This window comes from Shewanella sp. NKUCC05_KAH, assembly GCF_019345585.1.
In the GTDB taxonomy this organism is placed as follows: domain Bacteria; phylum Pseudomonadota; class Gammaproteobacteria; order Enterobacterales; family Shewanellaceae; genus Shewanella; species Shewanella oncorhynchi.
Genome location: NZ_JAHKQZ010000029.1, coordinates 1 through 53958, shown reverse-complemented (window position 1 = coordinate 53958; position 53958 = coordinate 1). Strand labels below are relative to the sequence as shown.

Annotated in this window: 46 protein-coding genes; 12 read left to right on the top strand and 34 right to left on the bottom strand. The window is 47.0% G+C overall.

Annotated elements, in window-relative coordinates; genetic code table 11:
- Positions 1-531 precede the first annotated feature (531 nt).
- Positions 532-3258 (bottom strand): preprotein translocase subunit SecA, encoded by a 2727-nt coding sequence (gene secA / locus KO533_RS20765; protein WP_105251202.1) that lies wholly within the window; start codon positions 3256-3258, stop codon positions 532-534.
- 60 nt (positions 3259-3318) lie between these two features.
- Positions 3319-4218: a M23 family metallopeptidase gene (locus KO533_RS20760; RefSeq protein ID WP_105251201.1), complete on the bottom strand. Its 900-nt coding sequence runs from the start codon at positions 4216-4218 to the stop codon at positions 3319-3321.
- A gap of 27 nt (positions 4219-4245) precedes the next feature.
- On the opposite strand from KO533_RS20760, the gene KO533_RS20755 reads away from it, so the two are divergent.
- Complete coding sequence (locus KO533_RS20755; protein ID WP_105251200.1) at positions 4246-4692, top strand: DciA family protein; 447 nt, start codon at positions 4246-4248, stop codon at positions 4690-4692.
- 12 nt (positions 4693-4704) lie between these two features.
- Here KO533_RS20755 and lpxC read toward each other — a convergent pair whose 3' ends face one another.
- From lpxC to mraZ, 15 genes are all read right to left on the bottom strand, one after another.
- Positions 4705-5625, bottom strand: coding sequence for a UDP-3-O-acyl-N-acetylglucosamine deacetylase (gene lpxC, locus KO533_RS20750; protein WP_011845621.1), 921 nt, complete (start codon positions 5623-5625; stop codon positions 4705-4707).
- A 182-nt stretch (positions 5626-5807) separates the two neighbouring features.
- Positions 5808-6995, bottom strand: coding sequence for a cell division protein FtsZ (ftsZ, locus tag KO533_RS20745; RefSeq protein ID WP_106648312.1), 1188 nt, complete (start codon positions 6993-6995; stop codon positions 5808-5810).
- A gap of 33 nt (positions 6996-7028) precedes the next feature.
- Positions 7029-8264: a cell division protein FtsA gene (gene ftsA, locus KO533_RS20740; protein ID WP_006079897.1), complete on the bottom strand. Its 1236-nt coding sequence runs from the start codon at positions 8262-8264 to the stop codon at positions 7029-7031.
- Complete coding sequence (locus KO533_RS20735; RefSeq protein WP_168826587.1) at positions 8245-8994, bottom strand: cell division protein FtsQ/DivIB; 750 nt, start codon at positions 8992-8994, stop codon at positions 8245-8247. Before KO533_RS20735 ends, ftsA begins: the two co-directional genes overlap by 20 nt.
- A 151-nt stretch (positions 8995-9145) precedes the next feature.
- The gene (gene murC / locus KO533_RS20730; RefSeq protein ID WP_219255953.1) at positions 9146-10612 is read right to left on the bottom strand and encodes a UDP-N-acetylmuramate--L-alanine ligase; all 1467 of its coding nucleotides are present in this window, start codon (positions 10610-10612) and stop codon (positions 9146-9148) included.
- Between the two features lie 2 nt (positions 10613-10614).
- On the bottom strand, positions 10615-11703 hold the full coding sequence (murG, locus tag KO533_RS20725; protein WP_219255959.1) for an undecaprenyldiphospho-muramoylpentapeptide beta-N-acetylglucosaminyltransferase: 1089 nt from the start codon (positions 11701-11703) through the stop codon (positions 10615-10617).
- Positions 11703-12914, bottom strand: a complete 1212-nt coding sequence (ftsW, locus tag KO533_RS20720; RefSeq protein WP_113941076.1) for a cell division protein FtsW — start codon at positions 12912-12914, stop codon at positions 11703-11705. The genes murG and ftsW overlap by 1 nt, the downstream gene beginning before the upstream one ends.
- A complete protein-coding gene (murD, locus tag KO533_RS20715) occupies positions 12904-14223 on the bottom strand; it encodes a UDP-N-acetylmuramoyl-L-alanine--D-glutamate ligase (RefSeq protein WP_131525724.1) in 1320 nt (439 codons plus the stop codon). The genes ftsW and murD overlap by 11 nt, the downstream gene beginning before the upstream one ends.
- Positions 14224-14229: 6 nt before the next feature.
- Positions 14230-15312 carry a phospho-N-acetylmuramoyl-pentapeptide-transferase gene (mraY, locus tag KO533_RS20710; protein WP_006079891.1) on the bottom strand — a complete coding sequence of 361 codons (1083 nt, stop codon included), beginning with the start codon at positions 15310-15312 and terminating at the stop codon, positions 14230-14232.
- Positions 15313-16695, bottom strand: coding sequence for a UDP-N-acetylmuramoyl-tripeptide--D-alanyl-D-alanine ligase (gene murF, locus KO533_RS20705; RefSeq protein ID WP_219255951.1), 1383 nt, complete (start codon positions 16693-16695; stop codon positions 15313-15315). It abuts the gene before it with no gap.
- Positions 16696-16771: 76 nt separating this feature from the next.
- The gene (gene murE, locus KO533_RS20700; protein ID WP_219255949.1) at positions 16772-18274 is read right to left on the bottom strand and encodes a UDP-N-acetylmuramoyl-L-alanyl-D-glutamate--2,6-diaminopimelate ligase; all 1503 of its coding nucleotides are present in this window, start codon (positions 18272-18274) and stop codon (positions 16772-16774) included.
- Positions 18271-20025 carry a penicillin-binding transpeptidase domain-containing protein gene (locus KO533_RS20695; protein ID WP_105251191.1) on the bottom strand — a complete coding sequence of 585 codons (1755 nt, stop codon included), beginning with the start codon at positions 20023-20025 and terminating at the stop codon, positions 18271-18273. Before KO533_RS20695 ends, murE begins: the two co-directional genes overlap by 4 nt.
- A gap of 13 nt (positions 20026-20038) precedes the next feature.
- Entirely contained in the window at positions 20039-20353 is a 315-nt protein-coding gene (ftsL, locus tag KO533_RS20690; protein ID WP_105251190.1) for a cell division protein FtsL, read from the bottom strand.
- 10 nt (positions 20354-20363) lie between these two features.
- Positions 20364-21305 (bottom strand): 16S rRNA (cytosine(1402)-N(4))-methyltransferase RsmH, encoded by a 942-nt coding sequence (rsmH, locus tag KO533_RS20685; protein ID WP_219255947.1) that lies wholly within the window; start codon positions 21303-21305, stop codon positions 20364-20366.
- A 31-nt stretch (positions 21306-21336) separates the two neighbouring features.
- Positions 21337-21795, bottom strand: a complete 459-nt coding sequence (gene mraZ / locus KO533_RS20680) for a division/cell wall cluster transcriptional repressor MraZ (RefSeq protein ID WP_105251188.1) — start codon at positions 21793-21795, stop codon at positions 21337-21339.
- Between the two features lie 663 nt (positions 21796-22458).
- Here mraZ and KO533_RS20675 point away from each other — a divergent pair.
- Positions 22459-22794: a hypothetical protein gene (locus tag KO533_RS20675; RefSeq protein ID WP_173247350.1), complete on the top strand. Its 336-nt coding sequence runs from the start codon at positions 22459-22461 to the stop codon at positions 22792-22794.
- A 171-nt stretch (positions 22795-22965) separates the two neighbouring features.
- On the opposite strand, the gene glpK is transcribed toward KO533_RS20675, so the two are convergent.
- The 6 genes from glpK to leuA all read right to left on the bottom strand — a co-directional run bounded on the left by glpK (position 22966) and on the right by leuA (position 31310).
- Positions 22966-24450 carry a glycerol kinase GlpK gene (gene glpK, locus KO533_RS20670; protein ID WP_219255946.1) on the bottom strand — a complete coding sequence of 495 codons (1485 nt, stop codon included), beginning with the start codon at positions 24448-24450 and terminating at the stop codon, positions 22966-22968.
- A gap of 193 nt (positions 24451-24643) precedes the next feature.
- Positions 24644-25993 (bottom strand): outer membrane protein transport protein, encoded by a 1350-nt coding sequence (locus KO533_RS20665; RefSeq protein ID WP_219255944.1) that lies wholly within the window; start codon positions 25991-25993, stop codon positions 24644-24646.
- A gap of 526 nt (positions 25994-26519) precedes the next feature.
- Complete coding sequence (gene leuD / locus KO533_RS20660) at positions 26520-27125, bottom strand: 3-isopropylmalate dehydratase small subunit (protein WP_219255942.1); 606 nt, start codon at positions 27123-27125, stop codon at positions 26520-26522.
- A 27-nt stretch (positions 27126-27152) separates the two neighbouring features.
- Complete coding sequence (leuC, locus tag KO533_RS20655; RefSeq protein WP_219255957.1) at positions 27153-28553, bottom strand: 3-isopropylmalate dehydratase large subunit; 1401 nt, start codon at positions 28551-28553, stop codon at positions 27153-27155.
- A gap of 23 nt (positions 28554-28576) precedes the next feature.
- A complete protein-coding gene (leuB, locus tag KO533_RS20650) occupies positions 28577-29671 on the bottom strand; it encodes a 3-isopropylmalate dehydrogenase (RefSeq protein ID WP_219255940.1) in 1095 nt (364 codons plus the stop codon).
- 70 nt (positions 29672-29741) lie between these two features.
- The gene (leuA, locus tag KO533_RS20645) at positions 29742-31310 is read right to left on the bottom strand and encodes a 2-isopropylmalate synthase (protein WP_113941087.1); all 1569 of its coding nucleotides are present in this window, start codon (positions 31308-31310) and stop codon (positions 29742-29744) included.
- Positions 31311-31819: 509 nt separating this feature from the next.
- Between leuA and KO533_RS20640 the strand changes: the two genes are divergently transcribed.
- Entirely contained in the window at positions 31820-33601 is a 1782-nt protein-coding gene (locus tag KO533_RS20640) for a diguanylate cyclase (protein WP_219255938.1), read from the top strand.
- Here KO533_RS20640 and recQ read toward each other — a convergent pair.
- Positions 33583-35406 (bottom strand): DNA helicase RecQ, encoded by a 1824-nt coding sequence (gene recQ / locus KO533_RS20635; protein WP_219255936.1) that lies wholly within the window; start codon positions 35404-35406, stop codon positions 33583-33585. The genes KO533_RS20640 and recQ overlap by 19 nt on opposite strands.
- Before the next feature lie 327 nt (positions 35407-35733).
- Here recQ and KO533_RS20630 point away from each other — a divergent pair, with 327 nt between their 5' ends.
- Entirely contained in the window at positions 35734-36198 is a 465-nt protein-coding gene (locus KO533_RS20630) for a thioesterase family protein (protein ID WP_219255934.1), read from the top strand.
- A gap of 205 nt (positions 36199-36403) precedes the next feature.
- Positions 36404-37288 (top strand): EamA family transporter RarD, encoded by an 885-nt coding sequence (gene rarD, locus KO533_RS20625; RefSeq protein ID WP_113941091.1) that lies wholly within the window; start codon positions 36404-36406, stop codon positions 37286-37288.
- A gap of 49 nt (positions 37289-37337) precedes the next feature.
- Here rarD and KO533_RS20620 read toward each other — a convergent pair whose 3' ends face one another.
- The 5 genes from KO533_RS20620 to radC form a co-directional block, all read right to left on the bottom strand.
- Entirely contained in the window at positions 37338-37856 is a 519-nt protein-coding gene (locus tag KO533_RS20620) for a PH domain-containing protein (RefSeq protein WP_219255932.1), read from the bottom strand.
- A gap of 119 nt (positions 37857-37975) precedes the next feature.
- The gene (gene argA, locus KO533_RS20615) at positions 37976-39295 is read right to left on the bottom strand and encodes an amino-acid N-acetyltransferase (RefSeq protein ID WP_105251176.1); all 1320 of its coding nucleotides are present in this window, start codon (positions 39293-39295) and stop codon (positions 37976-37978) included.
- A gap of 323 nt (positions 39296-39618) precedes the next feature.
- On the bottom strand, positions 39619-39792 hold the full coding sequence (gene rpmG / locus KO533_RS20610) for a 50S ribosomal protein L33 (RefSeq protein ID WP_006079871.1): 174 nt from the start codon (positions 39790-39792) through the stop codon (positions 39619-39621).
- 6 nt (positions 39793-39798) lie between these two features.
- Complete coding sequence (rpmB, locus tag KO533_RS20605) at positions 39799-40035, bottom strand: 50S ribosomal protein L28 (RefSeq protein ID WP_006079870.1); 237 nt, start codon at positions 40033-40035, stop codon at positions 39799-39801.
- Between the two features lie 121 nt (positions 40036-40156).
- On the bottom strand, positions 40157-40834 hold the full coding sequence (radC, locus tag KO533_RS20600) for a DNA repair protein RadC (protein ID WP_113941095.1): 678 nt from the start codon (positions 40832-40834) through the stop codon (positions 40157-40159).
- A gap of 122 nt (positions 40835-40956) precedes the next feature.
- Here radC and coaBC point away from each other — a divergent pair, with 122 nt between their 5' ends.
- The 5 genes from coaBC (at position 40957) to folE (ending at position 46306) form a co-directional block, all read left to right on the top strand.
- A complete protein-coding gene (coaBC, locus tag KO533_RS20595; RefSeq protein ID WP_219255955.1) occupies positions 40957-42177 on the top strand; it encodes a bifunctional phosphopantothenoylcysteine decarboxylase/phosphopantothenate--cysteine ligase CoaBC in 1221 nt (406 codons plus the stop codon).
- Positions 42174-42632 carry a dUTP diphosphatase gene (gene dut, locus KO533_RS20590; protein WP_105251173.1) on the top strand — a complete coding sequence of 153 codons (459 nt, stop codon included), beginning with the start codon at positions 42174-42176 and terminating at the stop codon, positions 42630-42632. The genes coaBC and dut overlap by 4 nt, the downstream gene beginning before the upstream one ends.
- A 34-nt stretch (positions 42633-42666) precedes the next feature.
- Positions 42667-43260, top strand: coding sequence for a nucleoid occlusion factor SlmA (gene slmA, locus KO533_RS20585; RefSeq protein ID WP_113941097.1), 594 nt, complete (start codon positions 42667-42669; stop codon positions 43258-43260).
- Positions 43261-43396: 136 nt separating this feature from the next.
- Positions 43397-45385, top strand: a complete 1989-nt coding sequence (locus KO533_RS20580; protein ID WP_219255930.1) for a S9 family peptidase — start codon at positions 43397-43399, stop codon at positions 45383-45385.
- A 270-nt stretch (positions 45386-45655) separates the two neighbouring features.
- Positions 45656-46306: a GTP cyclohydrolase I FolE gene (folE, locus tag KO533_RS20575; protein WP_006079864.1), complete on the top strand. Its 651-nt coding sequence runs from the start codon at positions 45656-45658 to the stop codon at positions 46304-46306.
- Between the two features lie 227 nt (positions 46307-46533).
- On the opposite strand, the gene pyrE is transcribed toward folE, so the two are convergent.
- Together pyrE and rph are read right to left on the bottom strand one after the other, a co-directional pair.
- Positions 46534-47175, bottom strand: coding sequence for an orotate phosphoribosyltransferase (pyrE, locus tag KO533_RS20570; RefSeq protein ID WP_006079863.1), 642 nt, complete (start codon positions 47173-47175; stop codon positions 46534-46536).
- Between the two features lie 163 nt (positions 47176-47338).
- On the bottom strand, positions 47339-48052 hold the full coding sequence (gene rph, locus KO533_RS20565; RefSeq protein ID WP_006079862.1) for a ribonuclease PH: 714 nt from the start codon (positions 48050-48052) through the stop codon (positions 47339-47341).
- Between the two features lie 209 nt (positions 48053-48261).
- On the opposite strand from rph, the gene KO533_RS20560 reads away from it, so the two are divergent.
- The gene (locus KO533_RS20560) at positions 48262-49125 is read left to right on the top strand and encodes a YicC/YloC family endoribonuclease (protein WP_006086670.1); all 864 of its coding nucleotides are present in this window, start codon (positions 48262-48264) and stop codon (positions 49123-49125) included.
- Between the two features lie 148 nt (positions 49126-49273).
- Here the strand turns inward: KO533_RS20560 and yjjG are convergent, their stop codons facing one another.
- Entirely contained in the window at positions 49274-49954 is a 681-nt protein-coding gene (gene yjjG, locus KO533_RS20555) for a pyrimidine 5'-nucleotidase (protein ID WP_219255928.1), read from the bottom strand.
- A gap of 295 nt (positions 49955-50249) precedes the next feature.
- On the opposite strand from yjjG, the gene KO533_RS20550 reads away from it, so the two are divergent.
- Positions 50250-51161: a LysR family transcriptional regulator gene (locus tag KO533_RS20550; protein WP_219255927.1), complete on the top strand. Its 912-nt coding sequence runs from the start codon at positions 50250-50252 to the stop codon at positions 51159-51161.
- 141 nt (positions 51162-51302) lie between these two features.
- On the opposite strand, the gene KO533_RS20545 is transcribed toward KO533_RS20550, so the two are convergent.
- Both KO533_RS20545 and KO533_RS20540 read right to left on the bottom strand, forming a co-directional pair.
- The gene (locus KO533_RS20545; RefSeq protein WP_173242790.1) at positions 51303-53261 is read right to left on the bottom strand and encodes a DUF2075 domain-containing protein; all 1959 of its coding nucleotides are present in this window, start codon (positions 53259-53261) and stop codon (positions 51303-51305) included.
- On the bottom strand, positions 53258-53488 hold the full coding sequence (locus KO533_RS20540) for a helix-turn-helix transcriptional regulator (protein ID WP_076497128.1): 231 nt from the start codon (positions 53486-53488) through the stop codon (positions 53258-53260). The genes KO533_RS20545 and KO533_RS20540 overlap by 4 nt, the downstream gene beginning before the upstream one ends.
- Positions 53489-53958 lie beyond the last annotated feature (470 nt).

The following is a 53958-nucleotide window of genomic DNA, read 5'->3' as shown; positions in this document are numbered from 1 at the left end:
TGAGTTTTCAGCGGGTCAGGGCTGCGTATTCTACGCATTCCCGTTAGTGCGTCAAGTAGTTTTTTCAACTTTCTCAACACTCATCGTTTAGCTCGCTAACCGATGAACTGCTTGGCTTTCTTTGCTTAACTTGCGTTACGCTGTCTGCCGTGTCAGTGGATGCGCATTATAGGGAGATTGAGAAAGTCCGCAAGGGCTTTTTTGAGAAAAATGGATCTTTTTTTAATACTTTCAGTTAGTCACACAATACCCCCATTTTATCCTCAGACTTATCCACAAAATGGGTTTTAACGGTTAAATTTGCTACAGCGATGGCTTTGCTTTAATGGCTATCGATAAGAATGAAATGATGTTCAATGGGGAATAACGACGATTAGCTATATAAAGAAGAGTAAGAATGTAATCCGGATGACACGAGAGTAAGCGCTAGGCTTATTAAAGAGGAAATAAAAAGGCAACTTAGATAAGTTGCCTTTAGTGTGCGTTCTATTCTACTTATTCAGTAGGCCAGTAGGCAAATCTGTCAGCAAATTAACTTAACTTGCCGTGGCATTGTTTGTACTTACGGCCAGAGCCACAAGGACAAGGATCGTTGCGACCCACTTTGTCACCATCACGGATCATCGGTGCTTGCGCAGTGACAGCTTCATGCTCATCACCACCACCAACAAGCGACTCTGCCGCTGCGTGTTGATAGTCGCGCTGGATCTTGGCATCTTCTTCACGACGACGCGCTTCCATTTCTTCCACATCTGACTGAGCTTGCACTTGTACTTTCGACAGCACACTGATGACGTCGTGTTTCAAGGTGTTCAGCAGTTGTTGGAATAACTCAAACGACTCACGCTTATATTCTTGCTTTGGATTCTTCTGTGCGTAACCACGTAAATGGATACCTTGACGCAGATGGTCCATCGCCGCTAAGTGTTCTTTCCACAGACCATCGAGCGTTTGCAGCATAACGGCCTTCTCGAACTGGCGTAGCACTTGTGCGCCAACCATTTCTTCTTTTGCCTTATACGCATCGCCCCATGCAGTAATAATACGCTCACGTAGACTCTCTTCATGCAGATCGTCTTCTTTATCTAACCATTCTTGGATAGGTAATTTGAGCATAAATTCTTGGTGTAGACGTTGCTCTAAACCTGGGATATCCCACAGCTCTTCTACTGATTGCGGTGGAATATACTGATCGATTACCGCGCCAATCACATCGTCTTGGATGTTTTGGATAGTATCTTCAATACTTTCCGCATCCATCAACTCGTTGCGCTGGGCGTAAACCACTTGGCGTTGATCGTTAGCGACGTCATCAAATTCGAGTAATTGCTTACGAATATCGAAGTTACGCGCTTCAACTTTACGTTGAGCGTTTTCGATTGCGCGAGACACCCATGGATGCTCGATCGCTTCGCCTTCTTCCATTCCCAGCTTTTTCATCATGCCAGAGACACGATCCGAGGCAAAGATACGCATTAAGCTATCTTCCATCGACAGGTAGAAGCGTGATGAACCCGCGTCACCTTGACGACCCGCACGACCACGTAACTGGTTATCGATACGGCGTGATTCGTGACGTTCTGTGCCTAGGATATGTAAACCACCCGCAGCAACGACTTCATCATGACGAATTTGCCAATCGGCTTTGATCTTAGCTTTTTGCTCTGCTGTTGGATTATCGAGTTCATCGATTTCCATGTTCCAGTTGCCGCCAAGCACGATATCGGTACCACGACCTGCCATGTTCGTCGCAATAGTCACAGAGCCAGTACGGCCAGCTTGCGCGACGATTTCAGCTTCTCGTTCGTGGAATTTAGCATTTAAAACTTCGTGCGGGATCTTTTCCTGCACCATTAAGCGCGCTAACAGTTCAGACTGTTCGATTGAGACTGTACCCACCAATACTGGCTGACCACGTTCACGGCAATCTTTAATGTCTTTAATGATCGCTTGATATTTTTCATCGGCGGTCAAATAAACTAAATCCGCCATATCCTTACGCACCATTGGACGGTTAGTCGGCACAACGACTGTGTCTAATCCATAGATGTGTTGGAATTCAAACGCTTCAGTGTCGGCTGTGCCTGTCATACCTGCCAGCTTCTCGTATTGACGGAAGTAGTTCTGGAAAGTGATCGAAGCCAATGTTTGGTTTTCGTTTTGAATGTGTACGCCTTCTTTGGCTTCGACAGCTTGATGTAAGCCTTCTGACCAACGACGACCTGGCATAGTACGACCCGTGTGTTCATCGACTATGATGACTTCGTTGTCTTGTACTATGTAATCCACATCACGTTCAAACAGCGTGTGCGCACGAAGCGCCGCGTTGACGTGGTGTAACAGGGAAATATTAGCTGCAGAATAGAGTGAGTCGCCTTCGGCTAACATGCCGCGCTCGATCAACAGGTTTTCTACTTTTTCTTGACCACGTTCGGTAAAATGCACTTGTTTGGCTTTTTCATCGATGCTGTAGTCGCCCTCACCCACAAACTCTTCCGTATCTTCTTTATCTTGACGGATAAGATTAGGGATCAGGGTGTTGATCTTGATGTATAGCTCAGAGCTATCTTCGGCAGCGCCAGAAATGATCAGCGGCGTACGCGCTTCGTCGATTAAGATTGAATCCACTTCATCGATTAGGGCGTAATGCAACGGACGTTGAACCCGTTCTTGCGGTGAAAACGCCATGTTATCGCGCAGATAATCGAAACCAAACTCGTTGTTGGTCCCGTAAGTGATATCGGCGTTATAGGCAGATTTCTTCTCATGTTGGCCAATGCCTGCGACGTTGATTCCTACGGTTAAACCAAGGAACTCAAACAGTGGGCGGTTATTCTCGGCATCACGACGTGCCAAGTAATCGTTCACTGTAATCACGTGGACGCCTTTGCCTGTCAATGCGTTTAAGTAGGCGGGTAAGGTTGCCGTTAAGGTTTTACCTTCACCCGTACGCATTTCAGCAATACGGTTGCTGTCGAGTACCATACCGCCGAGTAACTGTACGTCGAAATGACGCATATCAAATACACGCTTAGACGCTTCACGCACTGTAGCAAAGGCTTCAGCCATGATGCTATCTAATGCAGCTCCAGCAGCTAAACGCTCACGAAACTCTGCGGTTTTCGCTTTTAATGCTTCATCGGTTAATTTTTCATAATCAGCTTCTAATGCGTTAATGCTAATAACGATCTTTTGAAGCCCTTTAAGGGTGCGGTCGTTGCGACTACCAAATACTTTTGTCAGTAATTTACCAAACATCTGAATCACTTATTCTCTGTAGGCCAAGTCCATGATGGAAACTAGAAGCCAATGTTTCAATTAACTTGCTTTGCGGTAGACAAACTTTTGTGGATCTATCTGCTGTCCGCCGCGCAACACTTCATAATGCACATGAGCCCCAGTTGAGCGCCCAGTGCTTCCCATACTGGCGATAGCATCGCCTTTTGCGACCACATCACCTACAGTCACTGACAAAGCTTTATTATGGCCATAACGCGTATGCAAACCGTTACCATGGTCGATTTCAACCAATTCGCCATAACCGAACATATTTCCAGCAAAAGTCACCACGCCTGCAGCAGTCGCAACAACTTTAGCTCCTTCTCGACCGGTAAAATCAATCCCCTTATGCACAGACCTGCGACCGTTGAAAGGGTCATTACGTAATCCGTAGGGTGACGATAACCAACCTTTATCGAGCGGGATACCTGATATATAACGTTCATCATCTATATGGTGGTTAGATGACACTGTTTCAAGTAGTGAAAGCTGAACATTATTATTGTCAATTCGTGATGCCAACTTATCCATATCGTCGATAAGCTGTCCGAGCTCGATGTTAGTGCCTAGTTCGCTCAAACCACCCACACCAACCTCGGATGAAAAATCAAAATCTTCATCCAACTTATTCTGCTGGGCGACCTGTTGACCTAAAGCTTCGAGACGGGTGATCTTGGCTTGCATACGTGCAACATGAGTCACAAGCATAGCCAGTTGAGACTCAGTAGCACTTTTAAGCTCTAAGACTTGTTTCTTTTGTTGTTCGCGCACGAGACGATCGTTATCGACACTGGCTTGCTGATCTTGAAATCGAGCGGAGTTGTGTTGATAAATACCGGACCCAGTGGCCAACAATAGTATTGGAAGTAGCAACCAGCGTTTACTGGGCTGCCAGCGTGTGACGCCATTCCGACCTTGAATAAATACTGTTACACTCATAGCCTAATTCAGCCATCTTATTATCATATGAAAAAGCCCCCTCAAGATCTCAGCCAATTACTGCATCAATCGGGAAAATTACCCGACCTTGCTGAGAAAGCGGAACTACTTATGTATCTGGATCAGCATGTGAAGCAGATTATTGCAGGTCCTGTTGCGGAGCAACTAAAAGTCGCTAATTTCCGCCAGGGTGTTCTTGTGGTTGAAACCACTTCGGCGGCCTGGGCTGCGCGAATTAATTTCCAAAAGCCGAAGCTATTAATCCAGCTTCAAGCAGAAACGCTCCCAATCCTTACCGCAATTGAAGTTAAAGTCAACCCGAGATTAGCAATGTATGACGCAAAGCCTAAACAGGGACATAAAGAATTAAGCCCAGCAGCAGCAGAGCACATTGCAGCATTAGCGGAAAATATTGGCGGTTCACTGGGTGAAAAACTAAAACGGCTGGCCTCATTGGCCAGCCGTAATAAATAATCTTACCGCTTTTTAAGCAAATACAGCGCCACCTGGTACGGTAAAGCTGACGGGGACATCGGCTTCTTTTTCGAAGCTGACCAACTCCCACGCATCTTGTTGCGCGAGTAAAGCACGCACCAATTGGTTGTTCAACGCATGACCAGTTTTATAAGCAGTGAACTCACCTAAAATAGCGTGCCCAGCTACATATAAATCACCAAACGCATCTAGAATTTTGTGCTTAACAAATTCGTCCTCATAACGCAGGCCGTCGGGATTAAGGACGCGATATTCATCAAGTACAACAGCGTTTTCCATGCTGCCGCCCAACGCTAGGTTGTTGGCTCGCAAATATTCGATATCACGCATAAACCCAAAAGTACGGGCGCGGCTGATATCTTTCACGAAAGCAGAAGTTGAAAAGTCCATCACCACATGCTGTTGGCTACGAGCGATTTCTGGATGCGCAAAATCAATTTTAAAATTGACTCTAAAACCTTTAAACGGTTTTAACTCGGCCCATTTATCGCCATCTTCAACGCGCACAGGGCGCTTAATCTTTAAGTACTTCTTAGGCGCGGCCTGCTCTTTAATACCCGCAGACTGCAACAAGAAGACGAATGGGCTTGCACTGCCATCCATAATAGGAATTTCAGGCGCGTCCACTTCGATTACAGCGTTATCTATGCCTAAACCCGCAAGAGCTGCAAATAAATGCTCAATGGTCGAGATACGAATACCTTCGTCATTGACAAGTGCCGTACACATAGTGGTTTCACGAACTTGCTCCGCCTTCGCTGGAATGGCGACGGCAGGACTCAAATCGGTGCGCACGAGTACGATCCCTGAATTAACGGGCGCGGGCATAATGCTCAAAGTGACCTTGTTGCCAGAATGCAATCCGACACCAGTTGTTTTCACCATTTTCTGAACAGTTCGTTGAAATATCATTCAGTTACCCGTTTATATGCCAATTATAAAGCCTAATATTTGTACACTCAGCGTCGGCAAATCGAGCCGCACTGGTTCAACATAATAACATAACTTTATTATGTCACACAAATGCAGCTATGTTGTGGTATTGCCCAAAACGAACAACACCTCACATATTACGCTGGACTCAAACGCTCTAGCTAGTCGGCTTGCTTACGCAAAAATGCTGGAATATCAAGATAATCCAATTCATGCTTTGTCGATGGTGCAGGCGTAGGAGCTGGCTGCGGAGCCGCTGGCAACACGTTGCCTTTTGGCGCTGCATAGTTCACATGTGCAGCTTCTTCGACATAGGCTTCGACTTTTGGTTCAACAACTACAGGCTCTGGACGAGGTGCAGGTTTAGAAACCAATTGGATATCTGGACGCTTTTCAGCACCAATACCAGTCGCAACAACCGTTACACGCAACTCATCACTCATTTCAGGGTCGATGACAGCGCCAACAACCACAGTCGCGTTGTCAGAGGCATAAGCCTTAACATGATTACCGACAGTTTCGAATTCTTCGATACTCATATCCATACCCGCAGTAATGTTAACTAACACACCACGCGCACCGGCTAAGTCGATGTCTTCTAATAATGGGCTGGCAACAGCAGCTTCGGCCGCTTCTTCAGCACGGTCTTCACCGCGAGCGACGCCTGTACCCATCATGGCATTACCCATTTCAGACATCACAGTCTTCACGTCGGCGAAGTCGACGTTAATCAGACCAGGACGAGTTATAAGCTCGGCAATACCTTGTACCGCACCAAGTAACACGTTATTCGCTGCGGCGAACGCATCGAGTAAAGAAGTACCACGGCCCAATACTTTTAATAATTTTTCGTTCGGGATCGTGATTAACGAATCCACGTGCTTAGCCAGCTCGGCAATGCCTTGCTCAGCATAAGCCATACGTTTTTTCCCTTCGAATGGGAAAGGCTTAGTCACAACCGCAACGGTCAGAATACCTTCTTCACGTGCGATTTGAGCCACAACAGGTGCAGCACCTGTACCTGTACCACCGCCCATACCGGCTGCGATAAAGATCATGTCAGAACCTTTGATTGCCGCGCGAATGTTTTCGCGGTCTTCTTCAGCTGCAGCACGACCCACATCTGGGTTTGCCCCTGCTCCAAGACCTTTAGTGACATCGCGTCCTAATTGAATTGTTGAGCCAGCGCCTGATTTTCTCAGGGCCTGAGCGTCTGTATTGGTAACGATAAACTCAACACCTTCAATGTTGTGTTTGACCATATGTTCGACAGCGTTACCGCCGCCGCCGCCAACGCCGATGACTTTAATCACCGCGTCGTCTGAGTGAGTATCCATGATCTCAAACATTGTCTGATCTCCGTGTTGCCTGCGTTATGAAAATTAAAATTCGCCCTTAAACCAGCTTTGGACCCGATTCCAAGCGCTAGTTACCCCTTGGCGCTCAGGACGTTCGAACTGACGTTCGATCACCCGTCGTGCGCCGTAATGAAGCAGTCCGACTCCTGTGGAGTAAATAGACTGGTCCACGTATTCATATAAACCTTTGATCGGTAGCGGTGACGCTACGCGAACTGGCATGCCAAAAGTCGCTTCCGCAATATCGACCACACCTTGAATCGACGCTGTGCCACCTGTGAGCACAATACCTGCGGCGATTTGATCTTCTAACCCACTGTCTTTCAACTCTTTGAGCACAAGCTCAAACAGCTCTTGGTATCTTGGTTCTACCACTTCGGCGAGCGTGTGACGTGACATGCTCCGCGATGGACGACCACCTACCGATGGCACTTCAATACTGTCTTCGCGGCTCACCATAGAACTGCGCGCACAGGCGAACTGCACTTTAATTTGTTCAGCATGTGACGACGGCGTGCGGAAAATCTTTGCGATGTCGTTCGTCACTTGGTTACCTGCAACCGGTACAACCGCACAATGACGCAAGGCGCCATTGGTATATACCGCGATATCCGTAGTGCCACCGCCGATATCGACGATACACACACCTAAATCTTTCTCATCGAAGGTCAACACAGCATCGGCTGAAGCAATCCCCGAGAACACTAAGTCGTCGACCTTAAGGCCACAACGCTCAACGCTCTTAGTAATATTCTTCGCCATATCATTGGCGCAGGTCACTATGTGTACCTTGGCCTCCATACGCATACCGGACATACCGATTGGGCTGCGAATACCGTCTTGAACGTCGATTGCATATTCCTGCGGCAGCACGTGTAAAATGCGACGTTCGGTCGGGATCTTCACCGAGCGAGCCGTATGGATCACGTTATCAACATCTTCCTGTGTCACTTCTTCATCGTTGATCGATACCATGCCGTTTTCATTTTGGCAGGCGATGTGTTTACCCGAAATACTCAAGTAAACCGATGACACTTGGCAATCCGCCATTAATTCCGCTTGATCGAGCGCACGTTGCACACTGCGAACTATCGAATCTAAATCGTTCACGCCACCTTTATCCATTCCCCTTGAGGGATGGTTACCAAGGCCGACTATGCTAATTTCGCCATCGGGCAGAACTTCGCCTATGATCACTGCGACCTTAGAGGTTCCTATGTCCAATCCGACGATAAGGTTTCTATCTTGGTTTTTGATCATTAATTATCGGCTCTCTTGTTTGTGCATCGCCCCAGCCTACGGCCAACCCTGTGTCGTAGCGCAAATCTACTCTGGCAACGGATTTCTCTTGTTTCGCCAAAACCGGATAAACAGTAATAAATCGTTGTATCCGTGCAATTTTATCTTCTCGACCCAAATCTAAAACGATACCGTTTCCAAGGGTCGCGTGCCACGCATGTCGTGGCGTTAAATTCAAACTGGCTAAGGTAAAGCCATTAATCTTTAGTAGGGAGTTGATCTGTGCATAGACAGTCAACACCTCAAGGCCCATATCATTTGGTCCAGATAACTGCGGTAAATGCTCAAGCTCTGGGTGCGATGGCGCTTCGAATACTTCTCCATGCACGTTCAACCACAAGTCACCATTCCAATGGGCTGCGGGTTGTTGCTCTTGCAAATACACCCTGAGTTTCGCTGGCCACTCACGCCTTACCGATGCGCGATACACCCAAGGTAAAGCTTCTAACGCCTGCTGCACTAAGGTAATGTCAGCACTAAAAAAACTGCGCTGCATTAAATGCTGTAGTGCTACTTGTATATCTTTATCTGTGGTGTAAACCCGCTCACCTTTGATGGCAACGGCCTCAATCGGCAAGTTGCTGGCATCATTCAAAAATTTATGTAACTGATAGCCACCAAATACAAAACTGGCTACGATGAAGAATAAAAAGCCAGCCCCGCTCCACTGATACCAATTAAACCGTGACATTCTTGCCCGCCAGTGCCGCCTCTTATCACTCCAAGACACGCTTCATCCCACCTTTAACGACACCCATTAAAAACCACAGAAAACCGGCCATTATATAGACCAAAACCCTTTGGTCAAAATTTCCTTTTTCTCGCAGATCAAGCGCTAAAGATCAGCTTGCTTGCGCAGGTAATTCCACCACAGCAAACCCTAATCCAGACGACGCTAACTGTCGTGACAGGGCGCCAATATTACCCGCACCTTGGGTGAGTAATAAATCCCCGTCCTGCAATACATCGGGCAACACTTCTGCAAGCAGATCTGGGCTTGCAACAAAGATCGGATCTAGCTGACCACGCAAGCGAATTGAACGACATAATGCGCGACCATCCGCACCTGTGATAGGCGCTTCACCCGCACTATAAATATCGAGTAACAATAAGCAATCCACTTGTGATAACACTTCCACAAAATCCTCATACAAATCACGGGTACGAGTGTATCTGTGCGGCTGATACGCCATGACCAAACGTCTATCAGGCCATCCTGCACGCGCAGCTTTAATGGTCGCCGCAACTTCGCTGGGATGATGACCATAATCATCCACTAACATAACTTCGCCCTTCGGCGTGGCAAATTTGCCTAAATGCTGGAAACGACGCCCTATACCTTGGAACTCCACTAAAGCCTGAGTAATAGCGTTATCGTCGATTTCATCTTCAGTCGCCACCGCAATGGCCGCTAACGCATTGAGCACATTATGTTGGCCCGGTAAATTCAACACCAGATCGAGATCTTCTTTAGCTTTACGTCTGACAGTAAAACGGCACTGATGACCTTGCTGGCTAAAATTAAGTGCTTGCACGTCCGCATCGTCACTGAAACCATAGGTCACGTGTTTACGGCCAATACGCGGCAGAATCTCACGCACGACGGCATCATCAATGCACACCACAGCGACACCGTAGAACGGCAAGTTGTGCAGAAAATCCACAAAAGTCGATTTCAGTTTTTCAAAATCACCGCCATAAGTATCCATATGATCAGCTTCGATGTTGGTCACCACACTGACCATAGGCTGCAAATGCAAAAAGCTCGCATCACTCTCATCGGCTTCGGCAATCAAATAACGGCTGGTGCCTAATCTGGCATTTGTACCGGCACTGTTGAGCAAGCCACCAATCACAAAGGTTGGGTCCCGCCCAGCTTGACCATAAACGCTGGCGATAAGGCTCGTTGTCGTGGTTTTACCATGGGTGCCCGCAATCGCCACACCATGTCGATAACGCATCAACTCGGCTAACATCTCAGCACGACGCACAATAGGAATACGTAATTCTTTAGCGGCAAGGATTTCTGGATTTTCCAGATTAATCGCGGTTGATATAACGACCACATCCACTTGCTGCACGTTTTCCGCGGCATGACCAATTTGGATCTTGGCTCCGAGTAAACACAATCTGTCGGTCACGGCATTTTGCGCAATATCCGAACCACTCACCTGATAGCCTTCGTTCACTAACACTTCGGCGATCCCGCCCATGCCCGCGCCGCCAATGCCGACGAAGTGAATACGCTTAATACGGCGCATTTCTGGGATCATGCTTCTCAGTTGTGCGTATCTTTCTGTCTTAGTCATGCTTATCCTTTCTCAGCAAGGCTGATGCACACTGCGGCAACTTGTTCAGTCGCATCCAGTACCGCAACATCTCTCGCTCTTTGGCCCATACGGGCTAATTCTGTTCTGTCATTGGCGAGCAACTGTAATTTGTTCGCCAGTTTATTCACATCCAAGATGGCCTGTGGCAATAGGAAAGCTGCGCCAGCCTCAACCAATACTTGAGCGTTACGGGTTTGATGATCATCCACTGCATGGGGATAAGGTACCAGAATACTCGGTAGTCCCACCGCCGCTAACTCAGACACAGTCAAGGCGCCAGCTCGGCACAATACCACATCAGCCCAGCGATAGGCGGCTTCCATGTCGTCGATGAACTCAGCGATATTCACGCCACCATCTTGTCCTTGTTGCTGATATGCCGCCTTCACGCCCGTAAGATTATCTTTACCCACTTGATGCCAAACCGTCACTGACTGCTGCTGACTCAGTATCGCGACAGCTTCTGGCATAAGATCGTTAAATACTTTGGCGCCAAGGCTGCCACCGACCACGAGCACTTTTAAGGCTTTATCAGCCTCAGGCTGAGGTTCTGCGCCTAAGGCAATCAGTTCTTGGCGAATCGGATTACCAACGACCTTGGCCTTCACTGTGGTAAAGGTATTTTTAAAGGCGCATAACACTTGCGTCGCAATCCGCGACAACAACTTGTTTGTCATCCCTGGGATGGCATTTTGTTCATGCAGCACCAGTGGAATTCCAGCTAATCTTGCCGCAACACCACCTGGGCCACTGGCGAATCCGCCCATGCCAAGGACCACATTGGGTTTAAACTCAGCAATCACGGCCTTAGCCTGCAATATTGAACGCACCACTTTAAAGGGCGCCGCGAGTTTTCGGATCAAACCATTACCGCGCACACCTTTGATATCGATGAAATCAATATCAAATCCATACTGAGGCACTAAACGCGCCTCCATACGATCGGCCGTGCCTAACCAACGCACTTGCCAACCCTGTTGAGCTAAATACTTAGCCACCGCCAGTGCCGGGAACACATGTCCTCCCGTACCACCCGCCATGACTAAAATACGTTTTCCTGTTGGAGTCATCACTTCAATCTCCCTTGCACGGCCTGAACTAATGTCATGCGCCGCTCGTAATCAATGCGCAACAACATCATAGCTGCCGCAGTCATAACCCATAAACTACTACCACCGTAACTGATAAAAGGTAATGTCAGCCCTTTGGTTGGCAACATGCCGATACTCGCGCCGACATTCACCACAGTCTGGAAACAAATCCAAATTCCGATGGCATAACCTAAATAACCTTCAAATGGCTTATCCATGGCTAAACACAAATTACCTAAACGAATCGATCTCAGCGCCACAAATAGCAGCACAGATAACACAGCGATAATGCCGATAAAGCCCAATTCTTCCCCGATCACGGCAAAGATAAAGTCTGTGTGCGCTTCGGGTAAATATTCTAATTTTTGAATACTATTTCCGAGCCCTTGGCCAAACCAATCACCTCGACCATAGGCCATCAAAGATTGAGTCAACTGGTAACCGCTACCGAAGGGATCTTGCCAAGGATCCATAAAGGAGGTCACTCGGCGGATACGATACGGTTCCAATAGTACTAGGGCCACGAACGCCAATACGCCCGCAAAAATCAAGGCAAAGAAATCGAGTAAACGCGCACCGGCTAAGAACAATAAACCAACCGTTCCCACAAATAGGACCACCACAGTACCTAAGTCGGGCTGCATCAAAATCAGCACAGCGTAAATCGCAAATACTGCAATCGGCTTATAGAAGCCTTTAGCATTCTCACGCACTTCCTGATGACGCCTCACTAAGTAACCCGCCATATAGATGGCGAAGGCAAATTTAGCGACTTCCGCCACCTGGATGCGAATAGGGCCTATGGATAACCAACGCGTTGCACCGTTTACCGTAGTGCCAACCACCAATACAGCCAACAACATCAAACCCACAATCAACAACAACATGGGGCTCCAGCGCTGCCAAGTCTGCATCTCTACTCTTAGCACAAATGCCGCAATGAATAAGCAACCCACTAAATAACCCACATGGCGAGTCATAAAATAAAATGGGTTCCCCGTGAGCGTTTGCGCTTCAGGCATAGAGGCTGACATCACCATTACAAAGCCAAAGCTAATCAAAGACAACACAGCCGCGAGCAAAGCACGGTCGTACAATTGCACGCCCGGGACTTCGGTATCACGTTGCCAATTGGGTATTGCTAAACGCAAACGCCCAAATAGGCTAAGTTGTCTTGCATCACTCGCCATTAAGTTGTCCCACGAGGTTTCTAAAATCATCACCTCGAGCCATGAAGTTACTGTACATATCTAAACTGGCGCAGGCTGGCGATAATAAAACGATATCACCAGAGGTTGCCAATTCAGCGGCTTTCGCTACCGCAGCAGCCATAGTGTCGACTCTTATCGAGCCGTCTTTCAATGCGGCAATCTTTTTACCATCGCGGCCTAAGGTGATGAGGTGCGTCACTTTAGCTAAAGCCACAGCTAAAGGCTTAAAATCAGCCCCTTTACCGTCACCGCCAGCAATCAAAATAATATCGCCTAAGTGGTCACTCAAGCCATCGAGCGCGGCGACTGTAGCACCGACGTTTGTCGCTTTAGAGTCATTGACATAGGTCACGCCATTCTTAACACCAACCACTTCACAGCGATGGGATAAGCCAGTAAAAGTACGCGCCACTTTTGCCATAACGTGCTTATCGACACCGACGACATCCACAAGCGCCATCGCCGCAAGTAGGTTGGCATGGTTATGACTGCCAATCAGCGAGACTTCAGTGATCGGCATTATTTCGCTGCTGCCGTGATAAATCTTGCTGTCGCTGATGCCCCATTCGTCCGCTTCTGGCGCAGCTAAACCAAAACTATTTTGGTTCATTGGTTCTGGCGGTACGGTCAGTTTATCGTCACGATTAAAGAGTACGGCACGGGTTTGTTTGTATAAGCGTAATTTAGCCTCGCGGTAGGCATCAATGTCGCTGTATCTGTCCATGTGGTCTTCGCTGATATTCAAACAGGTCGCCACCACACACTTAAGACTGTGAGTGGTTTCCAATTGAAAGCTCGACAACTCAAGCACAAATAAGTCCGCATTTTCATGCAGTAAATCCAGCGCAGGCACACCGATATTACCTCCGACGGCAACAGCAATACCCGCTTCCCTTGCCATCTCGCCCACCAGCGTAGTGACAGTTGATTTACCGTTAGAGCCAGTAATACCGATAACGCAAGGTTTACGGTCAGCAATCTCACGGGCAAATAGCTCCACATCGCCAATTACTTCGATGCCCATATCCACAGCGGCACGCACCTCTGGGGTATAAGTGGCAATGCCTGGACTGATAATGATCTGCGTCGCTTGCACAAGATAACGGCAATCGAACCCGCCAGAAATCAGCTTCACATCAGGAAAAGACGTTGCTAACGTTTCAGCGCCCGGAGGCTGCCGACGACTGTCCATCACCAATGGCGTAATGCCCTTTCCACACAAATAGCGCACCACGGACAAGCCCGTTGCCCCTAAACCTAACACTATGTGTGAATACTGATTTTGCATAACCAATTACCTTAACTTCAACGTGGCTAAGCCAAGTAAGACGAGGAATATCGAGATAATCCAAAAACGCACTATCACTCGAGGTTCAGGCCAACCTTTTAACTCATAGTGATGGTGGATCGGCGCCATGCGGAAAATACGCTGGCCGCGTAACTTGTACGAACCCACCTGCAGGATCACCGACAGAGTTTCCATCACAAACACGCCGCCCATGATCACTAACAAAATTTCTTGTCGAACGAGGACCGCAATAGTGCCAAGTGCAGCACCTAATGACAGTGAACCCACATCGCCCATGAAGACTTGCGCGGGATAAGTGTTGAACCATAAAAAGCCCAGACCCGCACCGACAATGGCGGTACAGACAATCACAAGCTCACCCGAACCGGGTAAATGCGGGATATGTAAGTAATTCGCAAACTGAGCGTGACCCGACAAATAAGCAATCAATGCAAACGCCGCCGCGACCATTACCGTCGGCATAATCGCCAAACCATCGAGACCATCGGTTAAGTTCACCGCATTACTCGAACCCACTATCGTGAAGTACGCCAATACGATAAATACGGCGCCGAGTTGCGGCATCACGTCTTTAAAGAAAGGCACCACTAATTGGGTTTCGCCTGGATTGGCCGCTGTGGCATACAGAAAAAAAGCAATAAGCAGCGCAGCCAAAGATTGCAGAATGTACTTCCAGCGCGCGATCAAGCCTTTAGTGTCTTTACGCACCACTTTGCGATAATCGTCGATAAAACCGATCAAACCGAAACTGCCGAGCACAAACAGCATGACCCACACATAGCGGCTACCGAGATCGCCCCACAGCAACACGCTGATGAAAATAGCAGCCAATATCAGCAAGCCACCCATAGTCGGCGTGCCACGCTTACTAAAATGTGATTCTGGACCATCGTTACGCACAACCTGACCAATTTGCAGTAATTGCAAACGTTCAATCAGTTTAGGGCCAAACCATAAGCTAAAAACCAATGCGGTCAATAAGCCTAAAATGGCTCGAAATGTCACATAGGAAAACACGTTAAACCCGGTATGAAAACGGGTTAGATACTCGGCCAGATATACCAGCATTTACACTAACTCCCCACGCCCGAAGGCTACTGTTAGGCCATCCACGACCCGCTCCATGGCGGCGCTACGTGAACCTTTAACGAGAACCGTTACCTGTCCCGGCAACTGGTTTATATGCTTTATAAGTTTTTCTACTAACGTCGCCACACTGTCATAGTGCTCCGCACCGAAAGCTTGGCTCGTGTGCTGACTTAAAGTTCCGGTACAAAACAAGGCATCAATCCCCTGTTGCTTGGCCAGTTGCCCTAGTTCAGCGTGTAAAAGGGGCGCATTGTCGCCTAATTCTCCTAAATCTCCCAGTACCAGACAGCGATTTTCAGAAATTTCCTTTAACCAAGCGATAGCAGCGCCAACGGACACAGGATTTGCGTTATAGCTATCGTCGATTAGACGCACGCGCCCCAATTGACTCGGCTGCATACGTCCTTTCACTGGCGTTAATTGGCTCAAGCCTTCAGATATTTCAGTCAAATTCAATCCCAAAGCAATACAAACACTTGCAGCGGCGAGTGCATTACTCACCTGATGACGACCCGCCAACGGCAATACAACTTGGCAAGATTCACCTAAATAATTGAGCATAAAACGATAGCAACCATCCGCATTAGTCTTATGGCCTGTCGCTATCACGTCGATATGACGTTTAGCGGCGCCATCTTGCTGGGAGAAGCTCAATTGCTTATAAGGTCTTGCCTTAACGCTCATAAAATCAGCGAAGGCATCATCGGCGTTGATGATGGCAGTGCCATCGGCCTGCAGATGATTAAAAATCTCTGACTTCGCCTGTGCGACACCTGCTTGTGATCCAAATCCTTCTAAATGGGCGCTGCCGACGTTATTCACCAGCGCGACGTTTGGACGCACAAGTCCCGAGGTGTAATCGATTTCACCTTTATGGTTAGCGCCGAGCTCGAATATCCCAAACTCATCCGCTGGCGTTAAACGCAGCAAAGTAAGCGGCACACCAATCTCATTATTAAAATTGCCAGCGGTATAGAGGATTTGATGCTTTGCCGACAGAATGGTCGCGATCATTTCCTTCACGCTGGTTTTGCCGTTTGAGCCAGTCAAAGCAACACAAATCGGATTGATCTGGTCACGAACATAAGCCCCTATCGCACCCATGGCCTTTTGACAATCAGCCACAATGAGTTGTGGGATATCAAAAGCTAATTCACGCTCAACCATTAACGCCGCGGCGCCGTTCTCAATAGCGGTAGCTGCAAAATCATGGCCGTCAAAGCGCTCACCCTTTAAGGCAACAAACAGGGTTGCAGCGCCGATTTTGCGGCTATCACTGCTTAAATCTTGGATAGTGACGTCGTCACCGACTCGATGCACGCCTAAGTGTTGACTTAGAGTCTCGAGAGAAAGAGGGATCATCTTGATTGCTCCAATGACCGGTGTGCCAATACACATCCATCATAGTGTTGACTTAGGGCCTCGAGAGAAAGAGGGATCATCTTGATTGCTCCGATAACTGGCGTGCCAGAGCGCGTTCATCATAGTCATGACGCACACCTGCCGCCTCTTGGTAAGTTTCGTGGCCTTTGCCCGCCAGCAAGATCACATCGCCAGGTTTAGCCAATGCCACAACCTCTTTAATTGCTGCGATACGGTTAACCTGAGTCAATGCCTGCTCTGGTGTTGCAAGCCCTTGGATAATATCGGTAATAATTTGCGCGGGGTCTTCACTGCGCGCATTGTCGCTGGTCACCATAATGCGGTCGGCAAACTGTTCAGCAGCTTGGCCCATCAAAGGACGCTTGCCCTTATCACGGTCGCCGCCACAACCAAACACGCACCATAAATCACCAGCACAATGGCGACGTAGCGCGTTTAACGCTTGTTCTATCGCATCGGGTGTATGGGCATAATCGACCACTAAGGTGATGTTATCCGCTGTAGTGAAACGCTCCATACGACCTGCAACGGGCGTTAAATATTGCACCTGCTCGGCTAACGCTTTCATATCAAAACCTTGCAGATACAAGGCCGATAACGCCGCGAGTAAATTAGAGAGATTAAAGGCACCAAGAAGTGGCGAGTGGATTTGAGTCTCGCCCTCGGGCCACACTAAGGTTGCACTGACACCTTGATCGTCAAACTTGGCATTTTTAGTATAAAAAGCCGCACCTTGATGACCTTCAATGCTAAAACCCCAAATCTGCGCAGGCACAGGCTTAAGCTCAGTCAACCAAGAGGCGCCAACTGCATCGTCGAGATTCAATAAACCGTGACCTAAAGTGCTGAAACGAAATAGGCTTTGTTTAGCGGCGACATAGCTTTCCATATCGCCGTGGTAATCGAGGTGATCGCGCGTCAGATTAGTGAACACGGCAACATCAAATGGTACTGCGTCGACGCGGCCTTGCACTAAGCCGTGGCTCGACACTTCCATGGCGCAGACGTTCGCGCCTTGGGCTTCAAACTCATGCAACTGACGCATTAAGGTAATCGCATCGGCTGTGGTGTTACCACTATCAACAAGCTCGCCCCAGAGACCATTGCCAAGGGTGCCCATGACGGCGGCTTTGCGCCCCAATGAAGTCACCAGTTGTGCAATGAGTTGACTCGTAGAGGTTTTACCGTTAGTTCCAGTAATGCCGATAACCCCAAGGGATGGCATAACGGCAGACTTGTGCGCTAAGGGATAACGCTGGGCGGCAATTGCCGATACCTGACGACTTAACTGAAAGAAATAAATCTGCACACCGTGCTCGGCATTATCGCCCAGCAACACTTTGCCATGTTGGTCAGCATCATCCGTGTGAACTAATACGCCTGCTGCACCTAAATCTAAGGCTTTTTCAATAAACTGTCTGCCATCGACTTTATGTCCTGGCAGCGCCAAAAACACATCGCCGCGACGTATTGCGCGGCTATCTAAGGTCAGATCATTGAAGGACTGCGCGCCAGCATAATGTAGCCAAGGCGCTAGCAAATCCCGTAATAACATCATTCTGCTCTCCCAGCGGCGATTCCCGCCAATTGCACTTGTTCTTTATCGGTAATGGGTTCAACGTTTAACATTTGCAGTGCGCCAGACATGACTTTGGCAAATGCAGGCCCCGCCACTGAACCACCATAATAGAGATCACCCTTAGGCTCATTCACTACCACCACTATCGCTAATCTAGGATTATTCGCAGGAGCAACACCCGCAAATAAAGCAACATAATCATCACCATAACCACCAGCAACTGCCTTACGACTTGTGCCAGACTTACCTGCAACTGGATAACCGTCGATGTGTGCTAAGGTGCCAGTGCCACCTTTTTCCGTTACACCGACCAGCATTTGCATCACATCGTGGGCCACATTTTCAGAAATGACTCGCTCACCGACAGGTGGCTTTTTCAGTTTCATTATCGAGACTGGGAACAAAGTACCGCCATTGCCTAAGGTGGCGTACATGCGCGCGAGTTGAAGTGTTGTTGCCGTTAAGCCGTAACCGAAGGACAAGGTGGCACGTTCAAAGTCTGACCAACGGTGGCGATCTTGAATCAAGCCAGCGCTTTCACCCGTGAGGTTAATTCCCGAAAAACTACCAAGTCCCATGGATTGATAAGTGCCGAGCAGTTGCTGCACCGGAATAGACAAAGCCAATTTACTGATGCCGACGTTACTGGATTTAGCCAAAATACGCGCCAAACTCATATCGCCGTAGTTCGCGGGGTCACGTACTTGGCGACCACCTAAACGCATCCAACCCGGTGAAGTGGCAATAATATCGGTCGATTTAACTGTGCCAGCTTCAAGCGCTGCGGCTACCACAAATGGCTTAATGGTCGAACCCGGCTCAAAGGTATCTGTCATAGCACGGTTACGCATTCTGAAGGTTTGCAGATTGTCGCGCGCATTGGGGTTATACGAAGGCGTATTCACCATAGCCAAGACTTCACCCGTGTGAATGTCGAGGACGACAATCGAACCCGAAGTCGCTTGGTTCATCTCAGTGGTGCGTTTTAGTTCGCGATAGGCTAATTGTTGGATCCTATGATCGATACTCAGCACGAGATCATTTGGACTCTCACCTTCCTGCACTATATCGAGACGCTCGACGACATGACCATCGCGTGACTTACGCACTTTTTGTTTGGAAGGCGTACCTGTTAACCAACTATTGTAAGCATTTTCAACACCTTCAATCCCAACATCATCTATGTTAGTGATGCCGATTAACTGAGCTGTGATTTCACCACCAGGATAATAACGGCGAGATTCAGACTTTAGAAATACACCGGGTAATTTAAGCTGAGTAATATAGTCCGCAACCGCAGGGGTAATTTGGCGTTTCAAGTAGGTGAAGCGTTTGGTGGGGTTACTGCGCACTCGCTCTAACAAATCTTCGAGGGGCTCATGCAACACATCGGCTAAGGCTTGCCAGCGGCGCATATCGGCAAAACCATTACTATCATTGACTTGTTTTGGATCGGCCCAGACGGCTCGTACTGGTACGCTCACGGCCAGCATGTCGCCATTACGGTCGGTGATCAAGCCACGCTGCACTTCACGACTTGTGGTCCGCAATGTTCGCATGTCACTTTCGTGACGTAATTTGTCGGGCTCGATAATTTGAATGTAAGCTGCGCGTCCCACTAGGCTGCAAAACAACGCACACACAAACCCGACCACTACGTATAAACGCCAGTGGATCAATTGAGGTTTTTGCGGTTTGCTTACCCGTTTGATTTTCGCTTGCCTAGTCATATCTTCCCTATACTCACGGCACCTTTACCACAACTTCTTCGCTGGGTAACGGACGACTCATGTTGAGTTCCTTAGAGGCAATACGCGTAATACGACTGTGCTCAGTCTGCGATTGCTCTTCTAATAATAAATTGCGCCACTCAATATCTAATCTATCTCGCTCCTGCAGTAACTGGTCCCACTGGGTTGTCAGTTGACGGCTAACATGGCTGCCATAAACCACGGCAACCGCATTACTCAGCACAAGCAAGGCTAATAACAAGATCCATTTGTGCAGCCATAAATCATGTAAAACGATCCGTGGCAGATTAATCGAGGGCTTACTCACAGTGCGCCCCTTAGTAATCTAAACGCTCGGCAATGCGTAACACTGAGCTGCGAGCTCTGGCATTGCGTTCGATTTCTTCGTCGGATGGCATAATCGCCTTGCCCACGGCACGTAACTTACGCGACTTGTTAATTTGATCTTCAGTAACCGGAAAACCGTGCGGTACACTTTCGCCTTGGCTATGACGACGAATAAAACGCTTCACGATACGATCTTCTAAAGAATGGAAACTGATGACTGACAAACGTCCTTGGGGAGCGAGCACATTGACGGCTCCTTCAAGAGCCTGATCAATTTGATCTAATTCACTATTGATATAAATGCGGATCGCTTGAAACACCCGAGTCGCAGGGTGCTTATTGCGTTCTTTATTTTTAGTGATACGCGCAATTAAATCGGCTAAATCTTTGGTACGTAAAAACGGCGTTTTCTCACGGTCGGCAGCAATACAACGGGCAATATGGCGAGCATTTTTCTCTTCACCGTAGGTTTTAAATACCCAAGCCATATCTTCAATTTCAGCACGAGCCAACCATTGCGCAGCCGTTTGGCCTTGACTGTTATCCATACGCATATCGAGTGGACCATCGCGCAAAAAACTAAAACCGCGCTCAGCATCGTCGAGCTGGGGTGAAGACACACCTAAATCGAGTAATACGCCATCAATTTTGCCCACAAGCCCAAGCTCTTCGACATAATCGGCTAATTGACCAAAGCCACCATGCACGATTTGAAAGCGTGGATCGTCAGCAAATTGTTTGGCCGCTTCAATCGCTTGAGGATCACGATCGATGGCGATCAATCGACCATGTTCACCGAGTTGTTGTAATACATGTCTTGAATGACCACCGCGGCCGAACGTGCCATCGATATAGATGCCATCGTCTTTGATGTTTAAACCGCCAACCGTTTCTGCTAGCAGTACGGATAAATGGGCAAATTCTTGACTCATTACTCTCTTCTTATTTAGTTATCACGACTCGTTAAAGTGAAAAATCCGCGAGGCGCTCATTATTAACGAGATCCTCACTTCGAATCGTTTCCTGACATTCATCAATTTGCTGCAGCCAAGATTGCTCATCCCACAGCTCAAATTTATTCAATTGCCCCACCAGCATGATGCGCTTATCTAAATTGGCATATTGCCTTAACGGTGGCGGCAGTAATATGCGCCCATTACTGTCGAGCTCCACTTCGTGGGCGTAGCCGAGTAACAGGCGTTTTAAAGATCTCTGGGTTTTATCGGTATCTGAAAGCTTCAACAACTTAGCTTCGATCAATTCCCATTCGTGAATGGGATACAAGAGTAAACAGGCGGATTGGATATCGACGGTAATCACGATGCGCCCTTGGTGCTCAAGCTGCAAAGGTTCGCGGTATCGCACTGGAATAGCGATCCGTCCCTTTGTATCTAAGTTGATAGCACTGGCTCCACGAAACACGCTAATTCATCCTATCCTTTGATTTTTGATCCACAAATATCCACTATTTCCCACAACTGCTAAGTTTAGGGACAGTCGACAAGCATTGTCAAGGGATGGGATCCTTTTATAAATCCAGTCGGCAAGCGGGTTAGCCGCATGTTGAGCACTTAACCTCGCGACAAACTTTTGACAAGAAAAACCATTAGAGATTGACTAAACAGAGGAAACAACAGGAATAAATAGCGCCGATATATTCAGCAACCTTTTGCTTTCAGGTGCTTGCGATGAAAAAAATGGGGAATTATTTCTGTATTTGTGGGATTTTACGGGTCGAGAAATAACGTCAAACTCAAAAACGCAACAAAACAAACTTACGTCCATCCTTATTCGACAGTCAAAAAAGAGTTGAAATCAGCATAAAAATCTAAATTTTTATTCCAAATAAAGACGTTCATCTTTTTACTAATGGCTGAATATTAATGTCGCGATTGCGAGAAAGATCAAAAATCCCACGTAAAATCCACAAAAAGAACCACTTTCTCCCTATACATTCACCTTATACCCGCACTAGCTACCTAATGGCTCGCCTTATTCGCCTTAACAAGTTAAACGGCGTATAGTCTAAATATTGACCTACTTCAGCCGATATCATATTAAGAGGTGTAATAACAAGGAGGCGTTATGAGTGGATTGGATAGCATTTATGCCATGCTGGCACAGCCAGTAAAAGCCGTGTTTCACCCTAAACGGGTTGTTGACCAAGTCAGCAGTGCAAGCGCAAATGCCCCCGATAGCCATGAAACACCGCAGTCGCAGTTACCTCCAGCGTTAGAAAGCCACGATACTAAAGTTAGGGAAAGACGCAAAGAATCAGATAACAATAAAAATAAGAAACGCCGTGCATCGGATGAAACCGAAACGCTAAAACTAAAAGAAGGTGTCGTACTTGAAGTGACCGATGATTCCGCAGAAATCAAGAAGCCACCGAGCCAACATATCATTGATGTAGAAGTATAAATCCGTACTGATATAAAACGGAAAAGGCGCAATCCCATTGGATTAGCGCCTTTTTATTAGCCTCTTTTTAGCAGCACTATCGAGCATGTCTGAAATCAGGCCAGATTTCGAATCATGCGATACCTCAAATTAAGTTTTATCTCAAACCAATGCCGCCTCAAAGCGTATTGTTTAAGTTCGAGTTCTGGCCACCGCGTCCTGCCAACCTGCGTATAGCTGTACTCGAGTCTGGGCATCGATATTAGGGATAAAATGCTTATCAATGCAGGCTTTGTGCTCAAGCTCTATCACACTCTCCCAAAAGCCCACTGCCAACCCAGCTAAAAATGCCGCACCCAAAGCGGTTGTCTCACAAACGCTTGGTCTTAACACTTCGACATCGGTAATGTCGGCTTGAAATTGCATCAAAAAATCATTAGCGACCGCGCCGCCATCCACCTTTAAACGCTTAAGGCTAACGCCACTGTCTTTGATCATGGCATCGAGTAAATCTTTACTCTGATAAGCGATGGATTCTAACGCCGCCCGAATAATATGATTACGATTCGCCCCGCGTGTCAGACCAAATAGCGCACCACGGGCATTGGGATCCCAATAGGGCGCACCGAGTCCCACAAAAGCGGGCACCAGATACACGCCATTAGTATCGGCGACCTTAGAGGCAAAGTACTCAGTATCACTGGCATCACGAATAAGCCCCAGTTCATCTCGCAGCCATTGAATGGTCGCTCCGCCCATAAAGACTGAACCTTCAAGGGCATAGTTCACTTCACCCTTAGGCCCCACGGCAACTGTAGTCAATAAGCCATGGTCTGAGCGCACCGCTTTTGTCCCTGTATTCATCAATAAAAAACAACCAGTACCGTAAGTATTCTTCGCCATGCCGGGCTCGACACATAACTGACCAAAAAGCGCAGCCTGTTGATCGCCCGCCATTCCTGCAACTTGGATTTCACTGCCTTCACCCGCAATCCGTGTCGTACCATACACGCTGCAGGAGGGTTTAACGTCAGGCAACATAGACAAGGGAATATCTAAGGCTTCGAGTAACTTATTATCCCAAGTCAGGCTATGGATATTGAATAGCAAAGTGCGGGCAGCATTGGTGGGATCGGTAACATGTACCTTGCCCTCGGTTAACTTCCACACGAGCCAAGTATCGATAGTGCCGAACAACAACTCACCACGCTCGGCTTGCTCACGGGCATTGGGCACATTATCTAGAATCCATTTGATCTTAGTGCCTGAAAAATAAGGGTCGAGTAATAAACCGGTATTCTCACGCACATATTCTTCTAACCCTTGAGCTTTGAGTTGCTCACAAATCTCAGCGCTGCGACGGCACTGCCACACAATCGCGTTATAAATAGGTTTACCTGTGGCCTTCTCCCATATAACAGTGGTTTCCCGCTGATTGGTAATGCCAATGGCGGCCACTTCATCGCTGTGAATACCCGCACGCGCCAATACTTCAATTAACACTGAACTTTGGCTTGCCCAAATCTCCATGGGATCATGCTCGACCCAACCCGGATTAGGGTACAACTGGGTAAATTCACGCTGGGATACGGTGACAATGTTTGCGTCGTGATCGAACACTATCGCCCTTGAGCTGGTTGTGCCTTGATCTAAGGCCACCACGTATTTTTTCTGCACGCTACTATCCTATCTGAACTCTCCGCCGCCTTTTTATGCTGGCGAGAATTAACATGATCCACCGACTTATGCAGTGAATATATTCGGAATTTACCGCCGTGACCAGCAAGCAAGCCGTAAAACAAGATAACGCCACCATGCTATAGCCATAAAAAAGCCCTGAAGATTCAGGGCTTTTTTTAACATACTGAACTTACATCTTGTAGCTCATTTGGATACCCGCAAGCCATACATCGCCGCTTGCTTCGCCGTTAAAGTTAACAGTCGCTAGGTTCAATAGGTTTTGCTGTTCGTTGATTGGCGCATCGCCAGTCGCTTTAATATAAGTCACAGCAAAATCAACGTTCAGGTTCTTAGTTGCCTGATAACCTGCGCCCACAGAGAACCACAGACGGTCAGAGTCTGGAATTGTGGTTGTGCGCCACTCGTCATTTGCCGCCGTTTTATCTAAAGCAACACCCGCACGCACTAACCAATCGTTATTCACTTGATAAGTCGTCCCTAGCGCGAAGCGCCAGTTATCTTCGAAGTGCTCTTCTTTAACTAAATCAGACTCTAAACCGCCCTTAGGTTTAACTTCACCAGGGAAATAAGCCACTAGTTGATCGAATACGCTCCAATCAGTCCAGTTCACACTCGCATGCATGGCCCAGTTATCGGTCAATTGGTGATGGGAAGCTATCTCTGCAAAAGCGGGTAATTCAAGCGGTAAATAACCTTCAATGGACACATCTTGGCCGCCAGTGTACAGCACACCTGAGGCATGACCATCCAAGTCCAGTTGCACGCCACTGTGATAAGCAAAGCCCAAACGGTGAGCCGGATTAATCTGCCAACTGACACCTAACTGCCAGCCATAACCCACATCATCACCCTTCATGCTTTTCAGCTCAGTGCCACCTGGAGGTAACACTGCCTGCACAGGAGCTGGCAGAGCAGGTTTGATACCATCAACCCAACCTGGTAATGAGGCACCAATTTCGCCTTCACCATAAACGATACGTACACCAGCACCTACGCTGACAGCATCATTGATGCGATAAGCGATGTTTGGATTAAATTCAACGGTCGTAACCGAAGTCTTGTTACCAAAAATAGCCGCTGCGTGGGTCGCGGGTAATTCAGTGGCTAGACCATAATTAGAGTTTACCGCTAGGCCCCAAGTCCATTGATCATTTAGCTGATTTGAATAATAAAAATTTGGCACAAGTGCGTCATCGGCCACATCCAGTGCGTCGCCACCTTTCATAACAACAGGATTTGGACCAATTAACGGTGAGCTAAGGCTCACATCACCAGTCACATCGACGTTTGGCATAACGTAAATGCCACCCGCGGACAACTGGCGTCCTTCTAAATAAGTGAGCATGGCAGGATTTCGACCTTGAGCCGAAGCGTTATCCGCCATAGCGGCTTCACCAGCAAAGGCGCGACCTAAACCTGTAGCAGAGTATTCCGCAAGTTGAAAACCTGCGGCATGGAGTTGAGTAGTTGAACTTAACAAGGCTGCAGTGACAGCCAAAGTCAGAAGACGTTTTTGCATTGTTATTCTCTAATCATATTATTGTTATCTGTACTACTTAGATGAGTACTGCGGCGTTCAGGCAAAATAGAGCAAACACTCCATATTGAATGCGCAGCAGTTTACTTATGCAGAAGATGTTTGCAACCAAAGGAGATAAAACAGACAGAAAATCTAAAGAAATGCGACTTTAAAACAGATTTAGTGACATACATCACCATTCAAACAAAAGCCAACCTTTAAACACTCAAAAATCATTAACGACTGTCGTGAGATTTAAATAAAGAACCCAACAAATACCAATATTAAACAACAAGATAAAAAATTAAAACTTTAGAACACCTGTAAATCATTTAAACTCGACAAATTCAGCATAAATCACTGCAGAGAATAAAATTTTCTAGTATCAAAACGACAATAAAAATTTATGTCTTAAAATACAATAAATTAAATTAAGAGTGTATTGAGATTCAAAACAAAAACGCCTAGGTATTAACCTAGGCGCATAAATATAGACTCAACACGAGTACAAATGTGCGCTGAAAGTTTAGCGGCGCCAACCTTGGATTTGAGTTTCGTACTGACTGATTTGCGCAGCATGGGACAAGGTCAGCCCAATAGCATCTAACCCATTGAGTAACTTATGTCTCGCCGACTCTGCCAGCGTAAAACTAAACTCAGCACCTGACGGTGCAATCACTTTACAGCTGGTGAGATCAACTGTGATTTGCGCGCCTTCTTCTGCCGCCACTTCATCCATCAACTGACGCACCTGCGCGTGGGTTAACGCCACAGGCAATAGGCCGTTATTGATTGAGTTGCCGTAAAAAATGTCGGCAAAACTCGGTGCAATAATGGCGCGCAAACCGAAGTCTGCCAGCGCCCAAGGCGCATGTTCGCGGCTTGAACCACAACCAAAGTTTTCCTGCGACAAAAGAATTGAAGTGCCTTTATAACGAGGCTGGTTCAATGAAAACTCAGGATTAGGCACATCGCCCGCATCATCTAAATAACGCCAGTCATGAAATAAGTGCACGCCAAAACCATCGCGCGTCACCTTAGACAAAAACTGTTTCGGAATAATCTGATCAGTATCGATATTGGTGCTGTCGATCATGACCGCAAGCCCGGTATGGGTCGTAAAAGGTTGCATTAACTTCTCCTCTTGGGTTTACGGTAATTAGTAAGGTTTACGAATATCGACAAAATGCCCAGCCACCGCAGCGGCGGCGGCCATCGCCGGGCTCACCAAATGGGTACGACTACCACGGCCTTGGCGACCTTCGAAATTACGATTACTGGTCGAAGCGCAGCGATCACCCGCTTCTAATCTGTCATCGTTCATCGCTAAACACATGGAACAACCCGGTAAACGCCACTCAAACCCGGCTTCGATAAAGATTTTATCTAAGCCTTCGGCTTCGGCTTGGGCTTTCACTTGACCAGAACCAGGTACAACAATCGCGGTGACGCCACTCGCGACTTTACGACCTTTGGCATGTACGGCAGCGCTGCGTAAATCTTCAATCCGCGAGTTAGTACATGAACCGATAAATACCTTGTTGATGCTGATGTCTGTCATAGGCGTACCCGCACTCAGGCCAATATATTCTAGGGCCTTTTCCATACTAGCTCGGGTACTTGGGTTGGCTTCATCAAGAGGATTAGGCACTTTGCCATCGATCGCTACGACTTGGCCTGGGTTAGTACCCCAAGTCAATTGTGGTGCGATATCGGCGGCATCTAACTCAACTACAGCATCAAACACGGCGCCATCATCGGTCTTTATGGCTTTCCAGTAAGCGACAGCCTCAGTCCAATCTTCGCCCTTTGGCGCAAATTCGCGGCCAGCTAAATAGTCGAAAGTGGTTTGATCCGGCGCGACCATGCCCGCTTTAGCGCCCATCTCAATTGCCATGTTGCACACTGTCATGCGGCCTTCCATCGACAGGGCTTCAATCGCCTCACCGCAGAACTCCACCACATAACCCGTGCCACCATCCATGCCGATTTTGCCAATAATAGCGAGTACGATATCTTTGGCGGTCACGCCATCGCTAACATGACCACGCACTTCAATCTTCATGGTTTTCGCTTTTAGCTGACGCAGGGTTTGGGTTGCTAACACGTGCTCAACTTCCGATGTGCCAATGCCAAACGCCAATGCGCCAAAGGCGCCATGGGTCGCGGTATGGGAATCACCACAGACAATCACAGTACCGGGCAAGGTAATACCCAACTCAGGGCCCATTACATGCACAATCCCTTGATTAGGATGATGAATGTCGTATAAATGCACGTCAAAGTCTTTACAGTTTTGCGCTAGGGTTTCAACCTGTGTGCGCGCCATTGGACTTAGGGCATCCAAGCTGGCGCTACGGGTCGAAGTGTTGTGATCCATAGTAGCAAAGGTTTTTTCCGGTGCACGCAGTTTGCGGCCCGCCACTTTTAAGCCACTGAATGCTTGGGGGGAAGTCACTTCATGGACTAAATGTCTGTCGACATAAATGATCGGCGCTTCACCTTCAGGAGTCGCTACAACGTGGGCATCCCATACTTTTTGATACAGCGTTTTTGCCACCGCGTTTTTTGGCACAGTCGTCATTACACACCTTCCTTTATAGCATTGGCGATAAAGTCACCCATCTCGGCGGTTGATTTAGCTTGGCTACGCTTATCGCTGCTCAATAGCTCACCGGTTAAGTAGCCAGAATTTAATGTTTTGCTGACGGCACGCTCAATCGCACAAGCGGCTTCTTCTTGCTTTAAGCTGTGGCGCAGCATTAATGCCGCCGACAGAATTTGGGCGATAGGGTTTGCAATGCCTTTACCCGCGATATCGGGCGCACTGCCACCCGCAGGTTCGAATAAACCAAAGCCAGTGCTGTTCATGCTCGCCGATGACAACAAGCCCATAGAGCCGGTTAACATCGCGATTTCGTCGGATAAAATGTCGCCGAACAGGTTAGAACATAGCATCACATCGAACTCATCGGGACGACGTAGCAACTGCATGGTCGCATTATCAATATAGATGTGTTCAAGCTCGACATCGGGGAAATCTACCGCGACTTCTTCAACCACTTGGCGCCATAACACTGAACAGGCGAGCACATTGGCTTTATCCACTGAGGTCACTTTTTTACGGCGACCACGGGCGGCTTCGAAGGCGATGCGGGCGATACGGCTAATTTCGCGACGGCTATAACGCATGGTATCGAAGGCTTCTTCATTTTCGCCTTCGCCTTGACGGCCCTTCGGCTTACCAAAATAAATGCCGCCGGTTAACTCGCGCACACATAAAACATCAAAGCCACGGGCGGAAATATCGCTACGCAGCGGTGACATATGTTCTAAGCCATCATGCAATTTAGCTGGGCGCAGATTACAAAACAGTTCGAAGTGACCACGCAGTGGCAATAGCGCGCCGCGCTCAGGTTGCTCATTTGGCGGTAACTTTTCCCACTTAGGGCCGCCTACCGAGCCAAACAGGATCGCATCGGCCGCTTCACAGCCCTTTAGTGTGGCATCGGGTAAGGGACAACCGTGGTTATCGATGGCAATACCGCCAACATCGAATTCAGTGTATTCGATATTCAAATCGAAACGCGCTTCAACCTCACGCAGCACTTTACGCGCCTCTGCCATCACTTCAGGACCGATCCCATCCCCTGCTAATACTGCTATTTGATAACTCATACGCCAGCCAACTCCTTTAAATGTAAATGCTTTATGCTCGACCTTGCTATTCTTTGGATGCTTTTAGCGACTAGACGCCGCCTAGCTCTCGATTTTTTTGCATGCTTTGTTTGTAATCGGCAACCTTGTCTGCGCGGCACGTTAAGTTCATCACATGCACTAAAGCGCGTGCAGAGGCTTCAACCACATCGGTCGCTAAACCTACACCATGGAAGTTTTGCTCGTGGTAAACCGCGGTAATGTCCACTTGGCCTAAGGCATTTTGACCTACGCCTTTAGCGCCTAGCTTATAGCTGATAATGTCGATTCGACGATCGGTTGCGCGGGCAATCGCGTTATAGGCAGCATCGACCGGACCATTACCCGTTGCGGCTTCGGTTTTAATTTCGCCGCCCACTTCGATACGCACAGTCGCCGTAGCAACGCCTTCAGTTGAGTCAGACTGCACCACTAATTGCTGCAATTGATAGTGATTGTCTTCTTCGGCCTGCGCCTCCATAAAGGCTAAGGCTTCTAAATCATAATCAAATACTTGGCCTTTTTTATCTGCCAATTTTAGAAACTCTTCGTACAGAGTATCCATATTGTAATCGTGCTCGCTATAGCCCATTTCCTCCATGCGATGCTTGATCACATGGCGACCCGAGCGCGAGGTCATATTCAAGTTGTTACGATTCAAACCTATGCTTTCGGGCGTCATGATTTCATAGGTATTTTGTGCTTTTAACATGCCATCCTGATGGATACCCGACGAATGGGTAAAGGCATTGGCACCGACAATCGCCTTGTTCGCCTGCACTGGCATATTGCATAACTGGCTGACTAAATTAGAAGTACGATGGATTTCCTTGGCATTAATGCCCGTTTCTAGCCCTAACATGCCCTTACGCGTCGCTAAAATCATCGCGATCTCTTCAAGTGAACAGTTACCCGCACGCTCACCTATGCCATTGATGGTACATTCAATTTGACGTGCACCGTGCTGTACAGCAGTAATCGAGTTAGCCACAGATAAACCTAAGTCATCGTGGCAATGCACTGAGATCACCGCTTGGTCGATATTCGGCACCCGATTAAACAAAGTCTGAATGATATTGCCAAACTCGCTGGGCACTGTGTAACCGACCGTATCGGGAATATTAATGGTGCGTGCGCCCGCACGAATGGCGGCTTCTACCATACGGCATAGATTATCGATGGGCGTACGCCCCGCATCCTCACAGGAAAATTCCACATCGTCGGTAAAACGGCGGGCATATTTCACCGCGCCTACGGCCATCTCTAACACTTGGTCGAAAGAACGCTTCAACTTACTCTCAACGTGAATCGTTGAGGTCGAGATAAAAGTATGGATACGGAATTGATCTGCGACAGACAAGGCCTGCGCCGCTGCATCTATGTCCTTTTCCAATGCACGGGATAAGGCACAAACGCGGCTATTTTTAATGGTACGCGCTATGGTCTGCACTGACTCAAAATCACCGGGTGAAGAAACCGGAAAACCCACTTCCATCACATCCACACCGAGACGTTCCAGCGCCATAGCGATCTGTAGTTTTTCTTTGACCGACAAACTTGCGGCTAACGCCTGCTCACCATCACGCAAGGTAGTATCAAATATTATGACTCTGTTAGACATCTCGCTTCTCCATGGAACGTCACCGTTCGTTAGTTAATTTTTGCCGTATTCAGATACAAAAAACCCCGCAACATCGGTGCGGGGTTTGTGAATGCTTTGCCTCTTTATCGAGCGTGCAACACTAAGACCTCCGCGTATAAACCGCGAGAGAGAGAAGGAGGAGGTCGAGTTTGCGGCTAATAATATTCATTTAATCTGTATATTTATTCTGTTTGAATTATTGAGGACGGTTAATATTTAACTTGCCTAGCCGATAGTGTCAACCCTAATTTTTTCATGTTCCACTCATTCAACCTGTCTTAAGGCTAATAACGGTGAGTTTCATCCCCAAATTAGTGATCGATTCCACAGAATTAACCAGCTGTTTGGATTCAGAAATCACTGGGATGTGTTAACTTATTCCCCTTAGAAAAAAATAGTTTTTTATGCAAAAAACTATTAAGAAAAGTTATAATCCCGCCTTAGTGATTAGGGATATTAGAACTTACGCATTTTATATGGAGCACAAAATGGATTTTCGCGTCTTGGTACTGAGCCTGTTGTTATGGCTGTTTCCCTTTGGGGCCAGTGCTATAGACCAATTAGATGAACTCACTGAACTCGTCTACCAATATCCCAGTAAAGCACTCACTCAAATAACAGCGTTAGAAAAACAATTTGCGACCAGTGCAAGCTCAGATATCAATCGACTCAGATTAAGTGTATTGAAATGCCAAAACCTACTACAAATAGGTGAAAATGAAGCCGCTATCAACGTCGCTCAATTAGGCGAAGCAAACGCTAAACAACTTAAGCTAGATCAAGTACGACCTTACTTTTTGATTTGCCAAGCCGACGCCAACCTTAGCTATAACAATGTTCAAAATGCCCTACCTTTGCTTGATTCAGCCATTAACCTAGCGCGACGTTACCAGCAACCACAAGCCTTAGTCGATGCCTTACGCTTACGTGGCCAACTCGATACTGACACTGATAACTTCTCCTCTGCTATCGAAGATTTACGCCTCGCGATTGATATTTATCCGGATATTCATGCTCAAACCCAAAATTGGATTTGGCCACCACAGGCCTATGTGTATGCCGCGATGGGAAATTTACTTTATGCCACCCATGATTTCCCCCAAGCCATGTATTACACCAACTTAGGTATACAAAGTGCCGATGCAAAAGGGAAAGTTTTACACTTTATTTTACGCAATGCAGCTCGGATAGCGCTTGATAACCAAGAGTTTGATTACAGTGATAAACTCGAACAACAAGCTAAAGCGCTTTTACCTGAGCTCGGTTCGCCACTTGAACTCGCCTACAGTTATGCCATTTTGGCCTCAATCGCGCTCGATAAAGGCCGCATCGATAATGCCGAAGAATATCTTTCTATCGCGATTAATACGTTTAAAAAACAAAATCAACAATTAGCGACAATGCGTTCAACTCGCCTACTCGCCCAAATTCGTTTTGCTCAGCATCAAGAAGATGCCGCTTTAATCCTCATGAATCACGCTATTGAGCAAGCTGAAAACCTAAAACAATACTCAGATCTCAAAGGGTTTTACGGGATCATGAGCGATCACTACTTAGAAAAAGGGGATTTTAAACAAGCCTATTCTTTCTTACTCAAACGTTATCGAGCGGCCGAGCTAACCAATCAAGCGATGAATAATGCTCGGATATTGCAGTTTAAGGCCCGTCTAAATCAGCAAGATCTGCAGCAGGAGCCAAATAGCACTGCGCTAGAAAAAGATTCAATCCTACAAGAGCTAAATGTCGATTGGGCCTATAGCACACTGTTCTTAATCGCAATGGCATTATTGGGCGGAGCTATTTGGTATTTGATTGATAAACAGAATAATCGTGCCCCACATATTGAAGGTAATGAACCTGCGGAAACGCTGCTCCAACAAGTCACATCAGCATTAAACAGTGCCAAACAAGGTAATTACCCACTGTCTTTATTATTGTTTAATGCGAGTCAGATCCGTCAAGTTGACCTACCTCTCTTACAGGATGAGCTACAACACAGACTACGGGAGCAAGATAAGTTAATCCGATATTCGATGGATGAAATTGTCATTATCCTGCCGCATACCTCGGCAACTGGTGCTAAAAGAGTCGTTAGTCAGTTGGTTGCTTGCATTCAGCCTTGGCAGGGTTCAAGTAAGGTCAATATTGGTATAGCGGCAATGCAACAGTTTGATACCTTAGAGTCTTTAATCAAACGAGCCAGTATCAATCAATTGGGCAAGGTTAAAATCAATGAGAATAATCCAAACCATTATTCTCCCGCTAAATAAGCCGTAATTTCATCGAGAAAAGCGTCACCGAAACGACTCAGTTTACGCTCGCCAACCCCGTTGACGGCGAGCATTTCCCCCGCGCTCGTTGGCATCATGGCTGCCATTTCTGCAAGGGTAGCGTCGTTAAAGACTAAATACGGCGGCACATCCTGCTGCTCGGCAATGGTTCTACGCAATAACTTCAACCGTGCGAACAACTTACGGTCATAATTCAACGGTGCTTTAGACTGACTCGCCTTACGTTTTGTGGTTGTTAACTGAATACGCGGTTCGGCGAGCATTAACGCTACGTCACCTTTGAGCACAGGTCGTGCCGATGGGTTTAGGGTAATAGATGAACCGCGAGTCACATCTTGACTCGCCAGTCCCAGATGAATGAGTTGACGGATCACACTCAGCCAATACTCATGGCTCTTGTCTTTACCAATCCCCCAAGTCGTGAGTTTGTCATGCCCTCGATCGACTATCGGTGCGCCTTTCGAGCCGCGCAACACTTCAATTAAGTGATTGATACCAAAACGCTGGCCTAAACGGAAAATACATGACAACACCTTCTGCGCATCTTCGGTGCCGTTATAACGCTTAGGTGGATCGAGGCAAATGTCGCAGTTGCCACAGGGCTCTAGTGCGCTCTCATCAAAGTAATGCAGCAACACTTGGCGGCGACAGGTCTGCGCCTCGGCAAAGGCAGCCATAGTATTAAGTTTATGGAATTCGACCTGCTGCTGCGGCCCAGGTTCAGACTGTTCAATCAAATGTCTGACACGGCCAATATCGGCGGGATCGAACAACATAAAAGCTTCTGCATCGAGCCCATCACGGCCTGCTCGGCCCGTTTCCTGATAATAGGCTTCGATACTTTTCGGGATATCGTAATGCACCACAAAGCGCACATTTGACTTATTAATCCCCATACCGAAAGCCACAGTGGCGACAACAATATCGATTTGATCCTTAAGGAAACTGTCCTGCACGGCACCACGATCTTCCTGCGTCATTCCCGCATGATAGGCCTTAGCATTAAAACCTTGCAGACATAAACGATCGGCAACCTCGTCGACACGGCGGCGACTGCTACAGTAAATAATCCCGTTAGTGCCATTTTGCTGGGTTAAAAAATGCCGTAACTGATTCGCAGCATTGAGCTTTTCCGCCACTGTGTAGCGAATATTAGGCCTATCGAAACTCGAAAGTAAACGGAACGGGTCAATCCCAAGTCGCTCGCAAATACTCTGCCGAGTCGCCTGATCCGCCGTTGCCGTCAGCGCCATCATGGGCACATAGGGGAAGAGTTGTTTTAGCTGGCCAAGCGCCGCATATTCAGGGCGAAAATCATGACCCCATTGACTGATACAGTGCGCCTCATCGATGGCAAACATCGCCAACTGCAACGACTGCATACGCTCAATAAAATCAGCGGTTAATAAGCGCTCAGGTGACACATAAAGTAGTTTTAACTCACCGTGGCGCAGCTGCCTTAATACTTCGGCGCTCTGCTCTCGCGGCAATGAAGAATTGAGATAAGCCGCTGCAACACCGGTTTGCAACAAGCTATCGACTTGATCTTTCATCAAAGAAATCAATGGAGATACGACAATAGTGATGCCATTCATCAGCAACGCGGGGAGTTGATAGCAAAGACTCTTACCGCCGCCCGTTGGCATGATCACTAAGCAATCTTGCCCGCCGCAGACACGTTCTATCACCTCCCGCTGACCGTCCCTAAAGTCACGGTAACCAAACACCTGCGCGAGGCGTTGCGAGAGCGGATCATCATGCGTGTCGAGTACGAGCTTTTCCATGGATCTTCTATGTCAAAAGTGAGGGGGCCTATTCTATACCCAAACTAGTTCAAAATGCAGGATTCAACGGTAATTTAAAGTGCTTTAGACGAGGCAATTCACCACAATTGCAGCTATTTTAACCCTAGTGGGCTAAGCCAAAAATAACGAACGCGGGGTAAAATACTTTAAAAACTGCCGAAACGGTGTCGTCATTTTAGCGACGGAGTTGCATTAGCCGTGAGCTTCACTGTAGATTAATTGCTCTAAGCCGCACTTTGTTTATCTCAGTGTTGATAACAAATCCAATTACGCCTAATGCAGTCACTCAGTGACAAGGACCCAAAAATGACCAGCCCAATCCAAGCCGAAGCTTTGAGAAGAGTCGCAGCAGTATTTGATCAACATGTCCCTTTCCATAATCTACTCGGACTCGATATCAAGCGTTATGACATTGATGGCGTCGAAGTCGTGATCAACATGAAGCCTGAGCTGATTGGCAATATCCACCAGCAAATCCTCCACGGCGGTGTCACAGCTACAGTACTGGATGTGGTCGGCGGACTTACCGCATTTGCAGGACTGGTCGCAAGCCGTGAAGATTGGACGATTGAAGAATTACAACAACGCCTCCAAACTTTAGGGACGATTGATATGCGCGTCGATTATCTGCGGCCGGGACGCGGCCTCACCTTTACGGGGACGGGCAGCGTCATTCGTGCGGGTAATCGAGTTTCAGTATGCCGCATGGAACTACATAATGAGCAAGGCACGCATATCGCTTTTGGAACAGGGACTTATATGGTGGGTTAGGTGGTTAAATTTAGATGTGTATTACTACCTTAGGGCTCAAGATTGACTAAGGTAAACGTCCTGATTAACAGGATGTTTACTGACTTTAATTGTCCATTCAATCTTTTGCGGAGATATTCTGTAACGAAAAGAACACGGCGATGCCCTTGAGTCAGCGGTCAGACACACCTACAATCGCCACCTTGTTGTTCTTCGAAGATGTCTCATGCCAGATCTTGAATACCGCAAAGGGATCCTACTTGCCGTCAGTGCTTACTGTATGTGGGGTTTTGCGCCTTTATATTTCAAATTACTCAACCATGTTTCCGCCACCGAAATTTTGCTCCATCGAGTGATTTGGTCATTCGTGTTTATGCTGATCATTATGCAGTTTATCGGTGGTTTTTCTCGCTTACGCTTACTGTTTAAACAGCCTAAACAGCTGATGGTTCTCACCATTACTTCCATATTGATCGCGGGAAACTGGCTACTATTTATCTGGGCGGTAAATAACGATCACATGCTCGATGCCAGCCTAGGTTACTTCATCAATCCTTTACTCAACGTTTTACTCGGTATGTTATTTCTAGGCGAAAGGTTGCGTAAACTGCAATGGTTTGCGGTTTCACTCGCCAGCGCTGGCGTATTGATCCAGTTAATCTCTTTTGGCTCGATTCCCATCGTCTCACTGGCACTCGCGGGCACCTTTGGTTTCTATGCACTGCTGCGAAAAAAGGTCAATGTGGATGCTAAGGCCGGATTATTGGTCGAAACCGCAGTGTTATTACCGGTAGCGCTGATTTATCTCGTCGCAACCTTAGACACTGCCACGGCGAGCATGCTGACTAACGATTGGCAATTGAATCTGATGTTAATGGCGGCTGGGATAGTGACTACCATTCCTTTGCTGTGTTTTGCAGGGGCAGCGGTACGTATTCCATTGTCTATGCTCGGCTTTTTCCAATATATTGGCCCGAGTATTATGTTTATCCTCGCGGTGAGTCTATTCAATGAGCCCTTCGATGCCGAAAAAGGCGTGACCTTCGGATTTATCTGGAGCGCGCTGCTCGTCTTTACCTTAGATATGGCCTATAAACGCAAAACGGCGTGAGCATTATCACGCCGATAAACACAGTGGCAGAAGTGATGACATATGATGATTACTTCTGTAACTGTGCTAAAAACTCACTCCCTTGCGGTACTGTCAGTAATAAACTGTAGCCTTTAGTCGTTGGCACTAACACTAACTGCGATTTATCTGTTATCGCCAAAAATGCCCTGCCTTTCCCCTGTAGATTAAACCAGCCCAATTGAAATCCTGGCATGCCTATACCGTTGGTTTTAAAGCTCGGCGTTAAATCTGCCTCTTGTTGCAAATCGACTATGCGCGCCTCTGCAGGCAATAAATCCACGCGGGATAACTGCACTTTATAGAAGGGAACATCCAATGTGAGCTCTGTATCGGTTAACACTAATTCGGCGCTATTCGATTGATAGAAGACCCAAGAAAATCCGCCCATCATCACCAGCAATATACCTAAACTCGCTGACTTCGCTATCTTAGGCATATTTTTTAGCCATAACATCAGCAAGATACCCGCTAAACCGAGCAATAAGACGATAAAACTGAAGATAGAGGTTTGGGTTAAAGGGGCGAGTTCAAAAAATTGAGGACTCATTGGCAGTATCTCCCGTGCAGTGAAGTATTAATCTGCCAATAAAGACATATTATGTCAATAAAAATGCCAGCGCTAATATGAGTACTAGGCTGGCATTGATTGGATTGATTTAGAACGGCTTAAAGATCGAGCGCGAGAATTTTTGAGCGGCGTTGATAGTTATACAACTGCTTCTTCTTCTGTGGCAGTGCTTCAACATCTTCAATCACAAAACCATGCTCGAGGAACCAGTGAATGCTCCGAGTTGTCAATGCAAACAAGCGTGAATAACCACGGTTTCTAGCCTGATTGATAATGTTCTTCAGCAGTAAGCTCCCTCTGTCGGCATCGCGATAATCGGGATGCACCACTAAACAAGCAAACTCACCCGCATTGTCCTCTTCAAAAGGATAGAGCGCAGCGCAACCAATCACTAAACCGTCGCGCTCAATCAACATGAACTGTTCGATTTCAATCTCAAGCTGCTCACGACTACGACGCACCAGAATGCCTTGTTCCTCCAATGGACGGATAAGGTTCAACACACCGCCAATATCGGCGATTGACGCACAGCGTAAACGCTCAGCACTCTCAGTGACGATTTGTGTGCCTATCCCTTCGCGAGAAAACAGTTCCTGCAACAAGGCGCCATCTTCGAGGTAGCTGACTAAGTGACAACGTGGCACACCATTGCGGCAAGCATCGATACTGGCTTTGAGAAACGCCATAGTACCAACACAAGCAGAACCTTGCTCGGCCAGCTTGTTCATGATGTTTTGCGCATCATTTGGCATCAACTCGGCAATCACATCGCCATTTCGATCGAGAATACCGTTCTGTGAGCTAAAGCCGATCATCTTGTCTGCTTTGAGCTTAATCGCCACTTGAGTCGCGATTTCCTCGGCGGTGAGATTAAAGCTTTCACCAGTAACCGAAGCCGCAATCGGCCCCATCAATACGATGCAGTGATTATCTAACTGACGTTTTAAGCCTTGCACATCAATACGACGCACTTTGCCACTCAGACAAAAGTCCACACCATTATCCACACCCAGTGGTTGAGCAATCACAAAGTTGCCGCTCACTAAGTTAATTTGCGCACCTTGCATCGGCGTATTACTTAAACTCATGGATAAACGCGCTGTGATATCAAATTGCAGTGCACCCGCAACTTGCTTAATCACTTTGAGCGAATCTTCATCCGTGATACGCACACCGTCGTGGTAGGCAGGCGCAATACCGTTGGCGGCTAATGCAGCATCAATCTGCGGCCTAGCGCCATATACCAACACCACTTTGATCCCTAAACTGTGCAGCAGGGCGACATCATTTAAGATGGCGCGGAATTGATTTTGAGCCAAAGCTTCACCGCCAAGCATGACCACAAAAGTTTTACCTCTGTGAGCATTAACATAGGGGGCAGAATGACGAAATCCATCAACCAGTTCAGTGGTACGCACGCGTTATTTACACCTCATTTTTGAGCTGGCAGCGTCACTATGACATGCCAGGAATGAATCGATAACTTTCGCGTATGGTATTGCATTTTAATTCACATATAAAGAATTTATTCTCACTAAAGTGCAGTTTTAATGATTTAAAGTGCTTAGAACTGCACTATTTTATATTTTCAGTAAGTGTTCACACTTTTTTAACTTCACAGGGGATGATTCAGCGGCTTAAGTTTGCGAGGCAATTATCTCAACTTGATGACTAGCCACTAAAAAAAGTGCAAAAAAAAGCCCCTTAAATAAGGGGCTTTTCTCGAAACACTAACCAAGGATTACTTGATTTTGGCTTCTTTGTAGATAACGTGCTGACGAATAACTGGATCAAATTTTTTGATTTCCATTTTTTCAGGCATGTTACGCTTGTTTTTTTCAGTTGTGTAGAAGTGACCAGTCTTAGCTGTAGAAACTAATTTGATCTTCTCACGATTACCTTTAGCTTTAGCCATGATCTATTATACCTTCTCGCCACGGGCACGAAGTTCAGCAACAACAACTTCGATACCTTTTTTGTCGATCAGACGGATACCTTTAGTAGATACACGTAACTGTACGAAACGCTTTTCTTCTTCTAACCAAAAACGGTGGTTTTGTAGGTTAGGTAAAAAACGACGACGGGTCGCGTTTTTTGCATGCGAACGGTTGTTACCAACCATCGGCTTCTTGCCAGTAACTTGGCATACTCTTGACATGTCAATCTTCTCCAAAAACAATTTTAACGCTCGAGCATTAATGTGCCTCGTATGGCCGTCGCCCGAGGCACAAAGAGGGCGCATTTTATACACGATCACAGAGTGAAGATCAAGTGTTAGATTAATTAATCCAGCCTCGTTCTGCAAAAGAAACTATCTCTCGATCACCTACAACCATATGGTCCAACAAGGATACGTCTATGGTTGCTAACGCATTTTTTAATCGCTCAGTTATTCGTCGGTCAGCCTGACTGGGCTCGGCAATACCAGACGGATGATTATGACAAACTATAACTGCTGCGGCCTTTTTCTCCAGCACTAAGCTCACCACTTCACGTGGATACACTGAGGCTGAGTCTATTGTGCCGCGGAATAATTCGACAAATTGAATCACTCTATGCTGGCTATCCAGCAGTAAAACTGCGAACACTTCATAGGAGCGATCGGCCAATTGTCGCATTAAATAGTCCCGAGTTAAATCGGGATTTGTCAAAACCTGACCTCTTTGCAGATTTTCCTGCGCTACACGCCGCGCTAATTCGGCCGCAGCTTGAAGCTGGGCGTATTTTACAGGTCCTACGCCCGGAAGTCGACACACCTGATTTCTTGGGGCACAGAGCAGGTTTCTGAGGCCGCCAAACTCGCAAATAAGCGACCTAGCAAGGTCAACCGCGTTTAATCCAGCTAAACCGTTACGCAGCAATACTGCCAGTAATTCAGCATCCGAGAGATGCGCAGCTCCTTTTTGTAACAGTTTATCTCTGGGACCTTCGCCCTCAGGCCAATCTTTAATCCCCATGTGACCTCCCTGTCATCTCACATATTTTCACTTTACTGAGTATGGACGAGATTTTTTGAACTGGGATAGTCACTAAAATTCACCACTTTGTGATATTGTTGCCGGCATTATTTCTATCTCGGATGATGTCTGTGAGTCTGACAAATAAAAACGTCCTGCTGGGCATTGGCGGCGGTATTGCGGCCTATAAAAGTGCTGATTTAGTACGTCGCTTGAAAGAGCGTGGTTTTGATGTGCGCGTGGTGATGAGCCAAAGTGCGATGGAATTTATCACGCCTCTGACGCTGCAAGCGTTGTCTGGACATCCAGTGGCATCTAGCTTGCTCGACCCCGCAGCAGAAGCAGCCATGGGTCATATAGAACTCGCTCGTTGGGCAGATCTCGTCATCATCGCCCCTGCAACCGCAAACCTATTGGCGCGGATTAATGCAGGCATGGCCGATGAGCTAATCACCACCACATGTCTTGCCACTGAGGCGCCAATTGCCCTGTGTTCAGCAATGAATCAGCAGATGTACCGCAATCTGGCTACGCAGGCGAATTTAACTAGCCTAGCATCACGTGGTTTTACACTTTGGGGACCCGCCAGTGGCAGTCAGGCCTGTGGTGAAGTGGGTCCTGGACGCATGCTCGAACCGCTAGAAATTGCCGAGCTAGCCAGTGATTTTTTTGCAACAAAAGAAGTCTCTGCGCTGCCTCTTGCTGGCCAGTCGGTGCTGATTACCGCCGGACCAACCCGTGAAGCAATTGATCCCGTCAGATACATTTCAAATCACAGTTCTGGAAAAATGGGCTTTGCACTAGCCAAAGCCGCGGCAGATATGGGGGCAACAGTCACCTTAGTCTCAGGCCCAGTAAATCTAAGCACCCCAGAAGGCGTGACACGCATTGATGTTGAATCGGCGCAAAATATGCTCGATGCTGTTATGGATAACGTTGATAAAAAAGATATTTTTATTGGCTGCGCCGCCGTTGCAGACTACCGCATTAGCGATATTGCTACCTGTAAGATCAAAAAATCGACCGAAGAAATGCAACTTGCGCTGGTGAGGAATCCTGATATCTTAGCCACGGTTGCGAGCTTACCTAACCGTCCTTTTGTGGTGGGATTTGCCGCCGAAACCCATGATGTAGAAGCCTATGCGCGCGATAAGCTCAAACGTAAAAACTTGAACATGATCGCCGCAAACGACGTTTCCATTGCTGGCCTAGGCTTTAATGCCGATGCTAATGCCCTGCGTGTTTTCTGGCCGCACGGCAGTCAAGATTTGCCTGCTACTGACAAACTCACGTTGGCACGCCAATTACTTTCGTTGATAGTGAAAGAAAAAACAAATACATGAAAACACCGATTGAATTAAAAATTCTCGACTCCCGTATCGGCTCAGAATTTCCCTTGCCCGCTTACGCCACCGCAGGCAGTGCAGGCATGGATCTTCGCGCCATGATAGACACGGCTTTAACCATAGCACCGGGTGAAACTGTGCTCATCCCCACGGGGATTGCCATTCATGTGGCCGACCCAGGACTTGCAGCGGTGATTTTACCGCGCTCAGGCCTGGGCCATAAACACGGTATTGTACTGGGGAATCTAGTCGGACTCATAGATTCAGATTACCAAGGCCCCTTAATGGTATCTTGTTGGAATCGTGGTGACAGTCCATTCACCTTAGAAATGGGCGATCGTCTCGCGCAACTGGTGTTTGTTCCTGTGGTACAAGCACAATTCAAACTCGTTGATGAGTTCGACAGCTCAGACCGTGGTGAAGGCGGATTTGGCCATTCAGGCACTAAATAATCCCCTAAGTCGTTATTGAGCCAAGGATACTGCAATGGCTGTAAGCCCAAAAATTAATCGTCGTGAACACATTCTGCAATGTCTAGCGCAGATGCTAGAAACCAACCCAGGACAAAGGATCACCACAGCGAAACTGGCCTCAGAAGTCGGTGTATCGGAAGCCGCACTGTATCGCCACTTCCCGAGTAAAGCGCGGATGTTCGAAGGCCTAATCGAATTTATCGAAGAGTCGTTATTGTCGCGCATCAATTTAATCATGGATGACGAAAAAGACACCATGAAGCGCTGCCAGTTGGTACTGCAACTGCTGCTGATCTTTGCAGAACGTAACCCAGGAATTTCCCGCGTTCTCAACGGTGATGCTCTACTCGGTGAAAATGAACGCCTGCGAAGCCGTATTGGTAACTTATTTGCCAAAATTGAAACCCAGTTAAAGCAAATTTTACGGGAAAAAACCCTGCGAGAAGGTAAAGGCTTCAACTTAGACGAAGCCATATTAGCCAATTTACTGTTAGCCTTTGCCGAAGGCCGCATCGCCCAATTTGTACGAAGTGAATTCAAACTCAAACCGACGACACACTTCGATGAACAGTGGCGTTTTATCCAGCACCAACTTTTACAAAGCTAATGATTTTTCAACATAAAGGACGGTAACTATCGTCCTTTATTTTCGATATTCCTTCCTTGTTTCACTCCATCTTTTGTTTTATCCTCGAAAAACATTTTAAGAACAAAAAAACACAATGATTTTACAAGGATGTCAGATGAAACTCTTCCGATTAGCCATGTTGGCGACACTTTGCTTACCAATACTTCCAATATCTACCTTTGCAGCCAATAGCTCCAACGCGAATGCGTTATCGCAAGCACAGTTATTCAGCAAAGGTGATGAGTACTCGGATGTAAAAATATCGCCTACTGGTAAATACTTAAGCGCTATCACAAGTGTCGAAGGTAAAAACGTTCTCTTAGTCTTAGATACCCAAACCAAAAAACTCCTCAATGCGATACGTTTTCCCGATAATGCTCAAGTCGGCGACTATGAATGGGCCAACAGTGAGCGACTGGTATTGGCAAAAGAATACCTAAAAGGCTGGCAAGACACACCTATCTACTACGGTGAATTGATGGCGGTAAATGCCGATGGTTCACGAAAAGCGTATTTATTCGGCTTCGAGAGTGGCGAGCAACAAACAGGTTCAAATATCAAGAAAAACACCCCTATGCGTGCGAGCGCGTTTATCCTCGATCCTCTGCCAGATGATGAACGCTACATGTTAGTCAATGCTATTCCATGGAATGATAGGATCAATCTTGACTTTGAACTATCACAAGATGTCTATCGCGTAGACTTGTTCAATGGCACACGTAAACGCATCACAGGCTCACCTATCGGCAGAGCCCGTTTTATGACAGACCATGATGGAGAGGTTCGCTTCGTTGCCGGTGAGGACAGTAAAAACATCACTAAAGTCTTCTACCGCAAAGATGGTGACTGGATAAATACTGACAAACTCAACCTAGGTCTAACTGACTTTAAACCACTCTCCTTTGCCGATGACAAAAATACGATTTATGCCGCCGGTCGCTCCCAAGGTGAAACCTTAGGGGTTTATAAAATTAATCTCGAAACGGGCGATAAAACTGAAATCATTCAGGATGAAAACGTTGACCCTAGCAACTTTTGGATTAACGGCACCAATAAACAACTTTACGCCGTCGAGTTTGAAAATGGTTACCCAAGTTATGCCTTTGTCGATAATGAGGATTCGCACGCTAAATTGCTAAAAGATCTGCTGGGTGCTCTCCCCGGTCACCAAGTACGAATTGTTAGCGAAACCCGAAATGCAGCAAAACTCGTCGTACTTGCGTTTAACGATCGAAACCCTGGCGATTACTACATATTTGATACGAAAACACTAAAACTTGAATATCTAGCCGCCGCTAAAAAATGGCTCGACCCAGAGCAAATGGCTGATGTTAAACCCATCAGTTTCACCAGCCGTGATGGTAAACAATTCCATGGATATCTAACGCTTCCCTTTGGTAAAGAAACTAAAAACCTACCCTTAGTCGTCAATCCACATGGTGGTCCACACGGTATCCGTGACTGGTGGGGCTTTGACCCACAAAACCAATATCTAGCAAGCCAAGGCATAGCCGTTCTACAGGTCAACTTCCGTGGTTCAGGCGGATATGGCGATCAATTTGAACGCGCTGGCTATCAAAAATGGGGCTCAGATATTCAGCATGACATTATCGACGCAACCCAGTACGTCATTGACCAAGGTTTTGCCGATAAGGAACGCATCTGTATTGTTGGCGGCAGTTTTGGTGGGTACAGCGCCTTGCAGAGCGCTGTGCTTGCGCCAGATATGTTTAAATGCGCCATAGGTGTAGCTGGCGTATATGATCTTGAATTGATGTTTAATGAAGGCGATGTCGCCAACAGCCGTTCTGGTACTAGCTATCTCAAGGATGTGCTTGGCCAAGATAAAGCGGTACTTAAAGCAATGTCTCCTTCTGAAAACGTCGATAAACTCAAAGCAAACATACTATTGGTGCATGGTGGTGAAGATGAGCGAGCGCCAATTGAACAACTCGAATCCCTCGAAAAAGGCCTAAAAGCTCACAATTATCCTTACCAAAAACTGGTGATGGACAATGAAGGCCACGGTTTTTATAACGATGAGCATAGAGCGAAATACTATGAACAAATGCTCAGTTTCCTAAAAACCAATCTGAAACTTTAGAATTGACTCAAACTTGCCGACACTGCTAGGCTAAACTCGATTGGCAGTGGCAGATTTAAAGCCGATATCCGATAAGGACTATCGGCTTTTTCATGTGGCCTATGCGCGTTTTTCGGTATGAATTGTCTGCAATTCGCGCTATCCTCCTCCCCCTATTCTTGCCCTAGCGAGAATAGCAATAATTTGTATCTGATGCTGAACAGCCCAAGTACCACGCGATGATCAGCATAGGTTTTCTGTTATAGCCGCTACGACGTAGTGGAGGATAAGATGGCATTAAGTGAAGCAGCAGTAAAAGTACAAGCCGCGTTATTAGAACGTGGACTTGAAACCCCAATGCTCCCAAGCGTTTACAGCAGTGAAGAACGTAAAGACAAGATTGAACATCATATGAAAGAAATCCTGACATTAATGTCATTGGATCTGTCAGATGACAGCCTTGCCGATACGCCGCGCCGCATTGCTAAAATGTACGTCGATGAAATCTTCTCCGGCTTAGATTATGCGAACTTCCCTAAGATCACGGTTATCGACAATAAGATGGGCTTCGATGAAATGGTGCGAGTGCAAGACATTAGCCTCACCAGCACCTGCGAACACCATTTAGTGACGATCGATGGTACTGCGACCATAGCTTATCTACCACGTAAAAAAATCATTGGTTTATCAAAGATTAACCGTATAGTACGTTTCTTCGCCCAACGTCCACAAGTGCAAGAGCGTTTGACTCAGCAAGTGTTAGTCGCGCTGCAAACCTTGCTCGAAACCAAAGACGTTGCCGTTAAAATGGATGCCGTGCATTACTGCGTAAAATCCCGAGGCGTGATGGACTCCACCAGTTCGACCACTACCACAGCGCTGGGCGGTATTTTCAAATCTAACCCTGCGACCCGCGCCGAATTTTTGCACCAGTCTAAATAAATGTATTGAAACTTAACGCTATTTAAAACGTGTCGAAATCAATAGCAACCAATACAGCTCAATAAAAAACGCTGCGATTCCTTCTATAAAGAATCGCAGCGTTTTTTGTTTTTATACCCACTCAATCAAACCCTTCTCAACCTAGCTAAGATCAATGCTGGCTGATTAACTAATTTCACCAAGCCTGCGATAGCCGCTTGCTCAATACAAGCTGCCAAACACTAGACTTAAATGCCGTATTGCTCGCGATATTGGCTCACGGCGGCAAGTTGCACTTCCATCCCTGGTTTTTCAGACAGATAACTGATTAGGTCGGCGAGTTTAATAATTGCCACTATGCCACAACCAAAATCACGCTCAACTTCTTGGATGGCCGATAACTCGCCCTTGCCTTTCTCTTGTCTGTCTAAGGCAATCAACACGCCCGCTAATTGTGCTTTATGGGCTTCGATGATTTCCATCGACTCACGAATCGCAGTACCCGCAGTGATCACGTCGTCGACTAACATCACGCGGCCTTTAAGCTCGCTACCGACTAAGCTGCCACCTTCGCCGTGATCTTTTTTCTCTTTGCGATTAAAGCAGTAAGGAATGTCGATATCGTGATGCTCACACAGAGCAACCGCCGTAGTGGTCGCAATCGGAATACCTTTGTAAGCAGGGCCAAACAGCAAGTCGTAATCAATACCAGAATCCACTAACGCAGCGGCATAAAAACGGCCTAAACGTGCTAAATCACGGCCAGTATTGAACAAACCCGCATTGAAGAAATAAGGACTGATACGGCCCGATTTAAGGGTAAATTCGCCAAATCGCAACACCTGACGTTCTAGGGCAAATTCAATAAACTCACGTTGATAAGCTTTCACAATATCTCCTTACGACTTTGTCTTTTATTGGTTTTGTATTATGGGGGATTTTTATTCGGTACAGGGCTTGCACTACACTAGCATCTTGCTGCAAATAAAAAGCTGCAGTTAATAAAAAGCCCCGCACTCTATAACATGACGGGGCTTTTTCATCACCACAATATTAGTTTAGTGCGGCTTTCTGCACATCGACGATTTCACGAATACTGTTCTTCGCCAATGCCAACAGTTCAAGTAATTCTTCGTGGCTGAATGGCTCGCCTTCGGCGGTGCCTTGAATTTCGATGATCTTGCCCGTTTCTGTCATCACCACGTTCATGTCAGTTTCTGCGGCGCTGTCTTCGATATATTCTAGATCGCTTATCGCTTCACCCTTGTAAATACCGACGCTGACAGCAGCGATAAGGAATTTCAGCGGGTTAGATTTAATGATGCCTTTACCACGCGCCCAGTTCAACGCATCCACTAAGGCCACACAGGCGCCAGTGATAGAGGCTGTGCGCGTGCCGCCGTCAGCTTGGATCACATCACAGTCGATCACGATAGTGTTTTCGCCTAGGGCTTTCATATCCACACAGGCGCGTAGGGCACGACCGATAAGACGTTGAATTTCTTGCGTACGGCCAGATTGCTTACCGCGAGCGGCTTCACGATCCATACGGCTATGGGTCGAACGTGGCAACATGCCGTATTCCGCAGTCACCCAGCCTTGACCCTGACCTTTAAGGAAACGTGGCACACCTTCAGTAAAACTGGCGGTACAAAGCACTTTGGTTTCGCCAAATTCCACTAACACAGAACCTTCGGCATGGGCCGTAAACTGGCGAGTGATAGTGATGGGACGAGTTTGTGCTGGCGTTCTGTTACTTGGACGCATGCGAGATTCCTGTATTCTGAGTCATTGACCGATTTTGGCTGCATATTATAAGGGCTTGAGCCTTAGGATGCCATGCTTAGGGTGATTCTCTGGCAAACTCATCACACAAACACCTAATCCCGGTCGCTATTGGCGGTATGCCTTTAATCCTAAAGCCATTGACTCTATAATCGCCTCTCATTATGACGATTACACCATTAGGACAACCCATGATCCAAAGCATGACAGCCTACGCTCGCATCGAGCACAAAGCACAATGGGGCACAGCCTCCTGGGAAATTCGCTCTGTCAATCAACGTTATCTCGAAACTTACCTACGTTTACCCGAGCAATTCCGCAGCTTCGAACCCGTACTGCGCGACCGCCTTCGTAAACGTTTAAGCCGCGGCAAAGTGGAAGTCAATTTGCGCTACGAGCTGGCAGACAACAGCAATAACGAGCTGCAGTTGAATCAAGCGCTAGCAAAACAGCTATTAGGCGCCGCCACTTGGCTCAAGCAAGAAGCGGGACAAGGCGATGTCAATCTGACCGACATCCTACGCTGGCCGGGCGTGCTAGCGAGCGGCGAACAAGATATGGATGCGATCGGCGCCGATCTGATGACAGCCTTCGACTCAGCCATAGATCAATTCATCGAAGCCCGTGGCCGTGAAGGCGAAGCCATCAAAGACATGCTGCTAAGCCGATTAGACGGCGTAAGCGAGCAAATCGCCGTCGTACGCGAGCACATGCCAACGGTGATGCTGTATCAACGCGAAAAGCTCACCAACCGCCTTGCGGAAATCAAAGGTGAACTCGACCCAGCCCGCATCGAGCAAGAAATGGTGCTTCTGGCTCAGAAACAAGATGTCGCCGAAGAAATGGACAGACTCGAAGCCCATGTAGCCGAAGCTCGCCGTATCCTCAAAAAAGGCGGCAGCGAAGGTCGCCGTTTAGATTTTATGATGCAGGAATTCAACCGCGAATCGAACACACTCGCCTCTAAATCCATCAGCACTGAAATCACTTCAGCCGCAGTTGAACTTAAAGTCCTTATAGAGCAAATGCGCGAGCAGATCCAAAACGTTGAGTAATGATAGTTAACGCGTTTTAGATACCCAAAAGCCCTTAATGTAAGGGCTTTTTGTATTTTATGACACTGAGGGAATATCAGTTAAAGCACTCACTCTGATTCACTAATATCGAGTGCGAAGTACTGAGCTAGGCTCAGTGAACAATCGTTTACGGTAACAGGATTTTTTGCAGCTCTTGGTGCGAGCTCACTTGATAGTGCGGGGCGATACCGGCGGGTACATCGTGGCCGTGGACGTTATACCAACAAGTATGAATACCTGCATTGATGCCGCCTTGAATATCAGAATGCGGGTTATCACCGACCATGAGCACAGCATCGCGCTCAGGATAGCCCATGAGTTCGAAGGCATGTTCGAAGATGCCCACATCAGGTTTGGCTATGCCGACTTTTTCTGAAATCACCAAAATATCAAAATGATGCTGTAAGCCTGTACGCTCTAATCGCACGGTTTGTAGCTCAGTGAAACCGTTAGTGATGATGCCTAATTTTGCCTTACCTTGGAGCGTGGCTAATAACTCGCGGGCACCGGGTAGCGGCGAACAAATTTCGGCCATTGCCGATAAAAAGGCACTATTGAGCGTCATCGCCGTGACAGATAATTTGGCAGCCCAAGGTTCGAAACGTATGGTCTGCAACTCAGCGGCAGTTATCTTGCCATCTTGATAATCGACCCAAAGTGGTTTGTTAACTAACTGATACTCATCAAAATCGGCTTGGGTAAAATCGACCCCAAACTCACTAAACATCAATTTAAGCCCTTTTAAGGCATCGAAATAAAATAGGGTTTCATCGGCATCGAACAAAATCCATTGGTAAGGCAAGGACATAGGAACTCTCTTTCTGACAAAATAGCTAAGACCCATCCCATGCCGTTCAGTGGCATCGAGAATGGTACATCGGCGATTGCGGCAACACTGTGGCTAACTACCTAGCAGTAATCAAGATAAGCGATAAACATGAGCGATGAGCGCGAAAATAACTAGGCTTCACAGTCGACACCCGCAATCAGCAAGTGCATTAGTCTACCTTGCATCAAGGGCAATGATAACCACGATAATAAAAACTGACTGTTGAGGTATCATCAACAATAATGGCAGGGGAACGCGATAATCTAAGGACACCATGGAGCACTTTTCGGCATTACCTATCTTTGTCACGGTCGTGGAATGCGGTAGCTTTTCGCTTGCAAGTCAAAAGCTTAGACTGAGTAAATCGGCGGTGAGTAAACGCATTACCCTATTAGAACAAAGTCTGGGTATTCAACTTTTGCACCGTACCACTCGCAGCTTAAGTCTTACCGAAGCGGGCGCCCGCTATTTTGACTATGTTCGTCCTGCCGTTAAACTCGCAGAGGAAGGGTTAGACGCCATTTCTGAGCTACAACAAGCGCCTCAGGGCAATCTTCGCATCGCAGTTCCTATGGTATTTGGCCGCTTGCATATCGCCCCTTTAATCCCCGAGTTTCTGCGCCGTTACCCGAAAATACAGCTGCAAATGCAGATGGATGATAAGACAACCGATTTAATTGCTGGCGGATTCGATCTGGCAATTCGTATCGGCGAGCTACCAGATTCCAGCCTGATTGCCCGTAAAATCGCCCCTTGTTTAAGTGTCATTTGCGCCTCACCCGAGTATCTTGCTCGCCACGCTGCGCCACAAACGCCGCAGCAACTCAGCCAACATAACTGTTTGTTCTACTCATATTTTCGTGATGGTGTTGAATGGACCTTCTTAAGCCCGCAGGGCCCCACTCGCATCCAGCCACTCGGCAATTACCAAGTTAATAATAGTGACGCTATCCACCAAGCCACACTCGATGGTCTAGGCATAGCCAACCTGCCCCGTTTCATGGTCGACGCCGACTTACAAACAGGCCGCCTACAAGCCTTGCTCACAAACCATCCCCTCCCCGAACATGGCATTTATGCAGTTTATACACAGCGGAAATATTTGCCGACTAAGGTGAGTGTATTGATTGAATTTTTGATGGAGAAGCTGGCGAGTTCAGATAAGTTTCAACTTGTAAGCGACTAGGAATTACATCCCTACTTTACCCATATGTTGAATGAGAGATATGCTCGATACCTGTAAAAGCGGAGCAACTCTATCTATCCAATGGGTAAAGTTGATATTGCAAATAGGATAATAAAGTTAGTTCGTGTCTCACTCAAAAGTTCAAAGCTCTTCGATTCCACACGCTTTTAGAAATTGATAAGTCGAATCATAAAAAGCCGGTTTTCTAGTAATATCTAACTCATCGCCTTTAGGGACGAAAATCACCATTCCTTGCCTCGCTCGCGTCAGTAAGACTCGATAGGCATTTTCAAGATACCTGCATTTTTCTTCCCGTTGTCGTTGTTCCCAGCTTGAGCCTCGAAACTGCATATGCTCAAAACCTGCATGACCGAATCTAAAATCAGCCTCCCAAGCAACCAAACACCAATCAAGCTCAAGCCCTTGAACATCAAACTCTGTGGCGACATCTTCAAGAAAATGTGAAGAACGAATATCCTCTATCGGCCCCAAAAACCAATCTTTATGCTCAATTTTGTTTTTGACGAAAATGCCTTCAGCTTTTAATCGAATACCATTTGACGAGGCTAGCATTCCCATTGTTTCAGTCCCACGCACTTGAGATTTTATCCAACATTTAGCAGCCTTTAAGTCTCGGGTAACTTTAATTGGATATTTTTGCTTAAAAGTCGCCAAAACATTCAAAGCCATGCCACTGTTACCATTAACTAAATGGTGGATAAAATTTGACAACTTTTCGGCTCGAAATGAACGCATCGATGTCGCCAAATGTAAACAAGGTAACAAAGTACCTTTTGAAAAGTCGCGAGTCGTTAAACCCGTAGACACATACTCACCATTAAGTAAATCCGTAGAATAATAAGCATCCCAGTGAGTAAATCGGTTGCCAAGTGCATCCAACCATCCAAAAAGCCCAACCTCGCCGGTGTTGATTTCTTGTCCACCGCCGATCAACGCAATAATTACAGCCCAATCTTCATGGCGGTCCATCACTTCGATAAGATATTCTGGCTCAGACTTATTGAATCCAGCTTGATTACGCTTGGTCTGCATGAATTTGCTAGTCTGCTCAACATTCCAAGCACGCTGAGCTTCGTCAAAGATAGCTACTTGCTCTACTGGGGGTTTGTTCGATGTAAGCGAGTCATCCCTAAACTTATGGATATTCTGAATAAATTGCTCAGTATGTCGTCGACAATCGCCAATTTTCTCTTTAGTGCGATCACGTCTATCTCGCGCCAGGGCTTCTTGCAAAACAGAGACTAAAGGGCCATTTCCGCTTAAAAATACTGCATATTCCTTTTCGTCAGCATTAGAATGCGCACTCGCAATATTAAGCCCTACAAGGGTTTTGCCCGCACCCGGAACGCCGGTAACGAAACAAATGATTTTTCGCTTATTGATCCGAGCATTGTGAATCAACTGAAGTAATTGCTGGCTCGTTTGTCCAAGATTTTGAGTGTCGGCTTCACTACGAGCAATATCTTCGACTTTATGCTGCGCATATAGCGCTTGCGCCGCTTCGATAATTGTTGGTGTCGGCAAATAGCCAGAATCAGCCCACAAGCTTGGGTCAAAAGTAGGTTGATTCAACCGTTCAGCGATTTGGCGCATTCTTGAAAACAATTCACTGGGTGAAATACACAAGGTCGAAGCAACATTATCGTCGGCGAATTCTGGATTTTTCGATTGGCTAGTCGCTTTAGTGGCGACAAGCAGAGGAACTAGATATTTATCATGACTACCGCGATGAAAGTTTTTTAAATCTAAAGCATATCCATGAGTTTGCCTCATATCTGCAGCAGTAAATACTTTTGCGCCAACTTTAAACTCTACAACAAAAACAATCCCTTTAAATATAATCACGACATCGGCACGTCGTCCCATTCGTGGGATCATAAACTCAATGAAAATATGCCCTTCTCGCTCAACGCTCTCGGCCAAGGAGCGTTTGAGAACTTCAATTTCAGCACACCAAGCACGAGTTTGTGCATGCAATAAATGCTGAGTATGGAAACGTGATATCTGCCCGGTAATCGCATCGGGCTCAGCAGATAGAAAATCTTTAAAACTCGCCGAATAAAATGCTCGTTGAGTCATAATGATCCCTCAACGGTAAAATCAAGAAGTTGTTTCGCCGGGATATCTAAAGCACTGGCAAGCTTAAAAAGATTAATCAAACTAACATTGCGTTGCCCACGTTCAATGCCGCTGACATAGGTTCTGTCCATGTCAGCTTTTAATGCAAGCTGCTCCTGAGAAAAAGATCTCTCAAGTCGCAAACTTTTTAGATGAGTACCGAATGAGGTAAGCAAATGATCTTCCATGAATAATCCTTTGAAGAGTTTTCATGATGATCTTTACTTGTAGACAATACGTCTACGGACTATGAGTCACATTAAATGCCTAGCACTTAATGATTTGGACATAACATCGCACAGGGTAGTCACTCACAAAATGCAAAATGATTGTTGCCGCTGATTACATTTAGACGGCAAATTCCACAATCTACTTACCAACCACTCGGAGTACCTTGTACTTCGGCCGCCGACGTCGGCTTTGGGCCAGTATCTATCTCAAATTTCTATTAAGCGATTAGTTCTACTGGCTAACAGATATGCGCGAAGGCTAACAGGATTAGGCACTAACATGGAAGTGACTATCCGTGACAGGACGTCACGGTTGAGCACTGAAGAATCCCCTGATGATTTACATATAAATCATTAGATTGGAGTGAACTTACACCTTGAAGTGTGATCTGATGGAAGTGCGAACAAACATCAATCACAGGGCTTCA

Coding starts and splice junctions, on each gene's coding strand:
- KO533_RS20560 (WP_006086670.1), top strand. CDS start 48,262: ATGATCCAAAGCATGACAGCCTACGCTCGCATCGAGCACAAAGCACAA.
- leuD (WP_219255942.1), bottom strand. CDS start 27,125: ATGCAACCTTTTACGACCCATACCGGGCTTGCGGTCATGATCGACAGC.
- radC (WP_113941095.1), bottom strand. CDS start 40,834: ATGGGGATTAAAGATTGGCCTGAGGGCGAAGGTCCCAGAGATAAACTG.
- rarD (WP_113941091.1), top strand. CDS start 36,404: ATGCCAGATCTTGAATACCGCAAAGGGATCCTACTTGCCGTCAGTGCT.
- dut (WP_105251173.1), top strand. CDS start 42,174: ATGAAAACACCGATTGAATTAAAAATTCTCGACTCCCGTATCGGCTCA.
- KO533_RS20760 (WP_105251201.1), bottom strand. CDS start 4,218: ATGAGTGTAACAGTATTTATTCAAGGTCGGAATGGCGTCACACGCTGG.
- rpmB (WP_006079870.1), bottom strand. CDS start 40,035: ATGTCAAGAGTATGCCAAGTTACTGGCAAGAAGCCGATGGTTGGTAAC.
- leuB (WP_219255940.1), bottom strand. CDS start 29,671: ATGAGTTATCAAATAGCAGTATTAGCAGGGGATGGGATCGGTCCTGAA.
- yjjG (WP_219255928.1), bottom strand. CDS start 49,954: ATGTCCTTGCCTTACCAATGGATTTTGTTCGATGCCGATGAAACCCTA.
- rsmH (WP_219255947.1), bottom strand. CDS start 21,305: ATGAGTCAAGAATTTGCCCATTTATCCGTACTGCTAGCAGAAACGGTT.
- slmA (WP_113941097.1), top strand. CDS start 42,667: ATGGCTGTAAGCCCAAAAATTAATCGTCGTGAACACATTCTGCAATGT.
- KO533_RS20550 (WP_219255927.1), top strand. CDS start 50,250: ATGGAGCACTTTTCGGCATTACCTATCTTTGTCACGGTCGTGGAATGC.
- folE (WP_006079864.1), top strand. CDS start 45,656: ATGGCATTAAGTGAAGCAGCAGTAAAAGTACAAGCCGCGTTATTAGAA.
- murG (WP_219255959.1), bottom strand. CDS start 11,703: ATGACTCCAACAGGAAAACGTATTTTAGTCATGGCGGGTGGTACGGGA.
- KO533_RS20735 (WP_168826587.1), bottom strand. CDS start 8,994: ATGTCACGGTTTAATTGGTATCAGTGGAGCGGGGCTGGCTTTTTATTC.
- KO533_RS20640 (WP_219255938.1), top strand. CDS start 31,820: ATGGATTTTCGCGTCTTGGTACTGAGCCTGTTGTTATGGCTGTTTCCC.
- KO533_RS20620 (WP_219255932.1), bottom strand. CDS start 37,856: ATGAGTCCTCAATTTTTTGAACTCGCCCCTTTAACCCAAACCTCTATC.
- KO533_RS20580 (WP_219255930.1), top strand. CDS start 43,397: ATGAAACTCTTCCGATTAGCCATGTTGGCGACACTTTGCTTACCAATA.
- ftsW (WP_113941076.1), bottom strand. CDS start 12,914: ATGGCGAGTGATGCAAGACAACTTAGCCTATTTGGGCGTTTGCGTTTA.
- rpmG (WP_006079871.1), bottom strand. CDS start 39,792: ATGGCTAAAGCTAAAGGTAATCGTGAGAAGATCAAATTAGTTTCTACA.
- leuA (WP_113941087.1), bottom strand. CDS start 31,310: ATGTCTAACAGAGTCATAATATTTGATACTACCTTGCGTGATGGTGAG.
- murD (WP_131525724.1), bottom strand. CDS start 14,223: ATGCAAAATCAGTATTCACACATAGTGTTAGGTTTAGGGGCAACGGGC.
- KO533_RS20540 (WP_076497128.1), bottom strand. CDS start 53,488: ATGGAAGATCATTTGCTTACCTCATTCGGTACTCATCTAAAAAGTTTG.
- secA (WP_105251202.1), bottom strand. CDS start 3,258: ATGTTTGGTAAATTACTGACAAAAGTATTTGGTAGTCGCAACGACCGC.
- murC (WP_219255953.1), bottom strand. CDS start 10,612: ATGACTAAGACAGAAAGATACGCACAACTGAGAAGCATGATCCCAGAA.
- murE (WP_219255949.1), bottom strand. CDS start 18,274: ATGATGTTATTACGGGATTTGCTAGCGCCTTGGCTACATTATGCTGGC.
- recQ (WP_219255936.1), bottom strand. CDS start 35,406: ATGGAAAAGCTCGTACTCGACACGCATGATGATCCGCTCTCGCAACGC.
- KO533_RS20695 (WP_105251191.1), bottom strand. CDS start 20,025: ATGACTAGGCAAGCGAAAATCAAACGGGTAAGCAAACCGCAAAAACCT.
- lpxC (WP_011845621.1), bottom strand. CDS start 5,625: ATGATATTTCAACGAACTGTTCAGAAAATGGTGAAAACAACTGGTGTC.
- ftsZ (WP_106648312.1), bottom strand. CDS start 6,995: ATGTTTGAGATCATGGATACTCACTCAGACGACGCGGTGATTAAAGTC.
- KO533_RS20665 (WP_219255944.1), bottom strand. CDS start 25,993: ATGCAAAAACGTCTTCTGACTTTGGCTGTCACTGCAGCCTTGTTAAGT.
- KO533_RS20630 (WP_219255934.1), top strand. CDS start 35,734: ATGACCAGCCCAATCCAAGCCGAAGCTTTGAGAAGAGTCGCAGCAGTA.
- murF (WP_219255951.1), bottom strand. CDS start 16,695: ATGATCCCTCTTTCTCTCGAGACTCTAAGTCAACACTTAGGCGTGCAT.
- KO533_RS20755 (WP_105251200.1), top strand. CDS start 4,246: ATGAAAAAGCCCCCTCAAGATCTCAGCCAATTACTGCATCAATCGGGA.
- rph (WP_006079862.1), bottom strand. CDS start 48,052: ATGCGTCCAAGTAACAGAACGCCAGCACAAACTCGTCCCATCACTATC.
- coaBC (WP_219255955.1), top strand. CDS start 40,957: ATGATGTCTGTGAGTCTGACAAATAAAAACGTCCTGCTGGGCATTGGC.
- ftsA (WP_006079897.1), bottom strand. CDS start 8,264: ATGATCAAAAACCAAGATAGAAACCTTATCGTCGGATTGGACATAGGA.
- KO533_RS20545 (WP_173242790.1), bottom strand. CDS start 53,261: ATGACTCAACGAGCATTTTATTCGGCGAGTTTTAAAGATTTTCTATCT.
- KO533_RS20675 (WP_173247350.1), top strand. CDS start 22,459: ATGAGTGGATTGGATAGCATTTATGCCATGCTGGCACAGCCAGTAAAA.
- mraY (WP_006079891.1), bottom strand. CDS start 15,312: ATGCTGGTATATCTGGCCGAGTATCTAACCCGTTTTCATACCGGGTTT.